Here is a 49,107-nt window from a genome sequence, read left to right on the forward strand (position 1 = left end):
CCGGCTGGCGTGCCGAAGGCTCGACCGCCACCAGCGACAAGAGTGACGTCACGCCGTATGCCGGGCTGGTGTATGACATCAACGACACCTGGTCCGCCTATGCCAGCTACACCTCGATCTTCCAGCCGCAGACCGTGCGTGACAGCGGCGGCAGCTACCTGGATCCGGTGACAGGCAAAAACTACGAAGCCGGGTTGAAGGCTGACTGGTATAACGGCCGCCTCACCGCCTCCTTTGCTGTGTTCCGCATCGAGCAGGACAACGTGGCGCAAAGCGAAGACACCTACATCCCCGGCACCACCGAAACCGCCTACCGCGCGGTGGACGGCACGGTCAGCAAGGGCGTAGAGTTTGAAGTGAACGGCGCGCTGACAGACCGCTGGCAGATGACGTTCGGCGGCACCCGCTATGTTGCTGAAGACAGCGACAATAACGACATTAACTCGTTCCTGCCGCGCACCTCACTGAAACTCTTTACCCGTTACCAGCTGCCGATGCTGCCGGACCTGACAGTGGGCGGCGGGGTGAACTGGCAGAACCACACCTGGGAAGAGGCGGCCGGCCCGCTGGGCACCCAACGCGCCGATCAGGGCAGCTATGCGCTGGTGAGCCTGTTTGGCCGTTACCAGGTCACGCGCCAGTTCTCTGTGCAGGCCAACGTCAACAACCTGTTTGACAAGACCTATTACGACTACCTGGCCCCGTACGCCGTGTATGGCGCGCCGCGCAGCGTTTCTGTGACAGCGAACTATTCGTTCTGATCCCCTGAAAAGCACCTTTCAATAAAAAGGGTTCCAGCCATGTGCTGGAACCCGCTTCGAATGCCTCGCCCTGATACCTGCTCAGGTCGACGGCTCCGCAAGTTGTTTTATCACCTACAACAATGCATGACTGACGCATTTCATTCCTTCCTTATATAAAAAATCTGAAAGCGGTTTTTTTGTTAATCATGCAGCATTTTTATGCAATAAAGCCTCTAAAAAGTAAGGGTTATTACTGTATTATGCCTCCAATGATAACCTTTTATTTAATAAGGAATTGATGATGGCAAGAGCACTGGCCTGTCTTGGCGATAAAACAAGTTACGGGAAAATTATTTCTGCCACCGCAACCTGTTTTGAAGGAAATAAGGCTATAGCCCGAACAGGCGACAAGGCATCATGCAGCAAGTGTAACGGGTACTTTGACATCCTCGCTTCCGCGCAGGACTGGTCAGAAGAAGGTAAAGCATATGTCGCCACGGGTGACAGAGTGCTGTGTCGTTGTCCTGATCACTATGTTTACGGTTCAACCACACAGTTTACCAGTACAGGAACTGGCGCCCTGACCTCCCGCAATACCAGCCAATCATCCATACCGGCACAGCAGGCACAAGACGCCACCGCCCGGAACTGTATTCGTTTTCAGTGCTCCGGTGATGATGGCCAGTTAATGGCTGATTGCCGCTACACCCTGATATTCCCTGATGGGCGATCTGAAGCGGGCATTACTGATGAACAAGGGGTAACAAAATGGCATTTTGCTGAATCTGCTGAAAATATTAACTTGCATATATTAATGGACTAATTATGCCTGTTTACTGCCTTAGTACACGTATTCACTCAAATGTCCCAGCAGGTTCCCTGTTATATGATCTGTGTATTTACCGCATGGATTCCAGCAGAAATAAATTTTCCTTAGTAGATGTTAAACAACAGCCATTTTTAGGTAACTATGAAACACAACGCCACTTGACTGGAAATATAAGTGAACCACTTTCAACTATTTATATTATGGAGATGAAACTTTACCGGAAAACCATGTTACATACGCACTCTGTTACTCCTGTGCCATTCACTAAAATGTACACATTGAAAGAATTTTCCTCAGGCAAAGCCTGGTCGCCGGTTAAGCGTGAAAATCCCTGTTATTTTGAGTCAACAGGCACCATGAAACCTGAGAGTCAAGGCGGTGAAACGAAAAAAATTAAAATCACCATTCCGGAACGGCCATTTATTGCAAAAGAGTACCCTATTGGCGACCCGAGGGATCCTTTTGAAAAAAACATAATCGAACGTCAAATAGATGAAAGGTTTAATCAATTTGATTTTCCTGATCAACTATCCGCCAGCGTATGCGGACCTGCTGCATTTTTTTACTGCCTACAAAAGGATCGTCCCGATGTGTATGCACAGGCGGCTCGTGAACTTTGGCGATATGGGAAAACTAAAATCGCTGATCTGCTCATCTCACCAAGTGAAGGCTGTCGACACCCAGCTGGCACATTCTATTCCGATAACTGCATGCCAAAGATAGCTGGTATTGACTGGATAACGCTGGCAGGGCTAAGGGATTCAGAAAATGTGGTGTTTAGCTTTGATACCCTCGATTCTCCGGTTGCCGGCGTCACCCTGTGGCAAACATTGACGAAATGGTTTGAGAAATCAGGTTATGAAAAAATATTCAGTAATGTCGGTATTACCCAGGCGGGAACGCAAGGGATTAGAGAATTAAATGAGTTTGTACAAAAAGGCTATACAGTAGTGACATTAATCAATGACGGGCTATTAAAACGCGGTGGCTCGACTCTAACGATTCCGACACACTGGATTGTATGGGAAGGCCCAGTCACGCAAGATTCTAATGGATATGTTAGTTTAAATTTATTTTCATGGGGTGAATCTGCAAATTCGATAAAGCCAGAAAAAGATTTGCGGTTCTTTATAAATAGGTTCTTTGGAGGGGTGGTTTTTAAACCATTACAGTGCAAATGAAAAAAACATTATTACTTTTAAGCTTGCCTTTATTGTCTGCGTGTACTGTGCAGGCTGATTTCATTCCGGAAGGTAACAGGCTTAATAATGCTACGGTCGGTATTCCCTATTATGGAAAAATAGACATATTTGGCGGAAGGGTTTTTTCTAATGACATTTATGGTAAACAGGTAATTGTAGGGAGTATTCACCCAGATAATATAGGTCTCCATGTACAGTATTGTGATGAAGATAAGTTCAACAATTGTATACAGATTAGTGGGGTACCAACAAAAATAGGTGTAGCTAAAGTACGCATACGTGGTGGTATAGGGGGGGGGATGTTTTCAACAGCAGGAGAATTTGACAAAACTTATATTATTACGATTAATGAAGCAAAAGGAGATTCTTAAGGTCGTATTTCTGTAAATACAGCACCTTTCTTAAGATACGAGAGACGCGTTTGGCTGGGGCGACAGCATCTTTGCAAACGCGCCCCACGATGCCCAATGGTTAGCGAACCTGCTGAAAACGATTGGCTGATAAGCCAACAGAAAACGACATGATTAATATCTTGACGCACAACAGGGAGTTCACCCCATGGCCCGCTGATACTGGCCGGGCGTGACGCTCATAAACCGCCGTGAAGCACGGCGAAATTGAGGTGATTGCGCCCAGCGGTATCCGTTTTAAAACGCCTGACGTCGCTTACCTGCCAAAAGCCAGCCTTGAGGGGCTAACCCCCTCCTTTAAAAACGGGGAACTTGTCCGCCAGTTCCGGCTCCACGCGCCCAATGATCCAGAGCATATCCTCAGGCAACAACGCTTTCGGTTATACCGGAATGGCGAGGTGCTGGACGGGATCACAGATGACAACGGCGAGTCCCCGTTACTGAACAGTACCGAACTGGATACCTGGTCACTGGAAATGTTGCACGACACTGACTCCCCGGAGGGAACCGCATGAGTGATCAACCGAAAGCACAAGACGTCAACCCTTTTGATGACCCCCCCGAACAGCGGGATCCCCAAAGCAACGGCGTTCATACCCCGCATTATCTGGCAAGCCGCTGTATCGGCGTGCCGGTGAGTGCAGGTAAAAAAAGCTATACCACCGATTGCCCGGTTCAGCGCCCCATGCCCGGTATCGTGATTCTGGTGCATGGCGTGAATGACGTGGGGGAAGCGTACCAGAATCAGGAACGCGGCATTATCGAAGGGCTGAAAAAGCGGCTTGGGCGCGACGATCTGTGGCCGCACACATGGGAGGAGAAAACCTTCCGGGTGCGCAATGCGTCAGGGGAGATGGAAGAGTGCGCCGACCCGCAGAAAAAGCAAAGGGTCTGTTCAGACATCGCCCGTTCGCCAATTATTCCCTTTTACTGGGGCTATCGCCCGGTTGACTATGAGGTCTGGGACGACGATCAACGTCAATACCGTGAAGCGATGGGCCGCAGCCGCCGCAGCCCGGAAACGCCCCTGCCCTATGATGCCTACCGTGAGAATGACAAGGCGGTACTGCGCAAATTCGGCGCGAAATACCCGATGGATTGCTTTCATAACACGCTGGATCCCAGCGGCGTATGGGGTGGCGGCACCTTTGCCAATGCCACCACCGCGATCCCCGATATGCTGGGGCCGGGCGCGGGCGGCCTCTCGTTAGGCGTTGTCGGGTTCCTCAGCCGCGCCGAACTGTTTAACGGCGGGGATTTTACCCATCCGGTCTATAAAAACCCCCACCGGATTTACCAATTTTATGCGGCGCAACGGCTGGCGAACCTGATTAAAACGATCAGGCAGAATAAGCCCACGGAAAAGGACACCATTAATATTGTGGCGCACAGCCAGGGAACCCTTATCACCATGCTGGCAAACATGCTGGTAAAGGCGGAAGGGCTTGAACCGGCTGACTGCGTAATCCTCAACCACTCCCCCTATTCGCTGGAAAATCGCTGGCTGGAGAACAGCCAGACGGGGCACCACCAGACGGATGTCGCCCGGCAACAGACCTTTGAGAATTTTTGCCGCTTAATGGCCACCAACGCCCGGTTTACCGAAGGGGGCGACGGCCTGCTGAGTGAAGAAGACCAGCAGAAACTCCTGGAGACTATGGCGCTCCCGCGCCGGGAGTTTAATAACAGCTGGTACAGCAACCCGTTACATCAGCGCAATAACTTCGGCAAGGTTTACAACTACTTCTGCCCGGACGACGGCACGGTGTCTTTGCTGCCGGTGCAGGGCATCGGCTGGCGTGGGGTGCCGCAGAAGATGGCGAAAAACATCCCCAACCTGAAGCAGCGGGTCTTTCACCAGAACAGCAGCGTTGGTTTGCCGCCGGACGGCAAACCCTTCAGAAAGCCCGCCACCGGTAAGGGCGACTTTGAATACTCATCACTGACAAATGCCCGCTGGGAGTTCAGCGATGTGATCCCGAATGGGGAAGCGTTGCCGGAGCCGTTTATTTTTACCCTGATGGGGCAGCTTAATCCGCTCGATGAGAATGCAGATAAAGACAAGGCTTACAGAGCACCGGTAGACGGCAATGACGAGCTGGTAGCGTATAACGCCAGGGCGGGGGCGGCGGGCAATGCGGAACACACGAAAGAAGAGACTTTTCCCTGCCCGCCCTATACGCCTTTTAAAGAGTTACAGCCCGGCCATCTGCTGACGAAAAGGGAAATTGATATCCTGAAATACTGGCGCGAGAGAGATATTGTCAGCGGCAAGGTGGTCAGTGTGAACGGCGCCAACAAAAACATTGTTGTTCGCCGCCGCCTGACCGAGGCGGAACTTCACGAGCTGTACAGTAAATCGGATGACATCATGTTCAGCCAGCACTCCTCTATCGTGATGTCACCAAAAGTCCCGGAACTGGCGATGGCCTATGACCTGGCGATTGGCCCCTGCAAATCTTTCGATGTGGATCATGGCGATTTTTGGAAGATGTTACTAAGACGTGCCGACTGGCGGGAGTGGTCAGAGGATGGCGCCGCGTATATTTATTACCGGACAGGGGAATTACCAGAATTAAAAACTAAGTTGTATATGAATAAACCCGATTTAGTCTTACCCACCGGTGAGTTTGGGGTAGTCAATCAGTTTATGAATGCCACTCGCGTTATTCCGGCCCGTTACCCGGAAATTTACAATACCGAAGTAGCGAACCTTCAGTGGCCTATGCCGCCGGTGGAAGATTATGACCGCGTACCGGCCTACCCGAAAAGGAAAGTAACATGAAGGTAAAAGGAATGGCCCTGGTGATGCTGACCAGCTTATTTGCCATGTCAGGTTGTACCCGCCCGCAGCAGCCACCGACGCAGGTTATCTATCGTTTCGATGATCACCGTTACCTTGAGTTGAAAGGATGGTATTGCGAAGGCGCGCTCTATTATGTGGATCCGGTTCGGGGTATTCGCGCTGAGGTCGCGAGCCAGTTTTACCGTGCCTTTGCGGATAAATATATCCACCCCTCAGAGCGGTATATTGCTATACCAGGCTGGGATACGGATGCTTTTCTAGTATCAAAAGATTATGGACAAACCTGGCAAACAGCATCATTTGCCACGAGCTATCACACCGTAGAGCCTGAAAGAACCTTGCGTCCAAAAAGAGAAAATATGCTGTCATTTACCGTGGTAAATGATCAGGGTTTTTTACTGACGCGGCAGGGCAATCTTTATATGAGTTCAAAACCCTTTGATGACCCACGTGTCCAACCTGGAGAAGCGGGTATCGACTTTATTGATCAAGATGGCAACAAAGATACTCTATTACCCAGAGAGTCTGGCCCTAAGTGGGGGCTTTCCTATATTGCGCCCAAAGTTATTGATCAATTAACTGATTCTCTCCTGGCCAACTGGCAGGATTTGCCCACCCAGGTTCCCGAGGTCAAGAACTATAAAGGTTGGGATCATATGCAGTGTGACCCCAATAAAGGGCTGCAATGATGTGGCGGGTAAGGGTAACCCTTACCCCATAGCCCGCTGATACTGGCCGGGCGTGACGCCCATAAACCGCCGGAACCAACGGGTAAAATGGGCCTGATCGGCAAACCCGGCCTGTAGCCCCGCCTCGCTGAGTGAACAGTGCCGGCGGAGCAACCGCATGGCATACCTGATGCGCGCCTGCCGCTGATAGGCGTGGGGCGTCATGCCGTAGAGGCGTTCAAACGCACGGAACAACCGGTATTGCGGCAAGCCCGCTTCTGTCGCCAGATCAATCAGGCTCACTGAGTCTTCAAGGTGCTCATCCAGATAGTCCCGCACCCGCCGCACGGCCGCCATCTCTGCGCCCGGCGGCGGTGCGCTGCGGCGTTGGGTGACGTGGCGCGCCAGCAATTTGTCCGCGAAACTGAGGTAAGCCTGATCGCGGAACAGGTGGGAACCGTTGATTTCTGAACAGTGATGAAGGGCGTGCAGGCAGGCGGCGACGTCCGGGTCACGGATAATCGGCCCGGCCAGCGCGGCAGCGGGCGCAGCGGCGCGCTCCCTGACTAATTGCCGCAGGTGGGCCATATCCACGTAAAGCGTGCGTAACCGCCAGCCCGCTTCATTAATGGCCCAGCCCGCGTGGGGTTCATCGGCATCAATGGCATAGAGATCACCCTGACGCGCTGTGAATTCGTTGCCCCGCATCCGGATGCGGATACTGCCTGCGGTCAGCAGCGCAAAACAGGCGGTTTCATGGGTATGCACGTCATAGGCGTAATCCACAAACCGCCCGCGAATCAGTTCCGCCTGCAACGCCGGCGCACGCCAGATGGTGATATCTGTTCCGGTCTCTGACATCCGATACACCCCAGTCTGTAGGATTCTCTGCAATAGCGTTCAAGACGCCCCCTCCCCTTTTTAGCATAGTGATTCCCGACATGACACAACCTGTTAACCGCATCACAACGTTAACCGTAGGCAGCAAGTAAGGGGAAAAAATGAACGAACAGGCACAATCCATCAAGCTGGAGCGCTGCGTCATCGTGCTGGATGAACAATTGCCCGCCGGACGGGCAGCCAACGCGGCCGCAGTGATCGCCCTGACCGTCGGGCAGCGCCATCCTGAATTAGTCGGGCTGCCGCTGACCGATGCGTCCGGCCACGCCCACCCAGGGTTAATCCCGATTGGGATTGCGGTGCTCTCGGCCACTGCGGAAGAACTGGGGGCAATCCACCGGCAGGCCACCGCCTCAGCAGAGGTGGATGTGGTGGACTTCCCGATTCAGGGGCAAATGACCACGAATTATGGGGAGTTTATGGCCGTGATGGCGCAGATCCCGGCTGATGAACTGCGGTACCTTGGCCTGGCGCTGGTGGGCGAAAAAAAGAGCATCGCCAGACTGGTGTCGAAAAAGAAACTGTTCAGCTAAGCCGCTGCACCCATAAAAACGCCCTCATCTGAGGGCGTTTTTCACATCATCCGGCCGTACAAGGCAGGGGTTATGCCGATCAGTGCTGGGTTTTGAACACCGCTACCGTCTGGCGCAACACATCGGACTGCTCCTCCAGTGAACCGGCCGCCGCCGCGACCTGCTCCACCAGCGCGGCGTTCTGCTGCGAGACTTCATCCATCTGTGTCACCGCGATATTCACCTGATTGATGCCGTGGCTCTGCTCCTGCGTCGAGACCGCGATTTCGCTCATGATCTGGGTCACGTTCTGGATTGCGGTGCCGATACGCTGCATACTTTCGCCCGCTTTCGCCACCAGTTTGCTGCCGGCGTGTACCCGCTCATCGGAGACTTCAATCAGCGCGCGGATATCTTTGGACGCAGACGCAGAACGCTGGGCCAGGTTGCGCACCTCGGCCGCCACCACGGCAAAGCCGCGCCCCTCTTCCCCGGCACGTGCCGCTTCTACTGCGGCGTTCAGCGCCAGAATGTTGGTCTGGAACGCGATGCTCTCAATGATGCTGATGATGCTGGCAATGCGTTCTGAGCCTTCCTCGATACCGGCCATGGTATCGATCACTTCTGTCACAATCCCGTTGCCCTCAGAGACGATGCTGCGCGCCTCTTTCGCCAGCCCGTTCACCTGTTCGGCGTGATCGGAGGTCTGTTTCACGGTGATGGTCAGCTGCTCCATACTGGCGGCGGTTTCCCCGAGTGAGGAGGCCTGCTCCTCGGTACGGGCGGAGAGGTCCATATTGCCGGACGCAATCTCTTTGGCGGCGTGCGCCACGGCGTCACTGGAGTCACGCACCCGGCCAATGGTTTCAGAGAGCGAACGGCGCATGGTTTCCAGCGCGCCCATCATCTCGCCAATCTCATCACGATGGGCGGAGAGAATCGGCGTCTGCAACTGGCCCTGCGCAATCTCTTCGCAATGTACCCGTGCCTCTTCAATCGCGTTCAGCAGGCGTTTTTTCAGCAGCACCACAATTGCGCCCATCGTCAGCAGGAACAGGGCAGTAAAGATGATAAGCAGCGTCAGGCTGAGGCGGAAGTTGGATTGCGCGGTCTCATTCAGTGAACGTGCATAGCTTTCGCGGTAAGAGAGCAGCTCATCCAGGGAGATTTCGAACTGGCGATCCAGCTGCGGCACCTGGGAGGTGATCATCTGCTCAAACCGGGCACGGTCGCCCTGTTGGGCCACGGCCATCAACGGCTTCAGGGCGTTGTCGTGGTAATCCTGCCAGCGCTGGTTAAAGTTGTCGGCCAACGGGGCCTCTTTATCGAGTTTTGGCCAGGCCATATAGCCGGAGAAAGATTTTTCCGCCAGGCCCATCACCCGCTGCGCGTTTTTCAGGGAGTCGGCCGCCGCGTCTTCTTTGCCCTGCTCACGGTACGCGATGTACTGGGAGAGGTGCACCCGCAGGGTACGGCTGTGGTTAATGGTATCCACAATGGAAAGCACCACACGGATTTCACGGTTAACATCATTCAAAGAAGCATTGCTGCGCTGAAGGTAATAGCTGCTGAGGGCAATGCTGGTAATAAAAAGCAACGACAGGAATGCCAGGACAAGCAAGGTAAAACGGCGAATTGACATAGTGCTAACCTAAATAAGTCGCTGAGAGGGGAGAAATGTGAACATTAGATGACACGCCAGTATTAACGGCCGCAGCAGGGAAAAACTTGAGGGGAGTGATCAAAAAGCCGGCGGAAGGGAAAGTTTACGGGGCATGGGTTGCCGGCCGCCTCCCCCAATCTCGCTCAACCCCGCTTTTCCCCTGGATAAATCCCGTCAGGTTTGCTCTTTTTTTGAGCAGATAAACTTATGGATAGCTTTGCGCCGGCCTGTGATGCAGTTCAAATTTTCTGTATCAACTTTCCATCAATGAGGCCGGCGGGCAGCAAAAGGGCGCTTTATTTGCCGCTTCGCTTACAAAATGTTTAGTGAGGGCAATCAGGTTGTTGCAGGGCGTGCAGGCAATAATTTCCGGTGGCTTATTCTTTGTCAGAAATAATAAACATTATTTACATCATAGGAATTATTTATATTAGCTTTTCATAAAATTAAAAGTAATGATAATTACATAAATTCTTAATTTCCCGCCTGCGCGGGTTTTTTATTGATCGTTAAAAAAGCCGACGTTACACTGAAAAAAATTCTGCATGAAGGCATGGCTATGCTGAACACCTTTAAACGCTACCTGTCTGTTGGGGTGCTGAATACCTTAATTCATTGGGTCGTCTTTCTGGCGCTGGTCTATCTGATGGGCACCAACCAGTCCTTTTCCAATCTGATGGCGTTTTGTGTCGCCACCACCTTTGGTTTTTTTGCCAATGCGAAATGGACATTTAATAAAGAGTATTCTCTCTACCGTTATTTTATCTATGTGTCATTTTTGGGGCTGATGGCGGTGCTGTTTGGCCGGGCCGCAGATTTACTCTCCCTGCCGCCCTTGATCACCACGGTGTCATTTTCTTTGTTTAGCCTGGTGATTGGTTTTCTTTATTCTAACTTCATTGTCTTTAAGGACAGCAAAAGATGAAAATCTCCCTGGTGGTGCCGGTTTACAATGAAGAAGACGCGATCCCTGTTTTTTACCGCACCGTCAGGGGCTATCAGGCATTATCGGATTATGATATCGAGATTATTTTTATTAACGACGGCAGCCGTGATAAGACCGCGGAAATTATTCAAACATTGGAAGATCAGGACCCGCTGGTCACCGTGGTGAATTTTTCCCGCAATTTCGGCAAGGAGCCGGCGCTGTTTGCCGGGCTGGAGTACGCCACCGGTGACGCAGTCATCCCGATAGATGTTGACCTGCAAGACCCGATCGACGTGGTGCCGCAACTGATTGACCAGTGGCAGCAAGGGGCGGACATCGTGCTGGCCAAGCGTAAAGACCGCTCGTCAGACAGCCGCCTGAAGCGCCAGTCCGCCGGCATCTTTTACCGGCTGCATAACATGATCAGCCGCCCGAAAATTGAGGAAAATGTCGGGGATTTCCGGCTGATCTCCCGCGAGTTTGTCGAAAAAATCATTCAGTTGCCGGAACGGAACCTGTTTATGAAGGGCATCCTGAGCTGGGTGGGCGGCAACATCGCCATTGTGGAGTACACACGCGATAAACGGGTGGCAGGCAACAGCAAATTCAATGGCTGGAAGCTGTGGAACCTGGCGCTGGAAGGGTTTACCTCCTTCTCTACCGTGCCGCTGCGCATCTGGACTTACCTCGGGTTCGCCATCTCATTGCTCTCCTTTGCTTACGGTGCCTACATGGTCATCGACAAACTGGTATGGGGAAATGAGGTGAAAGGCTATCCCTCGCTGCTGGCGTCGGTGCTGTTCCTTGGTGGCGTACAACTGATTGGCATTGGGGTGCTGGGCGAATACATCGGCCGCATCTATATCGAATCCAAAGGCCGGCCGCGTTATATCGTCAAAGGCAGCCGACCCAAAAGCAATGTGATTCAACGCGATTTTGCCCGGAAAAACCGGCTTAACCCAGGTGACGCCGTCGCCCGAAACAGGAGGGAACCTTGAAAAATACTGTGATTTATCTTCCCCTGATGACGATTGGCGTCTGCATGGCGCTGGCCGGTATGGGGGCCAACTCATTCTGGGTTGATGAAATTTTCACGATGGAGTCGGTGACCAGCGGCTTCAGGAATCTCTACGTCAATTACCTGCTTAATGACGTCCACCCGTTCCTCTATAACACCCTGCTGTTTTTCTGGGTGAAAGCGTTCGGCATCAGTGAAACAGCCGCCCGCTCGCTGAGTTTTGCCTTTTCTGTCGCCACCGCGCTGTATGTCTATTTCCGTGGGCGCCAGCTTTTCAGCCAGGGGGTGATTACTCTCTACCTGCTGCTGTTCCTGACCAGTTTCGGTTTTATCCATTTTGCCCAGGAGGCGCGCTCCTATTCCCTGCTGGTGCTGCTTTCCACTATCCAGACGTTCGAATTTATCGCCTTTTTACGCGGCAACCAGAATAAAGCGGCGTTTTATCTGGCGTCGGTGCTGGTCTCCTGGACGCACATCATTGGGCTGTTTCTCACGGCGGCCTTTCTGCTGACGCTGTTTATCTCACGCCCGCAACGGCTGCGGATGTTTATTGAATTTACGCTGCTGATGCTGGTGAGCGTCTCACATTTTATTGTGATTTTTATGGTTTCCGGGTTTGGCGGCAAAAACTCCTGGGTGCAGGCAGTCAGCCCGGTGCACCAGATCTATAACGCCATCCATATCGCGTTCCCGGTGGCTAACCTACCGAAAATGGTGGTGGGCGGCGGCATGGGCAGCCTGCTGGTGGCGCTGGTGTTCGCGCTGGTTTGCGCCTGGCCGTTTATCCGCCGCCCGCGCCACCCGGAGTTCGCGACCCCGCGTGATTACCTGCTGAGCCTGATTGTGCCGCTGGTGGCGTTTATTGCCTTGTCATGGCTGATTTCGCTCTATAAGCCGATCCAGCTCGACCGGACCATGTACATCTGCGCCCCGCTGGCGATTTTAATTGTGGCGCTGTTCCTGCAAGAGATAAAAACCGCCGGGGCGGTGGCAGCCTCACTGCTGGCGGTGGTTTCCCTGGCGTCCTCTTACAAGAACGCCTATTCCGAAAACCTGAATTACCTCAGCGGAAAAGAGAGTTATGACGAAAGCACGCTTTATATGGTGGCGGCCTGTAATGCCGGTTATTCGGTAGGGTATCTGTCGATTGAGTACCCGCACTGGAAATATAACGACTTCTACCGGCAGAAATATGCGCCTTACATGCTGAATGCGCGCTGCAAGGGGTTGACGACTTTACTGAACCCGCAAAAAGAACAGCCTGATCTGGTTCAGTTTAATCATCCGTCGCGTGTGGCCATTGATATGGCGCGGCCGTTACTGGCAGCCGGTTATAAATTTATCGATCTGCCGGATAATGAACGGAAATATAACCTGAATATTTTGGTTTCCCCGCGTTATGTGCAGGAAACCGGCGTGAAAATCCGTGACGTGCCCTTTAAGTCATAATGAATAATCAACGTGCGCCCCGGCTCAATATCGCTGGGGCGTTTTTTTTGCCTGAGAAAACCCCCCCGTTATTCCCCCTTCCCGGTAAAGCTATTTATCTGCTAAGCATTGCGTTTATTACACTAAGCACAGGCTTTACACTCTGCTACCCGGCTAATTACACTCGCGTTAATACACCCGATGCCGTAGCGCACGGCGCATTTTAATTAAACAGCAATGCGTTTATTGCAGCCGCACGGTAATGCGTCATCCGCATTGCCCTGCCCCCCTGCACCCTATTTTCGTGTCAGACACAAACAGCCGGGAGAATAATCATGGTTGATGCTGTAACACCTGCGCCGACACGCTGGGCGGAAGCGCCGTCAGCGGCGCGAATCCGCACCGCCGCGCAAGCCCTGGAGGCCGCGCACGCCGTGGCGGCATTGGCCGCACCCGGTGCCGTGGCGCGTGACCGTGACCGGGTTTACCCGCTTGAGGCGCTGGCGCTGTTCAGCCGCAGCGGGCTGGGAAGCATCACGATTGCCGCCGAATATGGCGGTGCCGGCCTGCCTTTCACCGTGCTGGCCGAGGTATTCCGGGTGATTTCAGCCGTGGACCCGGCGCTGGGGCAAATTCCACAAAACCATTTCGGCCTGATCCGGCTGATCGATGAACTGGCCCCGGTGGCGCTGAAACAGCAGATTTTCAGTGCGGTGGTGAACGGGCAGCGCATCGGCAATGGCGGCCCGGAGAAGCACACCCGGCATACGCTGGAGATGCAGGCCCGCCTGCGCGCCACCGGGCAGGGGTTGCGCCTGACCGGTGACAAGTTTTACTCCACCGGGGCGCTGTTTGCCCACATTGTGGCGGTCAAGGCGCTGGATGACGCCGGGCAACCGGTGCTGGCGCTGATCCCGCAACCGGCGGCGGGGCTGGAGATTATTGATGACTGGTCAGGCATGGGGCAACGCACGACCGCCAGCGGCAGTATGCGGCTGCGCGAGGTGGCAGTCGCCGATGACCACGTCGTGCCGCTGGCCCCATTGGCGCAACGGCCCAACATTCAGGGCGCGATTTCGCAGCTGATCCAGGCGGCGATAGATGCCGGTATTGCCCAGGGCGCACTGGACGAGGCGCACGCCTTTATCCGTGAGCGCTCGCGCCCGTGGGTGGATGCGCAGGCTGAACGCAACGCGGATGACCCTTACATTCTGGCGGATGTCGGGCGGCTCGATACCGAACTGGCGGCGGCCAATGCGCTGCTGCACTGGGCGGCGCGCACGCTGGATGACACCGATGCCCGGCCGGTCACGGCGGAGAGTGCCGCGCGCGCGTCGATTGCCGTGGCACAGGCCAAAGTGCTGACCACCGAGGTCGCCTTGCGGGCCAGTGAGAAATTGCTGGAATGGGGCGGCAGCCGCGCCACGCTGGCTGAATTCGGGCTGGACCGCCACTGGCGCAATGCACGCACCCACACCCTGCATGATCCGGTGCGCTGGAAATACCACGCCATCGGCGCGTACACCCTGAACGGCCAGCTTCCGGCCCGCCACTCCTGGATCTGAACAAGGACATCACCATGACGACCCACATTACGCCGCCCCGCCCGGCGGCACGGATTACGTCTGCGGCGCAGGCACTGGAGGCAGCAAATGCGCTGGCGGTACGTTTCGCCGCCGGGGCCGCCCGGCGTGACCGCGAGCGTCTTTTGCCGCGCGAGGAGCTGGCGGAACTGTTTGCCTCCGGGCTGGGCGGCATCACCGTGCCGGCCGCCTTTGGCGGCCCGGCCCTGCCAAACGCGTTGCTGGCGCAGGTGATTGCCCTGCTGAGCGAGGCGGACGGTTCGATCGGCCAGGTGCCGCAAAACCATTTTTATGCGCTGGAAGTGCTGCGGGTGAACGGCTCACCCCAACAGCAGGCGCGCCTGTATGCGGAAGTGCTGGCAGGGGTGCATTTTGGTAACGCGCTGGCGGAGTTCAGCTCGGCGGCGGCGCACCAGCGCCATACCCGCCTGGTGCGCAATGGGGCGCACTGGCAGGTGATTGGGAAGAAATTCTATGCCACCGGCGCACTGTACGCCGGGCGGGTGCCGACGGCCGCACTGGGTGAGGACGGCAAAGAGCGGCTGGTGTTTCTGCCCGCTGACGCGCCGGGGTTAACCATTGTGGATGACTGGTCAGGTTTCGGCCAGCGTACCACCGGCAGCGGCACCGTCACCTTTGACGCCACCCCGGCAGATGAGCAGGACATCGTCCCGTTCCAGACGGCCTTTGAGCGCCCGACGCCGGTCGGCCCGCTGGCGCAATTGCTGCACGCCGCCATCGATCAGGGCATTGGCCGTGCCGCCTGGCGGGATATGCTGGACTTTGTGCGCAGCCGGTCGCGCCCCTGGATCGATTCCGGCGTGGAGAAAGCCAGTGATGACCCGCTGACGCTGGATCGCATCGGGCAGCTTACGGCGCGGTTACAGGCCGGTGAGGCGCTGCTGGAACTGGCCGGTGAGGCGGTGGATGTGGCCCAGCGCCACACTGACGCTGCCACGGTCGCGGAGGCGTCCATTGCCGTGGCGCGTGCGCGCGCCTGGACCACGGAAACCTCGCTGGCGGCCGGAAACCTGCTGTTTGAGCTGGCCGGCAGCCGCGCCACGCTGGCGGAGTTTAATTTCGACCGCCACTGGCGCAATGCCCGCACCCATACCCTGCATGACCCGGTGCGCTGGAAATACCCGGCGATCGGCAATTATGTGCTGAACGGCGTACTGCCGCCACGCCGGGGGACGATCTGATGGCCGGGAAAGAGGTGCTGCTCAACGCCTTCACCATGAATTGTGTCGGCCATATCCACCACGGCATGTGGACGCACCCCCACGACCACTCAGCTGATTTCAACCAGCTGAGTTATTGGACAGGCCTGGCGCAGCTGCTGGAGCAGGGGCTGTTCGACGGCATATTCATCGCCGACATCCTGGGCGTGTATGACGTCTACCAGAACGGCATCGGCCTGACCGCGCGGGAGGCGATCCAGTTGCCGGTTAACGACCCGCTGATGCTGGTGTCAGCGATGGCCGCCGTGACCCAACACCTGGGTTTTGGCCTGACCGCCAACCTCAGTTATGAAGCGCCCTACCCGTTTGCCCGCCGCCTGTCGACGCTCGATCACCTGACGAACGGCCGCATTGGCTGGAACATCGTGACCGGCTACCTCGACAGCGCCGCGCGGGCGATGGGTATGCAAACACAGGTGGCGCATGACCGCCGGTACGATCAGGCCGATGAGTTTCTGGAGGTGGGTTACAAACTCTGGGAAGGCAGTTGGGAAGATGGCGCGCTGGTGGCGGATAAAGCCCGGCGGCTGTACGCCGATCCGGCAAAAATTCACGCCATCCGTCATCAGGGTGAATTCTACCGCATGGAGGGTTACCACCTGACATCGCCCTCGCCCCAGCGCACCCCGCTGCTGTTCCAGGCGGGCAGTTCGGCGCGCGGCCTCGCTTTCGCCGGTCGCCATGCTGAATGCACCTTTGTTACCGGCAGTACGCCGGAAGCGATGCGCAAACAGGTACACGCCCTGCGGCAGGCCGCGGTGGACGCCGGTCGCCCGGCCGATGCGCTGAAAGTCTTTATGGGCGTCGGGGTGATTGTCGCGCCCACCGCCGCCGAAGCGCAGGAGAAGTACCGCGACTACCTGCGCTACGCCAGCCCGGAAGCGGGTATCGCCCATTTTTCCAGCTCAACCGGTATCGATCTGGCGCGTTTCGGGCTGGATGAGCCGATTCAGGCCGGGCCGACGCAGGCGATTGAGTCCGTCACCAAAACCTACAGCGGCTGGACGCGCCGCCGCCTGCTGGAACAGCACGCGATGGGCAGCCGTTACCCGCTGCTGGTCGGTGACCCGTCGCAGGTCGCTGACCAGTTGCTGCGCTGGATGGATGAGGGGGAGATTGACGGCTTTAACCTGTCGCGCATCCTCAACCCCGGCAGCTATGAAGAGGTGATCCGCTGGCTGGTTCCGGAGTTGCAATCCCGCGGCCGCTATAAAACAGCTTACCGGCCCGGCACGCTGCGGCAAAAACTGTTCCGGCATGGCGATCGCCTGCCCGCCAGCCACCCGGCGGCCGCGTGGCGCGCCCCGGCCAGTGGCTTCACCAGATAACACCGCCGGATAATACGGCGCTTTTACCTTTACTTTTTTCATAGGGAAACGAGATGACAACACCACGCTGGAAACACGCCCTCATGGGCAAAAGCCTGCTGCTGGCCGCGTTGATGGCCTTGTCCGGCACAGCCGCGGCAGCCGACGGCACGCTGAAAGTCGGCACCACTGCCGCCTTTTCGCCCCCGCTGGAGACGGCGGCGGATGAGGCACGCAAACAGGGGCTGAACGTCGAGATCATCGAATTCAGTGACTGGATCGCGCCGAATGTCAGCCTGGAGAACGGCGACATTGACGTTAACCTGTTCCAGCATCGCCCATTCCTGGCGAACGCCAATCAGGAGGGCGGTTTCCACCTGGTGGCCTACGCCCCGGCGATCATCAACCAGGTCGGGTTGTATTCGAAAAAACATGGTGCGATAGCTGACCTGCCGGACGGCGCAAAAGTGGCGATCCCCAACGACCCGATCAACGGCGGGCGCGGCCTGCTGCTGTTGCAGAAAGCCGGGCTTATCACCCTGAAACCGGGCGTCGGCATCAAGGCCACCACGGCGGACATCGTCACCAACCCGAAGCATATCGACATTATCGAGGTGGAGGCGGTGCAACTGGCCCGCACACTGGATGAAGTCGATCTGGCGGTGGGCTACCCGCACTACCTGCGGCTCTCCGGCGTCATCGACCCCAATAAAGCGCTGCTGTTCGATGGGCTGGAGCACCCGGAGTATGTCATCCAGTTTGTGGTGCGTGACGGCCACCAGAACGACCCGCGCCTGAAGCAGTTTGTGGCGATCTACCAGCATTCACCGGCAGTGCGCGCCAAACTGGACAGTTTCTACGGCAAACTTTACCAACCCGGCTGGAACCCATAATCATGAGCGTGATTGAGCTTCCCAACCCCGGCCGCACCGCCACGGCGGCCATTCCCTGGCACTCCCATGATGAGGTGCACCTGCATCTGGCCGGGGTCAGCAAAGTCTACCCCGGCCAGCAGGTGGCCGCACTTCAGGCGGTGGACCTGACCATCCGCCGCGGGGAGATTTTCGGCATCATCGGCCGCAGCGGGGCGGGAAAATCCACGCTGATCCGCACCCTGAACCGGCTTGAACGCCCCACCGGTGGCCATGTGGTGGTGGACGGTACCGACATCGGCACGCTGGATGAGGATCAGCTGGTGGCTTACCGCCGCCGCACTGGCATGATTTTCCAGCACTTTAATCTGCTCTCGGCGAAAACGGTGCGGCAAAACATTGAACTGCCCCTGCGCGTTGCCGGGGTTGAGGCCGGGGAACGGCGGCAGCGGGTCGATCGGCTGCTGGCGCTGGTCGGGCTGGAGGCGCGGCAGGACGCCTACCCGGCGCAGCTTTCCGGCGGCCAGAAACAGCGGGTCGGCATCGCACGGGCGCTGGTGCATGACCCGGCGCTGCTGCTGTGTGATGAGGCGACGTCGGCGCTCGACCCGGAAACCACCCGCGCGATCCTTGACCTGTTGCGGCAGATTAACCGCGAGATGGGGATTACGATCGTGCTGATTACCCATGAGATGGAGGTGATCCACGATCTCTGCCACCGGGTGGCGGTGATTGAGCGCGGGCAGATTATCGAACAGGGGCCGGTGTGGGCGGTATACGGTAACCCGCAACAGCCCACTACCCGCAGCCTACTGACGCCGGGGCATGACCGGCTGCCTGCCCGCTTCAGCGACCAACTGAGCGCGACCCCGGAGACACCGGGATCCTCGCTGCTGGTGCGGCTGCGTTACCACGGTGACGGTGTCACGCCTGATCTTAACCGGGTGCTGGCGGCGTTTGACGGCGCGGTTACGCTGGTGGAAAGCGCGCTGGAAGCGATTCAGGGGCGTGCAGTAGGCCATTTGCTGCTGACGGTAACCCCGGCGGGCGGCGTGCCGCTGCCGCGTTTTGATAACATTGCCGATCGTGTGGAGGTACTGGGTTATGTCACTGCTGCTTGACCGCCTGTGGGGCGGTTTTCTGGACACCTTACTGATGGTGGGTGTGTCGTCCCTGCTGGCGCTGCTGCTCGGGCTGCCGCTGGCGGTGGTGCTGGTAGTGAGCGATCGCAACGGCCTGTATGAGAATGTGTCGCTGAACCGGGTGCTCGGCGGCTTTGTGAATCTCTTTCGTTCGATTCCCTTTTTGATCCTGATGGTGGCGCTGATCCCCTTTACGCGGATGCTGGTCGGCACGTCGTATGGCGTCTGGGCGGCGGTCGTGCCGCTGACGGTGGCGGCGATGCCGTTTTTCGCCCGGATTGCTGAAGTCAGCTTACGCGAGGTCGATCACGGCCTGACGGAGGCCGCACAGGCGATGGGCTGCAAGCGTGGGCATATCATCCGCCATGTGCTGTTGCCGGAGGCGCTGCCGGGGATTGTCAGCGGGTTTACCATCACACTGGTCACCATGATCAACGCGTCTGCCATGGCCGGAGCGATTGGCGCAGGCGGGCTGGGCGACCTCGCCTACCGTTACGGCTACCAGCGTTTCGACACCCAGGTGATGCTGACGGTGATTGTGGCGCTGGTGGCGCTGGTCACGCTGCTGCAACTGGGCGGTGATCGCCTGGCGCGCCGTCTTAACCACCGCGCCTGACCGGCGCGGCAGGGGATTCTTCTGCGTTTTTCAGCTTCCGTTTGCCGGATTTGTTGTTTTACTTCCGGTCGGCAGTCGGGAATAGTGCCTGTACGGCATACCCTTCCCGTTTATCTTCATGCCGTGCAGAGAGTGAGGAGATCCCATGAACCCGTACTGCTTTGTTGAAACCACCCCTGACGATCCCTGTATCACGCCGTTAACCGACGCCCTGGCGGCTGAATGCCGGCTTCGCTACGGGACACATTTCGGTGACCGGGAATATGGCCCGGCCTCCCTCTATTGCGCGCCGCAGGGGAGTTTTCTGGTGCTGAAGCGCGGTGATGAGGCGCTCGGCATCGGGGCGTATTCCGCTTACGACCACGACACCGCGGCGCTCTCCCACCTCTGGACGCGGCAGGATCAGCGCCGGCAGGGCGTGGCGCTGTATATGGTGCAGGAGCTGGAGCGCCGCGCCCGGCTGGCGGGTTACAAACAGGCGTTCTTCACTACCGGTTACCGCCAGCCCGAAGCGGTCAGCCTCTGCCTGTCGCTGGGTTACACCCCGCTGTTTGACGTCAATGCCGATCCGGCGCGCTACAGCGAACCGCCCTACGACGGCCACCTCTCGTTTGTGAAATGGCTGGTGCCGCTGACGGCCGTGAAACCAGGGCGGGCCGGAAATGATGTGGTGTCGTTGCCTTGAGCCGGCAATCGACCATAAAAAACCCGGACATCCATGCCGGGTTTTAGGTTTCTTCACGCCGTATCAATTATTGCGCGAACTGCTCAATCAGCCGCGCGGCGGTGGCGGCGGAGGACGTCGGGTTCTGCCCGGTGATAAGCCTGCCGTCAGTCACCACGTAGGAACCCCAGTCTTCGCCTTTGGAGTAGATCCCCCCTTTGGCAATCAGTTCATCTTCCACCAGGAAAGGCACCACGTTGGTCAGCCCAACCGCCTCTTCTTCCGTATTGGTAAAACCGGTCACTTTTTTGCCTTCCACCAGCGGTTTGCCGTCCGGGGTTTTCACATGGCGCAGTACACCGGGAGCGTGGCAGACAAAGGCCACCGGCTTGTTGGCCGCGACAAAGGATTCAATCAGCGCGATGGAGTGGCTGTCTTCAGCCAGATCCCACAGCGGGCCGTGGCCGCCCGGATAAAAGACCGTGTCGAAATCCGCTGAGGATACGCTGTCAAGGCGCACGGTGGCAGCCAGTTGCGCGGTGGCCTCGGCATCGGCTTCAAAGCGGCGGGTCAGGTCGGTCTGGAACATCGGTTCGTTGCTTTTTGGGTCCAGCGGCGGCTGGCCACCGGCCGGTGATGCCAGGGTGATGTTCGCCCCTGCCTCTTTGAAGGCGTAATACGGGGCAGCCAGTTCTTCCAGCCAGAAGCCGGTTTTACGGCCGGTGTTGCCAAGCTGGTCATGGGATGTCAGGACGATTAATACGTTCATGGTGTCTCTCCAGATGTCAGGGTTTAGGTTTGTCTAAAATAGACCGGTCGTCTTAAGGCTGTCTCTAAAAAAACGCCGCGAAGGCGTTTTTCATCAGCCGGATACGGCGGCTGTTTTATTACTGCGGCGGCAAATTAAGCCACTGCCGGGTTGCCGCCATCGCCGCATCAAACGGCTGCGTATTGCGCGAAATTTTGACCATCACGCTTGCGCCCAGCCAGAGCTGGTAGAGGCTCTGCGCCATCTCGTCCGGGTTCCCTTCAGGATGAAGCGACCCATCACTTATGCCTGCTTTCATCACCTCAGCCATATGCCGGGTGATGGCCTCAGTGCCGCGCTGAAGCGACGTCCGCATCGCTTCTGATAAATCTGCCACTTCCGCCCCGAGTTTCACCGCCAGGCATTTGCCCTGGCACTCTTCGAACGACTGGTTATCCCGCCATTGCTGGAAATAAGCCAGCAGCCTTTGGGCAGCCGTGAGATCCTGCCGGGAAAACAGCGCATCCATGTCGGCAAGGTACTCTTCAAAGTAGTTATCCAGCAGGGCTTCGCCAAATGCCTCTTTGGAGCTGAAGTAGTTGTAAAACGAGCCTTTTGGCACAGAGGCTGCGGTCAGGATTTCATTCAGCCCGACGGCTGAAAACCCTTTGGCGGCCATGATGCGGTTTCCGGTTTCGAGGATCCGCTGTTGAGTGCCGGCTGTTTTGTGTGCTGTTGTCTTGTTCATGAACTAACCTTAGCCTTAATTAGACCAGTCGTCTACAAAAATCTCAGATTATTTTTACCCTGCCCTTCAGCCATAAAAAACCCCAGGCACCAGGCCCGGGGTTGTTGTGTGTATCAGAGCGGGAATCAGTTATTAACCGGGATCACCGCGCCTTTGTATTTGGTGCGGATCCAGTCCTGAATCGGTTTGGAGTGCAGCACGGTCACCAGCGCTTTGATGTCCGGCTTATTCTCGTCGCCGCGATGCACGGTGATGATGTTGGCGTATGGGTTGTTCTCGCCGCTTTCAACCGCGATCGGGTCTTTCACCGGGTCGAGGCCGGCGTCGATGGCGTAGTTGGCGTTGATCACCACCGCATCGCCTTCGTCATTGTTGTACATCTGCGGCAGCAGGGAGCCTTCCACGTTCGGGAGGAATTGCAGGTTTTTCGGGTTGTCCACGATGTCGCTGATGCGTGCGTCAGTTTTGCTGACGCCCGGTTTCAGTTTGATCACGCCTTCACGCTCGAAAATAGAGAGGATGCGCCCCTCTTCCGCCACGGCGTCACGCATGATGACTTTGCCTTTGTTCGGCAGGTCTTTCAGGCTTTTGTATTTTTTGGAGTAGATGCCGATAGGCTCGATGTGGATCGCGCCTGCGCTGACAAAATCATACTCTTTGTCGCCTTCGTGGTCTTTCAGCACGCTGTTCAGGTACGGCACATGCTGGAAATAGTTGGCGTCGATGTCACGGCTGGCCAGCGCGGTGTTCGGCAGGATGTAGTCCTGGAACGGTCTGATCTCGAGGTCGATACCCTGTTTCGCCAGAATCGGTTTGGCCTGCTCCAGGATTTCGGCGTGCGGCACGTTAGACGCGCCCACGGTCAGGGTGTCTGCCCACGCGGAGAGGCTCAGGGCGGAGAGCGTGGCCGCAGCCAACAGTGTCAGTGCTTTTTTCATGGTTATTATCCGTCTGTTAACGTTTATCGAGCAGGGAAGTGATCAGATCGCCCACCAACTGAATGATGAACACAATGATCAGAATCATCACGGTCGCCACCAGCGTGACGTCGTTATGGTTACGCTGGAATCCTTCCAGATACGCGAGGTTGCCGAGGCCGCCTGCGCCAATCACCCCGGCCATCGCGCTGTAGCTGACCAGCGCGATCAGCGTCACGGTAATGCCGGAGACCAGCGCCGGGGAAGACTCCGGCAACAGCACGCGGAAAATCAGGGTGCTGACGCGCGCGCCCATCGAGCGCGACGCCTCAATCACCCCTTTGTCCACTTCACGCAGGCCGATTTCCACCAGCCGGGCATAGAACGGGGCGGCACCCACAATCAGCGCCGGCAGCGCAGCGTTGGCACCGAGGATGGTGCCGATCAGCGTTTTGGTGAACGGGATCAGCAACACAATCAAAATGATGAACGGGATGGAGCGGAACACGTTCACCACCACCGAGATCACCGAATAGAGCGGCTTATTCTGGAACAGGCCGCCGCGCGCGGTTAAAAACAGCGCCAGACCCAGCGCAATGCCCAATACGAAGGTGGCAATGCCGGACAACGAGGTCATGTAGAGCGTTTCCAGCGTGGCGTCCCAGAGTTTATCCACCTTCAGGTGCGGGAACAGGGAGGCAATCATTGGACCACCTCGGTTGCGATGTCGTGGTGTTGCAGGTCGTGCAAAATTTTCTCCAGCAGGTCTGGGGTGGCATTGAGGTGCAGCCAGAGTTCGCCAAACGCGCCGTTGGCGGTCTGGGTCATCTTGCCGTGCAGAATGTTGAACGGGAGCTGGTAGCGCAGAGCGAGTTCAGACACCACCGGCTGGTGGGCATTGGTGCCGGTAAAGGTCAGTTTCAGCACGCTGCCGCCCAGGGCTTTCACCAGTTGCGGGTCGAATGCCTCTTCCGTCTGCTGGTATTGGTTAACCTGGTTGACGAACTGGCGGGTAATCGGCTGTTGTGGGTGGGTGAACACCTGGATCACCTCGCCCTCTTCCACCACCCGGCCATTTTCCATCACCGCGACACGGTGGCAGATTTTGCGTACCACATGCATCTCGTGGGTAATCAGGACGATGGTGAGGTTAAGCTTGCGGTTGATGTCCAACAGCAATTCAAGGATGGCGTCCGTGGTTTGCGGGTCAAGCGCCGAGGTGGCTTCGTCACACAGCAGCACATCGGGGTTATTGGCGAGCGCACGGGCAATGCCGACACGCTGTTTCTGGCCGCCGGAGAGCTGGGAAGGATAGGCATTCTCCCGCCCCTGCAAGCCCACCAGCGCCACCAGTTCTTTCACCCGTTGTTGGATGGCTGCTTTCGGCGTCCCGGCGATTTGCATCGAAAAAGCGATGTTCTCGCTGACGGTACGCGACCAGAGCAGATTGAAGTGCTGGAACACCATGCTGATTTTCAGGCGCGCCCGGCGTAACTGTTCGCCGCTGGCCTGCGCAATATCCTGCCCGGCGACGTTCACCACACCGGAGGTCGGCTTTTCCAGCCCGTTCAACAGGCGGATCAGGGTACTTTTCCCGGCGCCGCTGTAACCAATAATGCCGTAAATCTGCCCACGCTCAACGCTCAGGCTGACGTTATCCACCGCCACAATCGGCTGCTTATCGCCATTAAATATTTTCGACACGTTCGAAAGAACGATCATATCCCGTGGTTCCTTATCAATTGCCGCTATTTTCAGCAAGGTGCCGAATAAATAAACTGCCGCTGAGTGCTTTTATTTATAGATGAATAACTGGCATTCATAACATAAGTATCGCGTATGTTTGAGCATGCTAAAGAAAGCCTTTCACAAGCGAAAGTATTAAAACGCGATTGCTTATGGCTTTTTTTTCTAACCTTATATGTTTGCCGCCACACAGGGTAAGAAACCCTGAGGATGATGCAAAAACACGGGATTGACTGATAAAAAAGCGGCCGCCCAAAGGGCAGCCGTAATAACGGAGTGTCCGGAATGCCCGGCGCCCTGCCAGCTGTTTAAACGTGGCAGCAGGCTAAACAGAGCAGCCGGTTTACGGTGAGCGATTACGGGACAACGCCACTCTACCCAAAATAAGCGGTCGGGCGAACCAGGATATTTAGCTTAGGTTATGCGGAAAATGGCGTAGCGCTGCATTCCGGCCGCACGCCGGGCGAAGGTCAGGCCGGATCCCGCCCCTGCTCAGTAAACCGGCGGAAAACGTCCAGCGTTTCATCACTGACATGGTGTTCAATCCCCTCCGCATCGCGGCGGGCGGTTTCCGGGCTGATGCCCAGCGCCAGCAGAAAAGATTCCACAATCTGGTGGCGGATGCGGCTCTCGACCGCCAATTTTTCACCTTCCGGCGTCAGGAAGACCCCCCGGTAAGGCATCTGTACCACCAGGCCGGCCACTGCCAGCCGTTTCAGCATCTTAGCGACGGTAGGCTGTGACACACCAAGGCGGGCGGCGAGATCCACCTGCCGCGCTTCGCCAAACTCCCCGATCAGATCGGAAATCAGCTCGACATAGTCGTCGATAAGCTCGCGGCGATGGGCCTCGCGTACCTGTAGAAATCCCTGCACATGTTCTTCGACACCCAATAATGGGTTACTGCCGGACGGGTTGGTGTTGTCGTTCTGGGCCATCAACTTTCCTCATTTTTCCTGACCAATCCCCGGCATTTCACCCCGGTATCAGCATACTAACGGTGCCTATTGTAAACCATGCGCGCCTCATGACAAATTTCCTGCTGTTTTGCTTTTGCTATAAAATATAGCCTGTGCTATACCTGTTTAATAATCGATCTGATGCGGCCTGCCGCCGGATCGACCCGATGACGTAATAAGGGGGAAACAATGGCACGATTCAGGCAACTGCTGAGGTTATATGGCCGCTCACCGTTTACGCTGCGGCTGATGCTGGTGAGCATGGTCGTGGCGCTGTTCAGCGGCGCGGCGCAGGCTGAGGGCGGGCCGGAAAAAAAGTTCCGCGTCCTGACCACCTTCACCGTGATTCAGGACATCGCGCAAAATGTGGCCGGCGACGCCGCGGTAGTGGAGTCGATCACCCGCCCCGGCGCTGAGATCCATGACTACCAGCCGACGCCGCGTGACATTGTGAAAACCCAGTCTGCCGATCTGGTGCTGTGGAACGGGCTGAACCTGGAGCGCTGGTTTGGCCGCTTTTTTGAGAATGTACGCGATGTGCCGTCGGTGGTGATTACCCAGGGCATCACGCCGATGCCGATCCGCGACGGCCCTTACCGCAATAACCCGAACCCCCATGCCTGGATGTCCCCGCAGAACGCGCTGATCTACATCGAAAATATCCGCGCCGCCCTGGTAAAACATGACCCCGCCCATGCTGACACCTACAACCGCAACGCCCGCGCGTATGCGGAGAAAATCAGCGCCCTGGATGCGCCGCTGCGCGCCCGCCTTAATAAGATCCCCCCGGCGCAGCGCTGGCTGGTGACCAGCGAAGGCGCGTTCAGCTATCTGGCGCATGATTATGGGCTGAACGAACTCTACCTCTGGCCGATTAATGCCGACCAGCAAGGCACGCCGCAACAGGTGCGGCAGGTGATTGACCGGGTACGGGAACACCAGGTGCCGGTGGTGTTCAGCGAAAGCACCATCTCCGACAAACCGGCGCGCCAGGTCAGCAAAGAGACCGGCGCACGCTACGGCGGCGTGCTGTATGTCGATTCGCTCTCTGCCGCAGGCGGCCCGGTACCGACCTACCTCGATCTGCTCACTGTCACGGTTGACACCATTGCAAAGGGGTTTAACCAATGACATCGACCCATTCTCTGCCGCATCTGGCCGTGGAAGGCATGAGCGTCACCTACCGCAACGGCCATACCGCACTGGAGTCCGCCAGTTTCCGGCTGCACGGCGGGATGCTCTGTGCGCTGATTGGCGTCAACGGCAGCGGCAAATCCACGCTGTTCAAAAGCATTATGGGCATGGTGCGCCCTTCGGCCGGGCGTGTGACGCTCGACGGTGAGCCCATCAGCCGGGCGCTGAAACAAAACCGCATCGCCTACGTGCCGCAGTCGGAAGAAGTGGACTGGAACTTCCCGGTGCTGGTGCGGGATGTGGTTATGATGGGCCGCTACGGCCGGATGAACTTCCTGCGCATCGCTGCGAAAGAGGATCACCGGCAGGTGGATGAGGCGCTGGCGCGCGTCGGCCTGACGGACTTGCAGCACCGGCAGATTGGCGAGCTCTCCGGCGGGCAGAAAAAACGCGTCTTCCTGGCGCGGGCGCTGGCACAGCAAGGAAGGGTGCTGCTGCTGGATGAGCCGTTCACCGGCGTGGATGTGCAGACAGAGAATGCGATTGTCGATCTGCTGAAGGCGTTGCGCGCCGAGGGCCACCTGATCCTGGTGTCCACCCATAATCTGGCCAGTGTGCCGGCATTCTGTGACAGCGCGGTGCTGATTAACCGCACGGTGCTGGCCGCTGGGCCGCTGGCTGACACCTTTACCCGCGCCAACCTGGAACGGGCGTTCGGCGGGGTGCTGGCATCGCTGAACCTGCCGGAGGCAATGGCGGGAGGCGCGCCATGATCGAACTGCTGCTGTTGCCGCTGCGCTATGACTATATGCTCAAGGCGATCTGGGTCAGCGGCCTGGTCGGCGCCGCCTGTGCGTTTTTGTCCGCTTACCTGATGCTGAAAGGCTGGTCGCTGATGGGCGACGCGCTCTCGCACTCCGTGGTGCCGGGCGTCGCCGGGGCTTACGCCCTGGGGCTGCCTTATGCGGCGGGGGCGTTTCTCACCGGGATGCTGGCCGCCGTGGCGATGGCGCTGGTGCGCCACCTCACCCGCCTGCGTGAGGATGCGATCATCGGTTTTGTGTTTTCGACGTTCTTTGCGGCCGGGCTGCTGATCGTCTCCCTCAACCCCACGGCGGTGAACATCCAGTCGATTGTGTTCGGCAATATCCTCGGTATCGCCGATGAAGACGTGATGCAGGTGCAGATCATCATCGGCGTGACGCTGCTGGTGCTGCTCTGCCTGTGGAAAGATCTGCTGGTGGTATTTTTTGACGAAGGCCATGCGCGCACCCTTGGCCTGTCGCCGCTGCGGCTGAAGCTGATTTTCTTTACGCTGTTCAGTGCCTGCACGGTAGCGGCGCTGCAAACCGTGGGGGCGATTCTGGTGATCGCGATGGTGATTACGCCGGGCGCGACGGCCTACCTGCTCACTGACCGCTTCCCGCGCCTGCTGCTGCTGGCGGTGCTGATTGGCGCGCTGACCAGCGCCCTCGGGGCGTGGCTCAGTTTCTATCTGGACGGGGCGACCGGCGGCGTGATCGTGACGCTGCAAACCCTGCTGTTCCTGCTGGCCTTTCTGTTCGCCCCCAAACATGGGCTGCTGGGTGCCTGGCGGGCACGGCGTCACACACAGGAGAAAACCGGATGGAATGGCTGACGGAACCCCTGGCGTTTGCCTTTATGCAGCGCGCGCTGCTGGCCTCGGTGGCGGTCGGCATCGTCTGCGCCCTGCTCTCCTGCTTTCTGGTGCTGAAAGGCTGGTCACTGATGGGCGACGCCATCGCTCACGCGGTATTGCCGGGCGTAGTGTTGGCCTGGCTGGCCGGGTTGCCGCTGGTCATCGGTGCATTCGGCTCCGGCATGGTGTGTGCACTGGCGACCGGTTACATCAAAGACCATTGCCGGGTCAAAGAAGATGCGGTAATGGGCATTGTCTTCTCCGGGATGTTTGCGGTCGGGCTGGTGATGTTCTCGCGCCTTGATACAGACCAGCACCTGACCCACCTGCTGTTCGGCAATGTGCTGGGCATCAGCCACCCGGAACTGGTGCAGACGCTGGTGATTGCGGTGCTGGTGACCGGCCTGGTGCTGCTCAAACAGCGCGATCTGGTGCTGTTCTGCTTTGACCCGGCGCAGGCGCGGGTCAGCGGCCTGCCGGTGACGCTGCTGCATTACGGCCTGTTGGGGTTGCTGGCGCTGACTATCGTCGCCGCGTTGCAGGCGGTCGGCGTGATTCTGGTGATCGCCATGCTGATTACGCCCGGCATTACCGCCTTCCAGCTCTGCCGCCGCTTCCCGGCCATGCTCACTGTGGCGGTATTGGTTTCGGTGTTCGCCTGTGTCAGCGGCACTTACCTCAGCTTCTACATCGACGCCGCCACCGGCCCGGTAATTGTGCTGATTCAGGCCGGGATGTTTGTGCTGGCATATGTGGGGGGCAGAGTACGACGCCACAAAGCCGGCTGATTATTTACATTTACTGTGGTCATTGGGCTGCGAAACACCTCTCTTTCATTGCGCCTTAACACCTCTGCTTAGCCAAAAAACAATAATTCCTTACGGATTATCCGCATTTACCCATGAACTGCCTGAAGTTTGCTTAACTGTATAAGAGGTTACCGGGCGGATCGGGCGATCCGCCTGTTTGTGCAAACAGTCAGGAGGGAATGATCTTGCAAGACTCTTATCTTGATGCCACCGGGGTGGAAGGCAGTGATGAGCCGGTGATCCGCCGCTGGATTACTATCGGCTGCCCCGCAGCAGAGTTGCACCGGCTCTGGCGGCAGCCCGCGACCCTGCCGTTGGTGATGGGCCATTTTGCCGATATTGAGGTGCTGAGTGACACCGAATCCCGCTGGCGGGTGGAGGGGCCGTTAGGCAAAAAGTTTGACTGGCAGGTGCGGATTGTCGATGAGGCCGAAGGGCAGTTTATCCTCTGGCGGACGCTGGAAGGGGCCGATATGCCGAATGAAGGCCGCCTCAGCTTTGCCGCTGCGCCGGGCAACAAAGGCACAGAGCTGACGCTGGAAGTGCGGTTTGACCCACCGGGCGGCGCATTGGGCGAAAAGCTGACCTCGATGTTTGATCTGGTGCCCAAAGAAACCCTGGGCAAAGCCCTGCGCCGGTTTAAAAGCCTGGCGGAAACCGGTGAAATCCCGCTGCTGGCCCCGCTGCCGGCCGCCGGCGATCGCAAAGAAAAGGAGGCATGATGCGCGCACTCTGTTGGAATGGCGTCAACGACCTGCGGGTCGAAACCGTGAACGATCCCACCATCATCAACCCAAAAGATGCGATTGTCCGCGTCGGGCTGACCACCACCTGCGGTTCTGACCTGCACATCATTGATGGGTTGATCCCCAGCATGAAAGAGGGCGACGTGCTGGGCCATGAGTTTATGGGCGAGATTGTCGAGGTCGGCCGCGAGGTGAAAAAAGTCAAACCCGGTGACCGCGTGGTGGTGCCGTCCTTCATCGTCTGCGGTTCCTGCTGGTTCTGCCAGCAACAGCTCTACTCCTGCTGTGACAACTCCCACCCACACCCGGAGCTGGCGGAGCCGATCCTCGGCTACCCTACCGCCGGGATCTACGCCTACAGCCACGCGTTCGGCGGTTATGCCGGTTCCCACGCGCAATATGTGCGGGTGCCGTTTGCGGATAACGACTGCTTTGTGGTGCCGGAAAATGTCTCGGATGAGCAGGCGCTGTTCCTGTCAGACGCGGCGCCCACCGGCTATATGGGCGCGGACTTCTGCAACATTCACCCCGGCGATATTGTTGCGGTATGGGGCTGTGGCGGCGTGGGGTTAATGGCGCAGCAAAGCGCCTACCTGATGGGCGCAGAGAAAGTGATCGCCATTGACCGTTTCCCGGAACGGCTGGCGCTGGCGCGTGACAAGATCGGCGCGATCCCGCTGGATTACACCAAAGTGGATATTCAGGAAGCCCTGCTGGAGCTGACCGGCGGCCGCGGCCCGGACAGTTGTATCGACGCTGTGGGCATGGAAGCCAAGGGCGAAGGGCTGACGCAGGTGTATGACCGCACCAAGCAGTTACTGCACCTGGAAACCGATGTGGGTGCCGCGCTGCGCCAGGCGATGATGGCCTGCCGCAAAGGCGGGACGCTCTCGATCCTCGGGGTGTACGGCGTGATGGATAAATTCCCGCTCGGCCTGATGATGAACAAAGGGCTGACGGTGCGCACTGCGCAGCAGCATGGCCAGCGCTATATGCACCGCCTGCTGGATCACGTCTCGAAAGGCGAGCTGGACCCGGCATTTATGGTGACGCACCGCTTCTCCCTGGAGGATGCGCCGCTCGGCTACGACATGTTCAAGCATAAGACCGATGGCTGCCTGCGTGCGGTGTTTAAACCCTGATCCTTTTCCCCTGCCCTGCATGGGTAGGGGAAAGCGAATAATATAAGGATGCCGGCCAATAACATCGGGCGTGTTAAACATACTCTGCTGATGAAACAGCGGTTGATAATTAAAATTCAGCCTGAAAAGAGGCGCGGTGGAAAATATCCGGACTTCTCTTAACCCGGTTGACTGGAAATTTCATCATTTTCCGCTATTACTTAAGTGAAGGATAAAAATTGCAACAACAGGTTATGCAATTTTAACGACATTCCCTACTAATGCAGCACAACAGAGGATAACCAGATGGCTATTAAGACCCTGAAGGATCTTTTCATTCATGATTTGTCTGATGTTTACAGCGCCGAGAAACAAATAACTAAGGCTCTTCCGAAAATGGCCCGTGCGGCTGAGGACCCTAAGTTAGTTGATGCTTTCAACACCCACCTGGAAGAAACCCAGGGGCAGATTGAACGTCTGGATCAACTGGTTGAAGCCACACCGGAAGTGCGCATCAAGCGCATGAAATGCCATGCACTGGAAGGGCTGGCTGAGGAAGCGCAGGAAATCATTGAAAGCGTTGAGAAAGGCCCGGTACGTGATGCCGGCCTGATTGGCGCTGCGCAGAAAGTGGAACACTATGAGATCGCCACTTACGGCACCCTGCACGCGATGGCCCTGAAACTGGGCTTCACTCAGGCGGCTGATCTGCTGGCAGAAACACTGAAAGAAGAGAAAGCCACCGACGAGAAACTGACTATTATTGCGGAAAGTCAGTCTGCCCCGGCAAAATAAGCGAAGCGTTTGACAGTAATATCCCTGCCCCGGCTTCTGCCGGGGTTTTTTTATGTGCGTTTACCGGAATACACGGCAAAAAAAAGCCCACCAAAGGTGGGCAAAATGTCAACGTGATCTTCGTTACAGGGAAAATCGTTACCGCGCTATTGTAGCGAAGCGATTAATTCACCGGAACATTTCTGAGGGGTGCTGTTTATTTATTGAGACTATTCCTAGAGGGTGAGCGGAGGATTTATACAGCGAAGGGAAATAGTCTCGAAATAATTAACGGTGCGTTAACAAATTTGAGCAAATAAAAAGCCGCCCCAGGAGGGCGGCGGGTATTATCACAGCGTCAGTACTGTAAAAATTTATTTCTTACCGGTGGTGCGATCTTTATCAATCGGGTTTGCCGCGCCTAAATCAGCGCCGGTAACCGGGTTGACGTCTGGGGTGGATTGCAGGCGCATTGCCATGGCTTCCAGGTCGGACGCCTGCTCGCTGCCCAGGTTGACGGTGGCACCGCCGTCGCCGCCGTCCACCGCCGGTTGCGGATCACGCACGTAGTTGAAGTTCTCATCCGCATTCCAGCTACCACGCACTTCACCTTCCCCGGACATATTGAAGTAGGTGTTGGCATATTCCGGCACCGGCGGCAGTTTGCCCGGCGGGAAGTTATTGCGGATGGAATAGAGTGCTTTTTCAAAGGATTTCTGGTGCGCGACTTCACGCGTCATCAGGAAGCCCAGGGCATCTTTAATGCCTGGGTCATCAGTGACGTTGATCAGGCGCTCATACACCAGCTTGGCACGTGCCTCAGCGGCGATGTTGGAGCGCAGGTCAGCCGTTGGCTCACCAATGGTATCCACGTAGGCTGCCGTCCACGGCACGCCTGCTGAGTTAATCAGGCTTGGGCCGCCGCCATACAGCAGCGAGGTGATGTGGCTGTCATTGCCGTTGCCGGTCAGTGAACGGTAGAGTTCCGCTTCTTTCTGCGTCCCTTCCGCCAGGTCGCCTTTTGCGCCTTTGTTCAGCATCGCAATGATAGTACCGATGATTTCCAGGTGGCTGAGCTCTTCGGTCGCGATATCCAGCAGCAGGTCTTTACGCCCTGCATCATCTTCTGCCAGGCCCTGGGTAAAGTAGCGCATGGCCGCGGCCAGCTCACCCTGCGCCCCGCCGAATTGCTCCAGCATTAAATTCGCCAGGCCTGGGTTAGGGCCGGCAACACGAACGGTATATTGGAGTCCTTTAACATGCTTAAACATTATATGCTTCCTCTTGTTTTGGACATACTCACCCGACTCCGCAAATTTAAGGGCAACGTTCACCCTGCCTTATTCAGGCATGGAATCGGAAATAGGGGATCATGCTATTTTCATCCCGGCACCGGAGTGCCGGGAGAAGGAAGAAAAACTATTTTTTTGCTTCGGTGTTGGGTGCTTCAGAACGTGCGAGGAATTTCTGGGTAACATCCGGCAGATGGTCCAGACACCATTTTGCCATTGCCACTTCCTGCTCCAGAATCTGGGTGAAAATACGTTCCCCTTCCTGGTCACCTACGACTTTTGCCGCGGCAATCAGCGAGGTATAAGAGGCAATTTCCAGATTTTCAAACACGTAACCACTGATTGCACCTTTAACTACTTCATCGCTGGCAAACATACCGCCCATTGCCTGCCCCATTGCGGTGGCTTTACCGGCAATATCTTTAAAGGTGGAATTAGAGGTGTCATAACGATCAATGACGCTTTTAACCAGACGTTGTTGATCTTTGGTTTCGCTAATATGCTGCTCGATACGCATTTTCAGGTCAGGATAATGCTCAAGGCGACCGGCCATACCTTTCAGCATGGTTTCAGCTTGTTCTTCCATCGCGTGAGCGTCCCGCAGCCAATCAAGATAATTTTCTAGCGTTGTCATACGTTATCTCCCAGTTATTCACCGTAGAACATCATTTTCCGTTACATGATTAAGCGTAGTCGTAAATGACCATTTATCCAGTCCGGCAGCAGGCAACTTGCCTGGAAAACGCAGGATTTACGGTATTAACCCCCTGAAAATAATAAATTTGGCTGTTCCCTTTTGCGTGCCGGGCATGAGGCCGGTTCAGCGCGAAGCCGCAGGAGACGCGGCCCGGCGGCGTTTATTGGTTTTGCATAATGCCTGCATAATTTATTGTTTTGCGAAGAAAGCAGCAGATAACGCAGAGGAGGTTTTGAGAGGATTCCGAAAGGCGTTTTTAGCAGGGGAAATAACATTTACCCGCCGGTATCGTAATGATACCCGGCGGGTAATGAGTTTAAGCCGGTAATAACGACCGGGGCGGTAATAACATCAGAAACCCACATCTGTTATCAACGCCAGAACACCGCGACATACGTCCCAATCACCACCACAAATATGGCCCAGGCGGTATAGGCGATGACGAGGTTAGTTTTACCATCGGGTTGGCCTTCATGCGGATCATCTTGTATTTTTCCCGGTAATTCGCTGTCTTTCATATCCTCTTCCTTTTAGCAGTACCTCAACGGTGGAACACTATTCTGACCAGAAAAGCGCCTTGTTTTGAAGGTATAGATCAGCATCGGGGTAATATCAATTTTTCACCGTGGCAGACTGCCGGTGAATTTTCCCCCTGAAGACTGAAAACACATAGGTGTTATAAAACAAGGTGAACGGGATAACCAACACGTAACCCACCAGCACAAACCCCTGCGTTGCCGGGGGCGCGGCGCTGTTAAACAAGGTTAAATCCGGCGGCAGCACATACGGGAATAACGTCAGCGCGATTGCCAGAAAAACCAACGTCACCGCCAGCAGCAGTGTCATTAACGGTAAGAGGGTCAGATGATGCGGTAACACCCGGTAAAATATCCCCGTCAGGACTGCCAGCAGCAGCACAAAGGTGACCCAGACCGGGGTGTCATGCCAGCGTGCGGCGTTGTGCGCGTTCAGGTGGATCATCCAGGTCAGAAATATTGCACAGAGCAGCAGCGTCAGCCCGCCGAGCCAGGCCGCACGCTGCCGGTACTGGCGGCTCAGCTCACCGGCCATACGCCAGATCAGCCAGCCGGCACCCATCAACAGATAAACCGCCACCAGCAGCCCGCCGCTGAACAGGGTGAATGGGGTGCACCACAACAGGGTTTCCGGCGGGGCCGCGCCACCGGGGATCCCCTGAATCACGCTGCCGAATAATATGCCCTGAAAAAACGCGGCAATCAGGGAACCGGCAAAAATCGCCGCATCACACAGCCAGGGGCGGCGTGATACCTGCCGGAACTCCACTGCCGCGCCGCGCAATACCAGCGCCATCGCCATCACCAGGGAGGGCACCAGCATCGCCGTGAAAAAGGCGCTGTACGCGGCGGGAAACAGCGCCAGCATTCCACCCAACAGCAGCACCAGCCAGGTTTCATTGGCGTCCCAGATGGGCAGGATGGAAAGCGCCAGCCGGTGGCGGTCGGCGGCTTGCGGGGTCACCCCGAGCCAGATGCCGACGCCCAGGTCAGTGCCGTCCAGCAGGATGTAGGTCAGCAGTGAGAAGGCCAGCGTCACCGTGGAGATGATCGCCAGCCCGTCTTGCCCGGTTAAGAACTCCATTACTTTTCCTCCGGCTGTGACAGCATCTGCCACATTTCCGGCGCGGCGCCCTGCTCCCCCGCTTTGGGGCGCGAACCGAGGATCCGCAGCAGGAGTTTAAAGCCGATGCCGAACGTCAGCAGGTAAACCGCGGCAATCACGGCTATCACCGCCAGCGCCAGCGGCAGGCTCAACACGCTGTGACTTTCACTGGTGCGCATCAACCCATACACGGTGAACGGCTGCCGCCCGGATTCCGTCACCACCCAACCGGCGAGCATGGCGATAAACCCGGCCGGGCCAAGGGCCACCATCAGCCTGGCCAGCCCGCGGCTCTCAAATAACCGGCCCCTCAGCCACATCACCAGGCCGGTGATCGCGGCCAGCGCCATCAGCAGCCCCAGCCCGACCATTACCCGGAAAGCAAAAAACACCAGCGGCACATTGGGAATGTCCGCAGGCGGAAATGCCGAAAGCGGCGTGATGGTGCCGGTCAGGTTATGGCGCAGATAGAGTGAGCCGACATGCGGGATAGCCACTTCTGCCCGGTTTTGTTGCTGTTGCTGGTCCGGCAGGGCGAACAGCCGCAGCGGCTCACCGTCACCCGGTGCGGGCCGCTGCCAGCTTCCCTCCATCGCAGCCACTTTCTGCGGCTGGTGCGCCAGGGTATTTTCCCCGTGCAGATCCCCCACCAGAATTTGCAGTGGGGCAAAAAGCATCACCCCGGCGAGGCTGACGGCATACATCACCCGCGCCTGGGGATGGTGCCGGTCACGCAGCAGGTGCCAGGCCGCGCAGGCGGCGATTAACAGCGCAGTCCCCAGCACTGACGCCAGCAACATATGCAGGAAGCGGTACGGGAATGAGGGGGTGAAAATCACCGCCCACCAGTCAGTGGGGACGAAGCGCCCGCCGTTTTCGAGGGCGAAACCGGCCGGGGTCTGCATCCAGGAGTTGGCGGCCACAATCCAGAATGCGCTGACAATGGCCCCGACGGTCACCATCAGGGTGGCGCACAGGTGCAGGCGTGGGCCGATTTTCTTCAGGCCGAACAGCATCAGCCCGACGAAACCTGCCTCGATGAAAAAGGCGACCAGCACTTCATAAAACATCAGCGGGCCAATCACCGCCCCGGCGCGCGCCGTAAACGGGCCCCAATGGGTGCCGAACTGGAACTCCATCACCACGCCGGTCACCACGCCGACGCCCATGTTCAGGGCAAAAATTTTCTGCCAGAAATGCATGATGTCCAGATAGGCCTGGTGCCGGGTACGCACCCAGAGAAACGTGATCACGCTGAGGAACATGGACAGGCCGATGGCCAGCGCTGCCAGAACAATGTGAAAGCCAATGGTAAAAGCAAATTGTGCGCGGCTGATAAGCAACACAAGATCGTGAGTATGCATGGTCCCTCCTCCCCAAAGTCTATGCGCGGCCGGGCACTTTGCAAGGCAGGACACCAGAGGAAAAAAGAGGATGTGATTGATGTAAGGGAAAAAGCCGCCGGCCGGGATAACCGCCGGTGAGAAAAATGAGCGGTTCTGAAAGACAATGCAGCGTGTAAATGATATTAATTGATTTGTGTGAACACACTCTCAACTTGCACATTGGCCGATCAGGCAAGCTGGATCCGGCCTATAGTTATAGACGCGGCAGAACCGCGCTGATTTATATTCCTATTATTCATCATATTCTTAACGACGACTTTCATTTAGATATGACAGACAATGCTGCGTACTGACAAGCCAAGTAAGGGTTAGCGATGAAAAGAAAGATCCCTATTCTCAAAAATACTTATGAACAAATTTATCACGATGCGGGGCCGCACCATGCGATCCCGTTGTTAATTATGTCCAGTGAAGCCGGAACAGAAGTATTCTTTTCACCAAAGCTCAATCAGTTGCAGCTGTTGGCGGCACTCGACATTGCGATTATCAATATGACGGCTTACCGGGAACGGGTCGGCCACCAGGATATCACTGCCGGGGTGCCTGACACGGCCAATAATGAGCAGGCCGGGTAACCGATACCCAGCCGGATTGGCATAAGGGCAAAAGAATGGGTAACGTCCAATGCTGATTGCGCCATCCTGGGCAATCAGCATCTTAAAGGAAACCTTTTGATTATTAAGTCATTATAACGGTATGATTGGCCGGCATATCGCAGGAAGGCAGCTGGAAACACAGCCGGCAACAGGTCATCAGGCCGGAGGGTATTACAAACTCCCATCGGTATTCATAAAATCATCGTTATTACGTGCCGGCAGACTGCCCATAATTCCCGCCCAGTGTTCAACCTGCTCTTTACTGATATATTTTACTTCCGCTGTACCGGGGTGGCTTTCTGACGGTGTGACATACGCAATGCATGGAAAGAACCGGGGCCGGTTTTGAAAAAGTAACTCTTCGACCTCTTCATTATTCATGAGAGGGTTTATTCCCGAACCGGGAAACAAAAGGTACTCATCAAACAGCCACGTTCTATATTCCACTATATCGGTTAATAGCTTCATAGCGGTTCCCTTATTCACTTTCTATAGAGGGGCATCACCTAATGAGTATGGTGCATATAAAATATTTTGGTAGCTAATACCCAGTATGATTTACATTAAAATAACAGGAGAATTATAGCGGAAGCAGGAGAAGCCTCTACTTCAACTACTTACTTTTGCAGCTTTATTTTTAATTCTCCTATAAAACCGATTTACTGCATAACTTAACGCAAATATCTTAGCGGTTATTTGCCCCGGCGTGACGGCGTCACGCCTCTGTATAGAGCATTGCGGTGGGCGGCAGCGTCAGTTGCACACCGCCATATTTATGGGGCAGCGTCAGGTAACTTTCGGCCGTGATAAGGGTGGCCACATCAGCGGAGAGTTTATCCAGCGCCACCTGCATTTGCGCCAGATAATCATGCGTATCATAGACTTTATCAATACCCTCAAGCGCATGGTTCATGATCTTACGCGCCACATCATTGGGGACACCCAGCGCAGAGAGTTTAGATCGGGCCGTTCGCCGCAGGTCACGGGTGGTAAACGGCTCCAGCCCCAGCCCACGTTCCGCCCGCACCAGCCGCCGCAACGATTGGGTGATCGCACCTTTTGACAGCGGTTGCGCTGCGTTCAGCGGTGACGGCACCAGCCACGGGCTGTCTGGGGTGTTGGCCCGCTCAAGCGCCTCGATGCATTCCCGCATCAGCGGGCTTATCGGCAGCGTGTGATCGCGTTGTGATTTATTGCGCCGCCCCTGCCGCCAGATGCCCGCCTTAAGATCAAACTCATCCCGCCGGGCGCGGATGACCTCATCCGGGCGCCGGGCGGAGAGCAGGCAGAGCCGCAATGCCCAGCGGCTCTGTTCTGACAGCTCCCACATATCCAGCCCATGCCAGAACACCCAGATTTCGGCATCAGTCAACGTGCGCTCGCGGGGGGGGGCATTGCGCCCGCCCACATCGCGGCGTTTCATTGACCCAAGTGGGGAGTGGTCAAGATAACCCTGGGTTTCCGCCCAACCGAGGAACTGTTTGCACAGGGCGAACACCCGTTTGGCCTCAGAGATTTTGCCTTCGGCCAATAACAGGTTAAACAACCGGTTAAGCCGCAGGCGTGAGACTTTTTTCAGCGGCAAAGCGCCAATGCCCGGCAACACATGGTTCAGCAAGGAAGAGATGGCAATCTCCGGCCGCCGACGGGTGATCATCAGTGACAGCCGGATCCAGACACGCATGATCTCTTCAACCGTGCCCTCTTCGTCCACATTGTCCAGCACCGCCAACGGCGTGGCACGGATTTCCTGCATATAAGCCACCACATGCTGCCCGACATGTTCGCTGGTGAAATCGATCTCGGTGGTTTTCATCATGTTCATTTTTATGGAAAGAAGGGGAGAAAATCAGTGGCGGCAGTTATAACAGGTTGTGTGCAGCAGCTCAAAAGGTTTGTGACTCCATACCTAATAAGTCTGGCGTCACAGAAACGCTTTTTGGAGAAAAATAACGGGTTCAGGTGTACCCAGTCCGCCATAATCTTAAGGGCAAGCCGCGGTATGCGGCTCTCTGCCCTTTCCTTCTCTTCCTCGGTCATCAACATCACTTTCCGTCTTTCCGGGTCGATCCGCTCCGGGTTCCGGCATCGCTTGAAAAATTCGTCGTCTAATCGTGTGAGATGGAAGGTTCGCGGCCTGACAGAATCATTAACCCGGCAATCAGAGTTATGCGACTTAGCGATGGAACTCATGCGCAAGTAGATCTCACTGACTGTCGAATTGTACTGCGGGTAACGCTCTCTCAATCCCTGCGCAACCTCTTTGGCGGTGGCCGGCCGGCCAAGCTCAATCAGGTATTGCGATATTTCCCATGACGTCAATCTGGAGTGTTTGGCTGCCAACTTTCCCCCAATAAATATATTGGTTTCGTCGCTGTGTTGTGTGTTGGCCAAATGAGAGTAAATCAGGAGGGGTGCTGAGTAAGATTAAGGCGCTGATCCGCGCCTTGTACCCAACTATCCACTGTTCCGTTTAGAACCGGAACGTAAAGCCGCTTGGCATGTACTCACCCCTTTCCAGGTAAGCACAAAACAAGCAGCCTCTCATTGCCCAGGAGGGCATTAGGCAGGCGCTGACTATATGAAAATGCAGGCTGATAATCAAACGAAGGCCGTTGGTCGCTGGTGGGGCTTCCGAAGGTCGAGACTGCCCAAGTGCACAGAGTGGGAAAGCAGCTCCACCAGCTTTAGTTCTTTAAACGCACGCATTTCTATCAAAGAAGTTCAAAATAAGAACAGGCAGGCGTATTATTACCTTTTTCTCTATACTTTAAAGGTAAAAAATGGATTTTTGGAGCCAACCTTTACCACCTGATGTAAATGCGCGTGACCTTGCAGAGTGTATGCATGACATCATGAATACAGACCTTACGCAGCATGAATCAATGGATTGGAGTCGCAGGCCTCCTGGTGGGCACACACTTGAAAGGCATGTCAACAAAACTGACGCCTGGCTTAAACGCAGATTTAACTTGGATGACATCTCAGCAAGCGGAGCTTTTTGCTACGATCAGGCTTTCGCTGAAGCGCTGATTGCTAAGGCGCTCTTAGCCAACTTGGCAGAAGTCTTTGAGTGGCAGGAGAGCCATAGAACAAGTGGTGGCTCAGCTGGTGACGAAGCACCTGATAAAGATTTAGTCCTTGAGTACACCAATAACTTTCCAGTAGGGCGTTACTTTCGGAGAGATGCTTCTCCCACTGCCCCCCCTACTGAAACATATACTTTGAAAATTATACTTTTGTGGGTTGACGCCGGTGAAACAATTCATGGCAGAGATAACTATATCATGACGGCATATCCGCTATAGGAGGTATCATGTTGATTTCTAAAACACCTACCCAATATCCACGCTTGAAAAAGCTGATGATGGGTTACATCAATATGGATGCAGCCTACATTACAGGTCACAAAGACTTTGCTGGCATGGTCGCGTTCTACACTACGCGCGTGTCTACCAAAGCTCTGCGTGAGTTATTGATCGAAATTGAGCAATACCGAGCTGCCCATCCGGAAGACCTTAGTCAGGCTTTCCTGAGTGAATTTGACTACGGTGCCTATATTGAGGATGTCCGCAATTTTCTGGACATCACCTGTGGTGTCGTATCCGATGTCATAGCCACAGCTGAAGGGCGAAATGAGCAAAAAGCGGTTGCTGACAAGCCCCAGTTTGTTGATGTGCGTGTGGAGAGATATTTACATGAACCTGATAAAACTGTGCTTGCTTACGTAATTTCAGACAAATTTAATAGCGCATTTAAACGCCAAAAAAAATCTCACCATGTATTATACAAAAGGGTACAAGATTCTAGTGATTTGATATATAGGGATTTTTCTTTGCATCTCTCCGATGCTAGGTTTGCCAGTAGCCCTCAGCCTACTGTTACCATTGATGCAATGAGTGGCGCAGCAGCCGCTGATGAGCTTGAGAGAATTAAATCCGTCTATGGACGCCTCAGTGAAGAATATGTGCGCGCTTTAGAGAAAAGGCACAATAACTCTCTCCAACGTCTCGATAAAGAGGGGCATCCCTTATACATCAAAACTTCACACAGGCACGGTTAAGCCCGTTAATTATTATCCGCCGGCTGGTGTCGGCGGTTCTCACCTGGCAAAGAGCCACCAGTATGATAAATCTCTCCCAATCCTACAGCCCTGAAGCCATTACCAAGCGTTTTGACATTATCCATAAGATCCATGTTCGGGGAATGCCTTACCTGGCTCTGTTTCATGGGCGCGCTTCACTGGCTGCGCTGGTGGAGGTGGAGAAATTTCATGTTACAGCGGAGCCGCAGTATCGATGTCGGGCTATTCTGGAGCTGGTGGCGCGGGACGGTGCCGGTGAGGCGTTCTGCACCAGACGGTATCAGGAGGATGCCAGCCGTTTACCTGGTGATGCAGTTACTGGGGAAGCGGGAGAGCTGGCCACCGCCCTCTATTAGGTGTTGGCCAGGCGCAAAGGAGTCGTGTTTGTCAGTTATTAGGGGCTGAAGGCATGGCCAGTTACCCGAGGTAGGCCATCTCTTTTTTGTTGTAGACAACGGAGTTGTCAGCAATGTCCTTATTGACGAACGTCATTGCCCCAATAATCACGTTGCTGCCAATCCGCAGGTTCTCACCGATGATGCAGCTGTTTGCCCCGACCTCAACATTGTCACCGATGTAGATCTTACCTTCCTGGTCATTCTTTCTAACGCCGATCGTGACGTTTTGCTTAATGTAGAAGTTATCACCGATGACGCAGCAGTCCGCCACGACGATCCCCACATAATGAGAGATGCTCAGCCCCACGCCGATTTTGGCACCCAGCTTAATGTCCAGCCCATACTTGTTCCGCAGCTTGCGGTTCACCCTGACAGCGTATTTCTTCATTGTATCGTTTAGGTAGAGGTGATTAGCCACGCGCCACCAAAAATGAAAACGTCTGTCTGGGCACTTAATCGCCTTGTGGATCGTCTTAAGCCAGGAGAACTCTTTATCAGATCTCATAACTTCAGCGCGGAGGCAGGATTTTAGATGCTCGATACTTGCATGATAATTTTCCAAATGAAAACCCAAATTTTAGATAATTCGAAAAGTGATTTTGTTTATTTGTTTGTATTTTAACGAGTTTGAAGTGATTTCAATCGAGGGATTTAACCTGTAAAAGCGCCTTTACTTACAAAGTAAGCGTATTGTAAATATCTTGGCATGTTAGGTAAAGCAGTCGTAAATCTTATGTACAGAGCGTGAACAGGTATGGGCTAAGACCAGGAGTCCTTAGCCAGGTCAGCATTAAACAAAAAAACCGCCCGGAGGCGGTTTATCTTGTTCCTGCTCTTACTTCCCGGTCATTTGCATGACCGTCAGGATGATCTGCAAAACGATATTGCAGAACTCCAGCACTACCAAAAAAGTCGCCATGGCGTTTCCTTTTCTGATTGAGTGCCGCATGTCTCTATAGCTACCTCTAATCCCCGTTGCTATAGATGAAGAGCGAGTGAGTGAAGACTGGCTCAACGGCACCACGATTTAGGCCTAATCACTCCTACATGATTAGTCGGTTTTACTAACGCAAACAATAATTTATAAAAAACGCTTGAGTCATTGACTTATATACTGTTTGCATTTTACTACTGTGATTAGTAGTCTGAGGCCGTGAAGACTGGCTCAACGGCCACCCTCTCTGTATTCAGCTCCTAACTGGATAGCAGGGAATCTAGATCAGGCTCGGGGTGCAACCCGGGCCTTTTCTTTAGAGGGAGCGATACTTCCACCACTTTCAAAAAAAGCCACAAATATCTGTTTGTATCTTTACGCCGAACTAATTGCTCAATATTCCATCAGCCCTTCTCGATAGCTCAATCTTAACGCATAAATAATTTTGGCAAAACCACACAATATATAGTGTTCGCTATTATGCGTTTGCTTACGTTATGCAAGCCCTTGTCTCACGCGCCTGTCAATAATGAGAAAAATTTTTTTAGTAGCTCATGTTGAGCCTCAAATGCCACCACATAAAAAAGCTTTGCTGCGGGAAATGGCATCTGATTGTAAAAAAAATATGCTAGCACCTGTTTTGCCCCAGTCCTGACTCGACCCTATCCAGCTCATCTTTACCCTTTATACCAAAGCGACCGTCACCTGTTGCTAATAATATTCCCCGTAATTTCTTGACCTTTACTGCCAATACGGCGGTGATTTCCGGCCCGCGTCTCTTTTTTTGGCCGTGATCGCCTTTCGCTGCGCTTCGCGGTTAGACGTTTTCGCAGAGCGGCAGTATGCTGTTAATCAGGACTTTTTTTCTCGGGGAGCGTGAAGATGGCGGTAACCAGGAAGCAGAATGTCGAACACTTTATGCCGTATGTGGAAAGGATGCTGGCCGGCCACATCCTGCAACCGGATGAACACCACGATCGTCAGGCACTGGCACGGGTGGCGGACGGTTGCCGCTCTGTGGTGTTTGTGCCGGTGGAGACGGTACGGCTGGCGGGAAATGTGGTGGGTTACCGGATGACAGAGGCGGATCGCCGTGACTATTACGAGCGGCGCGCTGAACAACTAATGCGGCAACAGCGCGTGATTGAACATGCGCAAAACCAGCGGGATGCCCGCCGCGCCAAAAAACTGTTCGCCCGCCTCGGCTTGCCGCTGCCGCCGGAAGTAGAGGCCCTGGCCAGTGCCGCCTTGTCAGATCCTGATAAACTGCCCGAAGAGTAAAACAGGCGCCCCCGTGATGGGACGGGGGAACATTTTCTTTATCTATCCCCCTTCACTCCGGCCCCAACCCCTTCAACATGCGCGTTGCCTCGGCTTCACTTAACCGGTAACCGAAAAAGCGCAGGTAGAAATCCTGGGTAATTTTCACCATATCGCTTTGCGGGAAAAGGTCCGGGTGCAGCAGTTTTGCCGCCCACGGGATCTGGAGCGCAGCTTCAGTGCCGTAGCGATCCCACGGGAAGACACCGGCCGGGTTGCGGTATACCCGCTTTTGCTGCACCGCCTTCAGCGCGGAGAACAGCGCGGCGTAGTCTGACGCTGCAAGGGTGCCGGCATCTGCCCCGAGAATAATCACATCCGGCTGCCAGGCGAGGATCATCTCCGGGGAGATTTCATGCAGGTTGCCTTTGATCGCTGCGGCGGCATTACGCCCGCCTGCCGCCTGAATCCACTGGTCGATCAGCGTGTCGCTGCCGTCTATTTTTAACGGATGCAGGGAGGCAATATGCAGCACGGCCGGCCGTTGCGCGGGCGTCAGTGAAGCGGTGCGCTGGGTGGTTTGGGTGAGTTGCGTATCCAGATAGCGGTTATAGGCGTCGGCCCGCGCGGCAGCTTCCGGCGTGCCCAGCACCGCGGCGGTGGTCAGCAGTGATTTTTTCAATGAGGGATAATCGGTAAAGCGCATTTCCAGCGTCGGAATGTTCGCCTGGCGGTAGGCCGGGGCATCGCCGTCACCTGCCGGAACAAATACCACATCTGTCTGCCGCGCAAGTAAGGCCTCACTGTTAAAGGTGATGCCGTGCACGCTAAGCGCCTGAGCCAGCGACGGTTGCAGGCGGAACATCCACGGGCGGGTTTCAGGATGGTTGACCGTTGCCACAATGTTGCCGCCTGCACCGAGCGTCATTAACAGGGAGTGGTGCGCATACCAGGCATCGGCAATGTGCCTGACCTGCCCCGGCACGGTGACCGTTTTCCCCGTATCATCGACAACCTGCCGGGTTGCTTCTGCGGCGAATACCGGGGAAACAGCAGCAAAAAACAGGGAACAAACCGCAATCAGCCTGAGGTGACCGTTCATAAATACCTACGTGGGCGAAACACAAACGCCTTAAGCTAGCATATCGTTATATAATTTTATATACATCGTTATGATTGATGCGGTTTATTGATCGTTATATACAATAATACATATCGATATGTTAACCTTCGCGCCCTTGATTCTTTACTCCGGCCATTGGCCTGCTACCTGATGAAGACCACCTCCCTTTTTGCCCGCCGCGTCGCAGCACTTGCTGTTGCTGCCGCGCTGCCCGCCTATGCCGCTGCCCCAGACGACACCCTGACCGTGACTGCCACACCTTCTGCCACCGACACCCCCGCACCTGAGAAACAGGCATCGCTCGGCAACCTGGGGAAACGCGCTGTCCGTGACACGCCTTACGCGGTTCAGGCGGTATCACCGCGTGTGATGCAGCAACAGCAACTGAAAGACATTAAGCAAATTTACCGTTATCTGCCCTCTGTGCAGGGTGACGGCGCGCGGCCGCAGAGCCGCGGTATGCAGGGCAGCGTGGTACAAAACAGCCTGATAGATGGGTTGAATGTGGTGTCGACCACCGCGTATCCGGTCGAGCAGTTTGACCACCTTGAGGTGCTGAATGGCCTGGGGGGTGCACTGTATGGCCCGGCCAATCCGGCGGGGATGTTCAACCTGGTGTCAAAACGCCCGACCGATCTGCCGCAGCGCTCCATCACGCTGGGCGGCGGCACTGACGGCAGCCGTAAGCTTGCCGCCGATCTCAGCGGCCCGCTCGACAGCGATGACCGGGTGCGTTACCGCCTGAACCTGGTGGATGACGAAGGGCACAGTTATGCCGCCAACAGCCGCCAACGCCGCCAGTTGGTGGCTCTTGGCCTGGATGCTAACCTCACCGATCAGACAGTGCTGGAGACCACGTTCAGCTATTACCACTATTACCAGAAAGGGCTGCCGGCCAGTTATGCGCTGGCCGACGGCGTGGCGTTTCCATCAGCATCGCGCATCGATCAGGATCGTTCCGGCCAGTATTATGCAGGAAATGATGATAAAACTCTGACCGCCGCCGTTCACCTGAAACACGATTTTGACGGCAACTGGCTGGGCGAAATCGCGGTCTTGCGCCAGATTGCCGATCGTGAATCCACGGCAGTCACCAATACCTTCCTGAACGGTAACGGCGACTACAAAACCACCGCATCCAGCGCGACTGCCAGCCGTTTCACCATTAACAGCTATTTCGCCAACCTCACCGGCGAGGTGGAAACCGGCTGGCTGAAACATGACATCGCAGCCGGGATGCGCGGCTTTGTCTGGAAAAATTATAATCCGCGCAACGGCGGCACCGTGACGCTGGGCCAGGCAAGCCTGAAGGATCCCCAGGCGTTTGCCGAACCCGATTACCCTGACTTTACCGATCGCTACCACTCCGCGACCACCACCCAGCAATCTTTTTTACTCAGCGATACCCTGACATTCTCCCCGCAGTGGAGCCTGCTGCTTTCCGGCAGCCAGAGCTTTTTAACCTCAGCCAATTACGCCAAGAGCGGCCGGCGCAGCAGCGCCTCTGATGACAGCGGGTTCAGCGGCTCCGGCAGCATCATGTACAAACCGGTAGAACCCCTGACGCTGTATGTCACCTATGCTGACAGCCTGCAACAGGGGGATGTGGCGCCGGTTGGTGCCACCAACGCCGGATCGGTGCTGTCGCCCTACCGCAGCAAACAGGTTGAAGTGGGCAGTAAACTGGCGATCGGTAATGCGTTACTGACTGCGGCGCTGTTCCAGATTGACCGGCCTTACGCTTACACCAACAGCGGCGGCGACTACGCGGTAGACGGCGCACAGCGGAACCGCGGGCTGGAGCTGATGGCGGATGGCGACGTGATGCCGGATCTGCATCTGTTTGGCGGTGTAACCTGGCTTGATCCGCGCCTGCGCGACACCGCGAGCGCGGACACTGAAAACCGGCAGATTGTCGGGCTGCCGCGCGTCACGGCCAGTATGCTGGCAGTCTATACCTTGCCGGGGCTGCGCGGCACGGAAGTTCATGCCGGGGCGCATTATGTCGGCCGCCGCCCCACGGATAACGCCAACGATAACTGGGTAGGCAGCTATGCCACGTTTGATCTCGGCAGCAGTTACCAGACCACGCTGTTCAATACCGCGACCACTTTCCGGCTGGACATCACCAACCTGACCAATCGCCATTACTGGACGAATATTGTGCCGGGTGGATTGAATGGTTACAGCGGTGCAGGCTATGCCTCTGCGCAACTGGGCGAGCCGCGTATGGCGGAACTGTCAATGCAGATTGCATTCTGAGGAGGGGGAAAGGCGGAAGGTTAACCCGGCGCAGTGCGCCGGGCTGACAATCAATGCTTTGGCGTCTCTTTGGGCGGCTCTTTGTCGCCGGACTCCGGTGCGCTATGCGGATCGTCTTTGTCGTTGGCATGGGAAGGCGACGGGTTTTTGCTCTTATCGTCCTGTTGTTGGCTGGCAAACTGTTGCTGGCTCATCACGTGCTCCTCAATGGTTAACGTTACTATCCAGATTTCGTCAAAAAACGAAAGTGAATTAACAGTATAGACAATCAGACACAGAATGCCGGTTTCCCGCTTCCATCATACTGACTGGAGCTGGTTACCGGAGAGCTGGTTAATCAGCACTTCGCATAACGGCCACTCGCCATACCCGGCCGCACTGTGCAGATGGCCGCCGCCGCGGATAATCACCAGCTCACTGCCCCACGCGGCGGCAAACTGGTTGGCGCGGGTCAGGCTCAGGTGTTCATCGTTATCACTGGCGACCAGCAAGGAGGGGAACGGCAGCGCAGTGAGGCTTAACGGCCGTTGGATGCGGATCGCCTCCAGCGCGTCAGGTGCGTCCACATCTGCCGGGGCCACCAACAGCGCACCTTTGATGGTGAACCCTGCACCGGGCATGGGCAACATTTGCGCCGCCCACTGCGTGATCGCTACCGCCCCGCAACTGTGGCCAATCAACATCACATCGCCGGTGAGCGGTGCCAGCGTCGCGGCGATGCCGTCAATCCAGGCCTGGCGCGCCGGGCAGTCCCAATCCTGCTGTTGCACACGGATAATCTGCGGGTATTTTTCTTCCAGCAGCGTTTGCCAATGTTGCGGCCCGGAGTTGGTGTAGCCGGGCACCGTAATGAAATGCATGATCCTATCCTTTTGAGATGCAACGTTTTGGTAAAAGGCAGTATAAACGTGACGATGTCACTTTGGCATACCACGGGTGTATTTAGCCTGAATTTTCCTGCCCTCTCATCAGTACAACGCAGGTGGAAAACTGTGCGTGCTAACGGTGTAGTATTCTTTAACTATCGTCAATAGCGTTTATCTCTTAAAGCACAAACAGGCTTTTTACCTGTCAGAAAGGAAAGGCCGGGAAAAAAACCCCGCTCCACGCGCTGCCCGCGCAGTGACACACGCGGGCGGGAGGGTAAAGGATATAAGGCTACCAGCGAAGTTCGGACGTGGGCATAAAGGCGACGGCTCTGACATTATCCATCACGTCATAGCTGATTTGCATACTAGTAGGTATAGGCCGCCCTTTTGATTCATACAGATCTGTCCAGCCAAACGCGCGTTTCATCACAATGAAGGGAGGCGCACTTCTTAATGGCGACCCAATATTTTCATGTACCCAACTGCGGGACATATTTTCTAGCAATGGTGACGGCAATTTATTTGGGAAAACCCAGTTTTTAAACTTATCATGCTGGATTGCCAGCATAATTTACTGAAGAACTCGCCCGGCACGCCGGAATGATAGATAAACCCCCTCTTTCGCCATATCCAGACTAAGATCAGGATCAC

At 55.9% G+C, this 49,107-nt stretch carries 51 protein-coding genes and 1 pseudogene (1 of these 52 cut by a window edge); 31 read left to right on the forward strand and 21 right to left on the reverse strand.

All coding sequences use genetic code 11. The features are described from left to right. From fhuE to CYR52_RS04895, 7 genes are all read left to right on the forward strand, one after another. Positions 1–761: the final stretch of a ferric-rhodotorulic acid/ferric-coprogen receptor FhuE gene (fhuE, locus tag CYR52_RS04865; protein ID WP_072927986.1), read on the forward strand. The gene continues 1,405 nt to the left of window position 1, outside the view; only the last 761 of its 2,166 coding nucleotides appear in the window; its start codon lies off the left edge, out of view; its stop codon occupies positions 759–761. A gap of 283 nt (positions 762–1,044) precedes the next feature. Further along, positions 1,045–1,566, forward strand: coding sequence for a PAAR domain-containing protein (locus CYR52_RS04870; RefSeq protein WP_101828070.1), 522 nt, complete (start codon positions 1,045–1,047; stop codon positions 1,564–1,566). Positions 1,567–1,568: 2 nt separating this feature from the next. Continuing rightward, positions 1,569–2,753: a hypothetical protein gene (locus CYR52_RS04875; RefSeq protein ID WP_101828071.1), complete on the forward strand. Its 1,185-nt coding sequence runs from the start codon at positions 1,569–1,571 to the stop codon at positions 2,751–2,753. Beyond that, positions 2,750–3,145, forward strand: coding sequence for a hypothetical protein (locus CYR52_RS04880; protein ID WP_101828072.1), 396 nt, complete (start codon positions 2,750–2,752; stop codon positions 3,143–3,145). The genes CYR52_RS04875 and CYR52_RS04880 overlap by 4 nt, the downstream gene beginning before the upstream one ends. A 230-nt stretch (positions 3,146–3,375) precedes the next feature. Beyond that, positions 3,376–3,699 (forward strand): hypothetical protein, encoded by a 324-nt coding sequence (locus CYR52_RS04885; RefSeq protein ID WP_101828073.1) that lies wholly within the window; start codon positions 3,376–3,378, stop codon positions 3,697–3,699. Further along, positions 3,696–5,969, forward strand: coding sequence for a T6SS effector phospholipase Tle3 domain-containing protein (locus CYR52_RS04890; RefSeq protein ID WP_146001322.1), 2,274 nt, complete (start codon positions 3,696–3,698; stop codon positions 5,967–5,969). Before CYR52_RS04885 ends, CYR52_RS04890 begins: the two co-directional genes overlap by 4 nt. Beyond that, complete coding sequence (locus CYR52_RS04895) at positions 5,966–6,679, forward strand: T6SS immunity protein Tli3 family protein (protein WP_072927989.1); 714 nt, start codon at positions 5,966–5,968, stop codon at positions 6,677–6,679. Before CYR52_RS04890 ends, CYR52_RS04895 begins: the two co-directional genes overlap by 4 nt. Before the next feature lie 21 nt (positions 6,680–6,700). Here the strand turns inward: CYR52_RS04895 and CYR52_RS04900 are convergent, their stop codons facing one another. Continuing rightward, positions 6,701–7,519 carry a helix-turn-helix transcriptional regulator gene (locus CYR52_RS04900; RefSeq protein WP_101828074.1) on the reverse strand — a complete coding sequence of 273 codons (819 nt, stop codon included), beginning with the start codon at positions 7,517–7,519 and terminating at the stop codon, positions 6,701–6,703. Positions 7,520–7,659: 140 nt separating this feature from the next. Here CYR52_RS04900 and CYR52_RS04905 point away from each other — a divergent pair, with 140 nt between their 5' ends. After that, positions 7,660–8,091 (forward strand): DUF2000 domain-containing protein, encoded by a 432-nt coding sequence (locus CYR52_RS04905; protein ID WP_101828075.1) that lies wholly within the window; start codon positions 7,660–7,662, stop codon positions 8,089–8,091. 79 nt (positions 8,092–8,170) lie between these two features. On the opposite strand, the gene CYR52_RS04910 is transcribed toward CYR52_RS04905, so the two are convergent. Further along, entirely contained in the window at positions 8,171–9,712 is a 1,542-nt protein-coding gene (locus CYR52_RS04910) for a methyl-accepting chemotaxis protein (RefSeq protein WP_072927994.1), read from the reverse strand. Between the two features lie 580 nt (positions 9,713–10,292). On the opposite strand from CYR52_RS04910, the gene CYR52_RS04915 reads away from it, so the two are divergent. The 10 genes from CYR52_RS04915 to CYR52_RS04960 all read left to right on the forward strand — a co-directional run bounded on the left by CYR52_RS04915 (position 10,293) and on the right by CYR52_RS04960 (position 20,553). Continuing rightward, the gene (locus tag CYR52_RS04915; protein ID WP_072928318.1) at positions 10,293–10,658 is read left to right on the forward strand and encodes a GtrA family protein; all 366 of its coding nucleotides are present in this window, start codon (positions 10,293–10,295) and stop codon (positions 10,656–10,658) included. After that, entirely contained in the window at positions 10,655–11,659 is a 1,005-nt protein-coding gene (locus CYR52_RS04920; RefSeq protein ID WP_079205196.1) for a glycosyltransferase family 2 protein, read from the forward strand. The genes CYR52_RS04915 and CYR52_RS04920 overlap by 4 nt, the downstream gene beginning before the upstream one ends. Further along, positions 11,656–13,128 (forward strand): glycosyltransferase family 39 protein, encoded by a 1,473-nt coding sequence (locus CYR52_RS04925; RefSeq protein ID WP_072927995.1) that lies wholly within the window; start codon positions 11,656–11,658, stop codon positions 13,126–13,128. The genes CYR52_RS04920 and CYR52_RS04925 overlap by 4 nt, the downstream gene beginning before the upstream one ends. A gap of 314 nt (positions 13,129–13,442) precedes the next feature. Continuing rightward, positions 13,443–14,672: an SfnB family sulfur acquisition oxidoreductase gene (locus CYR52_RS04930; RefSeq protein WP_072927997.1), complete on the forward strand. Its 1,230-nt coding sequence runs from the start codon at positions 13,443–13,445 to the stop codon at positions 14,670–14,672. 14 nt (positions 14,673–14,686) lie between these two features. Next, positions 14,687–15,892: an SfnB family sulfur acquisition oxidoreductase gene (locus CYR52_RS04935; RefSeq protein ID WP_101828076.1), complete on the forward strand. Its 1,206-nt coding sequence runs from the start codon at positions 14,687–14,689 to the stop codon at positions 15,890–15,892. Beyond that, positions 15,892–17,259 carry an LLM class flavin-dependent oxidoreductase gene (locus tag CYR52_RS04940; RefSeq protein WP_101828077.1) on the forward strand — a complete coding sequence of 456 codons (1,368 nt, stop codon included), beginning with the start codon at positions 15,892–15,894 and terminating at the stop codon, positions 17,257–17,259. Before CYR52_RS04935 ends, CYR52_RS04940 begins: the two co-directional genes overlap by 1 nt. Before the next feature lie 83 nt (positions 17,260–17,342). After that, on the forward strand, positions 17,343–18,131 hold the full coding sequence (locus CYR52_RS04945; protein ID WP_072928002.1) for a MetQ/NlpA family ABC transporter substrate-binding protein: 789 nt from the start codon (positions 17,343–17,345) through the stop codon (positions 18,129–18,131). A gap of 2 nt (positions 18,132–18,133) precedes the next feature. Further along, positions 18,134–19,231 (forward strand): methionine ABC transporter ATP-binding protein, encoded by a 1,098-nt coding sequence (locus tag CYR52_RS04950; protein ID WP_101828078.1) that lies wholly within the window; start codon positions 18,134–18,136, stop codon positions 19,229–19,231. Next, positions 19,215–19,868, forward strand: coding sequence for a methionine ABC transporter permease (locus tag CYR52_RS04955; RefSeq protein WP_072928005.1), 654 nt, complete (start codon positions 19,215–19,217; stop codon positions 19,866–19,868). Before CYR52_RS04950 ends, CYR52_RS04955 begins: the two co-directional genes overlap by 17 nt. 145 nt (positions 19,869–20,013) lie before the next feature. After that, on the forward strand, positions 20,014–20,553 hold the full coding sequence (locus tag CYR52_RS04960; protein ID WP_072928007.1) for a GNAT family N-acetyltransferase: 540 nt from the start codon (positions 20,014–20,016) through the stop codon (positions 20,551–20,553). A 67-nt stretch (positions 20,554–20,620) separates the two neighbouring features. Here CYR52_RS04960 and CYR52_RS04965 read toward each other — a convergent pair whose 3' ends face one another. The 6 genes from CYR52_RS04965 to mntR all read right to left on the reverse strand — a co-directional run bounded on the left by CYR52_RS04965 (position 20,621) and on the right by mntR (position 25,629). Further along, positions 20,621–21,301, reverse strand: a complete 681-nt coding sequence (locus CYR52_RS04965) for a type 1 glutamine amidotransferase domain-containing protein (protein WP_101828079.1) — start codon at positions 21,299–21,301, stop codon at positions 20,621–20,623. 118 nt (positions 21,302–21,419) lie between these two features. Beyond that, positions 21,420–22,028, reverse strand: coding sequence for a TetR/AcrR family transcriptional regulator (locus CYR52_RS04970; RefSeq protein ID WP_072928010.1), 609 nt, complete (start codon positions 22,026–22,028; stop codon positions 21,420–21,422). A 125-nt stretch (positions 22,029–22,153) separates the two neighbouring features. Beyond that, positions 22,154–22,966, reverse strand: a complete 813-nt coding sequence (locus CYR52_RS04975; RefSeq protein ID WP_101828080.1) for a MetQ/NlpA family ABC transporter substrate-binding protein — start codon at positions 22,964–22,966, stop codon at positions 22,154–22,156. Between the two features lie 16 nt (positions 22,967–22,982). Then, entirely contained in the window at positions 22,983–23,651 is a 669-nt protein-coding gene (locus tag CYR52_RS04980; RefSeq protein ID WP_072928016.1) for a methionine ABC transporter permease, read from the reverse strand. Further along, complete coding sequence (locus tag CYR52_RS04985; RefSeq protein WP_072928018.1) at positions 23,648–24,667, reverse strand: methionine ABC transporter ATP-binding protein; 1,020 nt, start codon at positions 24,665–24,667, stop codon at positions 23,648–23,650. The genes CYR52_RS04980 and CYR52_RS04985 overlap by 4 nt, the downstream gene beginning before the upstream one ends. A gap of 494 nt (positions 24,668–25,161) precedes the next feature. Then, a complete protein-coding gene (gene mntR, locus CYR52_RS04990; RefSeq protein ID WP_072928019.1) occupies positions 25,162–25,629 on the reverse strand; it encodes a manganese-binding transcriptional regulator MntR in 468 nt (155 codons plus the stop codon). A 210-nt stretch (positions 25,630–25,839) separates the two neighbouring features. Between mntR and CYR52_RS04995 the strand changes: the two genes are divergently transcribed. The 7 genes from CYR52_RS04995 (at position 25,840) to CYR52_RS05025 (ending at position 31,915) form a co-directional block, all read left to right on the forward strand. Next, positions 25,840–26,781 (forward strand): metal ABC transporter substrate-binding protein, encoded by a 942-nt coding sequence (locus CYR52_RS04995; protein WP_072928021.1) that lies wholly within the window; start codon positions 25,840–25,842, stop codon positions 26,779–26,781. Beyond that, positions 26,778–27,557 carry an ATP-binding cassette domain-containing protein gene (locus CYR52_RS05000; protein ID WP_072928023.1) on the forward strand — a complete coding sequence of 260 codons (780 nt, stop codon included), beginning with the start codon at positions 26,778–26,780 and terminating at the stop codon, positions 27,555–27,557. Before CYR52_RS04995 ends, CYR52_RS05000 begins: the two co-directional genes overlap by 4 nt. Then, positions 27,554–28,423: a metal ABC transporter permease gene (locus CYR52_RS05005; protein ID WP_101828081.1), complete on the forward strand. Its 870-nt coding sequence runs from the start codon at positions 27,554–27,556 to the stop codon at positions 28,421–28,423. The genes CYR52_RS05000 and CYR52_RS05005 overlap by 4 nt, the downstream gene beginning before the upstream one ends. Beyond that, entirely contained in the window at positions 28,411–29,232 is an 822-nt protein-coding gene (locus CYR52_RS05010) for a metal ABC transporter permease (RefSeq protein ID WP_072928026.1), read from the forward strand. The genes CYR52_RS05005 and CYR52_RS05010 overlap by 13 nt, the downstream gene beginning before the upstream one ends. 200 nt (positions 29,233–29,432) lie before the next feature. After that, the gene (locus tag CYR52_RS05015) at positions 29,433–29,975 is read left to right on the forward strand and encodes an SRPBCC family protein (RefSeq protein WP_072928028.1); all 543 of its coding nucleotides are present in this window, start codon (positions 29,433–29,435) and stop codon (positions 29,973–29,975) included. Further along, on the forward strand, positions 29,975–31,141 hold the full coding sequence (locus CYR52_RS05020; protein ID WP_072928030.1) for a zinc-dependent alcohol dehydrogenase: 1,167 nt from the start codon (positions 29,975–29,977) through the stop codon (positions 31,139–31,141). The genes CYR52_RS05015 and CYR52_RS05020 overlap by 1 nt, the downstream gene beginning before the upstream one ends. Positions 31,142–31,426: 285 nt before the next feature. After that, positions 31,427–31,915, forward strand: coding sequence for a YciE/YciF ferroxidase family protein (locus CYR52_RS05025; protein WP_072928031.1), 489 nt, complete (start codon positions 31,427–31,429; stop codon positions 31,913–31,915). Positions 31,916–32,268: 353 nt separating this feature from the next. Here the strand turns inward: CYR52_RS05025 and CYR52_RS05030 are convergent, their stop codons facing one another. The 5 genes from CYR52_RS05030 to CYR52_RS05045 all read right to left on the reverse strand — a co-directional run bounded on the left by CYR52_RS05030 (position 32,269) and on the right by CYR52_RS05045 (position 36,888). Continuing rightward, complete coding sequence (locus CYR52_RS05030; RefSeq protein ID WP_072928033.1) at positions 32,269–33,165, reverse strand: manganese catalase family protein; 897 nt, start codon at positions 33,163–33,165, stop codon at positions 32,269–32,271. A gap of 148 nt (positions 33,166–33,313) precedes the next feature. Continuing rightward, complete coding sequence (locus CYR52_RS05035; protein WP_072928034.1) at positions 33,314–33,820, reverse strand: ferritin-like domain-containing protein; 507 nt, start codon at positions 33,818–33,820, stop codon at positions 33,314–33,316. 434 nt (positions 33,821–34,254) lie between these two features. Then, positions 34,255–34,401 carry a hypothetical protein gene (locus tag CYR52_RS22595; RefSeq protein WP_165698514.1) on the reverse strand — a complete coding sequence of 49 codons (147 nt, stop codon included), beginning with the start codon at positions 34,399–34,401 and terminating at the stop codon, positions 34,255–34,257. A 94-nt stretch (positions 34,402–34,495) separates the two neighbouring features. Beyond that, entirely contained in the window at positions 34,496–35,503 is a 1,008-nt protein-coding gene (locus CYR52_RS05040) for a cytochrome d ubiquinol oxidase subunit II (RefSeq protein WP_101828082.1), read from the reverse strand. Further along, on the reverse strand, positions 35,503–36,888 hold the full coding sequence (locus tag CYR52_RS05045; protein WP_101828083.1) for a cytochrome ubiquinol oxidase subunit I: 1,386 nt from the start codon (positions 36,886–36,888) through the stop codon (positions 35,503–35,505). The genes CYR52_RS05040 and CYR52_RS05045 overlap by 1 nt, the downstream gene beginning before the upstream one ends. A 356-nt stretch (positions 36,889–37,244) precedes the next feature. On the opposite strand from CYR52_RS05045, the gene CYR52_RS05050 reads away from it, so the two are divergent. Continuing rightward, a complete protein-coding gene (locus CYR52_RS05050) occupies positions 37,245–37,505 on the forward strand; it encodes a hypothetical protein (protein WP_072928040.1) in 261 nt (86 codons plus the stop codon). A gap of 192 nt (positions 37,506–37,697) precedes the next feature. Here CYR52_RS05050 and CYR52_RS05055 read toward each other — a convergent pair whose 3' ends face one another. The 3 genes from CYR52_RS05055 to CYR52_RS23140 form a co-directional block, all read right to left on the reverse strand. Next, on the reverse strand, positions 37,698–37,994 hold the full coding sequence (locus tag CYR52_RS05055) for a hypothetical protein (protein ID WP_072928041.1): 297 nt from the start codon (positions 37,992–37,994) through the stop codon (positions 37,698–37,700). A gap of 247 nt (positions 37,995–38,241) precedes the next feature. Continuing rightward, a complete protein-coding gene (locus tag CYR52_RS05060) occupies positions 38,242–39,342 on the reverse strand; it encodes a tyrosine-type recombinase/integrase (protein ID WP_101828098.1) in 1,101 nt (366 codons plus the stop codon). Positions 39,343–39,353: 11 nt separating this feature from the next. Continuing rightward, on the reverse strand, positions 39,354–39,920 hold the full coding sequence (locus CYR52_RS23140) for a hypothetical protein (protein ID WP_101828084.1): 567 nt from the start codon (positions 39,918–39,920) through the stop codon (positions 39,354–39,356). Between the two features lie 389 nt (positions 39,921–40,309). Here CYR52_RS23140 and CYR52_RS05075 point away from each other — a divergent pair, with 389 nt between their 5' ends. From CYR52_RS05075 to CYR52_RS05085, 3 genes are all read left to right on the forward strand, one after another. After that, entirely contained in the window at positions 40,310–40,834 is a 525-nt protein-coding gene (locus tag CYR52_RS05075) for an RNase A-like domain-containing protein (protein ID WP_146001323.1), read from the forward strand. 8 nt (positions 40,835–40,842) lie between these two features. Then, positions 40,843–41,589, forward strand: coding sequence for a contact-dependent growth inhibition system immunity protein (locus tag CYR52_RS05080; RefSeq protein ID WP_146001324.1), 747 nt, complete (start codon positions 40,843–40,845; stop codon positions 41,587–41,589). A 62-nt stretch (positions 41,590–41,651) separates the two neighbouring features. Then, positions 41,652–41,966: a hypothetical protein gene (locus CYR52_RS05085; protein WP_101828088.1), complete on the forward strand. Its 315-nt coding sequence runs from the start codon at positions 41,652–41,654 to the stop codon at positions 41,964–41,966. A 61-nt stretch (positions 41,967–42,027) separates the two neighbouring features. Here CYR52_RS05085 and CYR52_RS05090 read toward each other — a convergent pair whose 3' ends face one another. Further along, positions 42,028–42,396: an LbetaH domain-containing protein gene (locus CYR52_RS05090; protein WP_241522387.1), complete on the reverse strand. Its 369-nt coding sequence runs from the start codon at positions 42,394–42,396 to the stop codon at positions 42,028–42,030. A gap of 1,428 nt (positions 42,397–43,824) precedes the next feature. Between CYR52_RS05090 and CYR52_RS05095 the strand changes: the two genes are divergently transcribed. After that, positions 43,825–44,223 (forward strand): hypothetical protein, encoded by a 399-nt coding sequence (locus tag CYR52_RS05095; RefSeq protein ID WP_139300280.1) that lies wholly within the window; start codon positions 43,825–43,827, stop codon positions 44,221–44,223. Positions 44,224–44,275: 52 nt separating this feature from the next. Here the strand turns inward: CYR52_RS05095 and CYR52_RS05100 are convergent, their stop codons facing one another. Continuing rightward, positions 44,276–45,304 (reverse strand): ABC transporter substrate-binding protein, encoded by a 1,029-nt coding sequence (locus CYR52_RS05100; protein WP_101828090.1) that lies wholly within the window; start codon positions 45,302–45,304, stop codon positions 44,276–44,278. 171 nt (positions 45,305–45,475) lie between these two features. Between CYR52_RS05100 and CYR52_RS05105 the strand changes: the two genes are divergently transcribed. Continuing rightward, a complete protein-coding gene (locus CYR52_RS05105) occupies positions 45,476–47,587 on the forward strand; it encodes a TonB-dependent receptor (RefSeq protein ID WP_072928046.1) in 2,112 nt (703 codons plus the stop codon). A gap of 50 nt (positions 47,588–47,637) precedes the next feature. Here CYR52_RS05105 and CYR52_RS22600 read toward each other — a convergent pair whose 3' ends face one another. From CYR52_RS22600 to CYR52_RS22875, 3 genes and pseudogenes are all read right to left on the reverse strand, one after another. Further along, the gene (locus CYR52_RS22600; protein WP_165698513.1) at positions 47,638–47,781 is read right to left on the reverse strand and encodes a hypothetical protein; all 144 of its coding nucleotides are present in this window, start codon (positions 47,779–47,781) and stop codon (positions 47,638–47,640) included. A 105-nt stretch (positions 47,782–47,886) separates the two neighbouring features. Continuing rightward, positions 47,887–48,447 carry an RBBP9/YdeN family alpha/beta hydrolase gene (locus CYR52_RS05110; protein WP_072928048.1) on the reverse strand — a complete coding sequence of 187 codons (561 nt, stop codon included), beginning with the start codon at positions 48,445–48,447 and terminating at the stop codon, positions 47,887–47,889. A gap of 298 nt (positions 48,448–48,745) precedes the next feature. Continuing rightward, positions 48,746–49,107, reverse strand: a pseudogene (locus tag CYR52_RS22875) (DUF6392 family protein); the annotation flags it as partial.

It is taken from the genome of Chimaeribacter arupi (assembly GCF_002858805.1).
In the GTDB taxonomy this organism is placed as follows: domain Bacteria; phylum Pseudomonadota; class Gammaproteobacteria; order Enterobacterales; family Enterobacteriaceae; genus Chimaeribacter; species Chimaeribacter arupi.

Bases quoted from the DNA above. Each gene is read 5' to 3' on its own strand.
- CYR52_RS04870 (WP_101828070.1), top strand. From the start codon at position 1,045: ATGGCAAGAGCACTGGCCTGTCTTGGCGATAAAACAAGTTACGGGAAA.
- CYR52_RS04875 (WP_101828071.1), top strand. From the start codon at position 1,569: ATGCCTGTTTACTGCCTTAGTACACGTATTCACTCAAATGTCCCAGCA.
- CYR52_RS04880 (WP_101828072.1), top strand. From the start codon at position 2,750: ATGAAAAAAACATTATTACTTTTAAGCTTGCCTTTATTGTCTGCGTGT.
- CYR52_RS04890 (WP_146001322.1), top strand. From the start codon at position 3,696: ATGAGTGATCAACCGAAAGCACAAGACGTCAACCCTTTTGATGACCCC.
- CYR52_RS04895 (WP_072927989.1), top strand. From the start codon at position 5,966: ATGAAGGTAAAAGGAATGGCCCTGGTGATGCTGACCAGCTTATTTGCC.
- CYR52_RS04900 (WP_101828074.1), bottom strand. From the start codon at position 7,519: ATGTCAGAGACCGGAACAGATATCACCATCTGGCGTGCGCCGGCGTTG.
- CYR52_RS04905 (WP_101828075.1), top strand. From the start codon at position 7,660: ATGAACGAACAGGCACAATCCATCAAGCTGGAGCGCTGCGTCATCGTG.
- CYR52_RS04910 (WP_072927994.1), bottom strand. From the start codon at position 9,712: ATGTCAATTCGCCGTTTTACCTTGCTTGTCCTGGCATTCCTGTCGTTG.
- CYR52_RS04915 (WP_072928318.1), top strand. From the start codon at position 10,293: ATGCTGAACACCTTTAAACGCTACCTGTCTGTTGGGGTGCTGAATACC.
- CYR52_RS04920 (WP_079205196.1), top strand. From the start codon at position 10,655: ATGAAAATCTCCCTGGTGGTGCCGGTTTACAATGAAGAAGACGCGATC.
- CYR52_RS04930 (WP_072927997.1), top strand. From the start codon at position 13,443: ATGGTTGATGCTGTAACACCTGCGCCGACACGCTGGGCGGAAGCGCCG.
- CYR52_RS04935 (WP_101828076.1), top strand. From the start codon at position 14,687: ATGACGACCCACATTACGCCGCCCCGCCCGGCGGCACGGATTACGTCT.
- CYR52_RS04940 (WP_101828077.1), top strand. From the start codon at position 15,892: ATGGCCGGGAAAGAGGTGCTGCTCAACGCCTTCACCATGAATTGTGTC.
- CYR52_RS04945 (WP_072928002.1), top strand. From the start codon at position 17,343: ATGGGCAAAAGCCTGCTGCTGGCCGCGTTGATGGCCTTGTCCGGCACA.
- CYR52_RS04950 (WP_101828078.1), top strand. From the start codon at position 18,134: ATGAGCGTGATTGAGCTTCCCAACCCCGGCCGCACCGCCACGGCGGCC.
- CYR52_RS04955 (WP_072928005.1), top strand. From the start codon at position 19,215: ATGTCACTGCTGCTTGACCGCCTGTGGGGCGGTTTTCTGGACACCTTA.
- CYR52_RS04960 (WP_072928007.1), top strand. From the start codon at position 20,014: ATGAACCCGTACTGCTTTGTTGAAACCACCCCTGACGATCCCTGTATC.
- CYR52_RS04965 (WP_101828079.1), bottom strand. From the start codon at position 21,301: ATGAACGTATTAATCGTCCTGACATCCCATGACCAGCTTGGCAACACC.
- CYR52_RS04970 (WP_072928010.1), bottom strand. From the start codon at position 22,028: ATGAACAAGACAACAGCACACAAAACAGCCGGCACTCAACAGCGGATC.
- CYR52_RS04975 (WP_101828080.1), bottom strand. From the start codon at position 22,966: ATGAAAAAAGCACTGACACTGTTGGCTGCGGCCACGCTCTCCGCCCTG.
- CYR52_RS04980 (WP_072928016.1), bottom strand. From the start codon at position 23,651: ATGATTGCCTCCCTGTTCCCGCACCTGAAGGTGGATAAACTCTGGGAC.
- CYR52_RS04985 (WP_072928018.1), bottom strand. From the start codon at position 24,667: ATGATCGTTCTTTCGAACGTGTCGAAAATATTTAATGGCGATAAGCAG.
- mntR (WP_072928019.1), bottom strand. From the start codon at position 25,629: ATGGCCCAGAACGACAACACCAACCCGTCCGGCAGTAACCCATTATTG.
- CYR52_RS04995 (WP_072928021.1), top strand. From the start codon at position 25,840: ATGGCACGATTCAGGCAACTGCTGAGGTTATATGGCCGCTCACCGTTT.
- CYR52_RS05000 (WP_072928023.1), top strand. From the start codon at position 26,778: ATGACATCGACCCATTCTCTGCCGCATCTGGCCGTGGAAGGCATGAGC.
- CYR52_RS05005 (WP_101828081.1), top strand. From the start codon at position 27,554: ATGATCGAACTGCTGCTGTTGCCGCTGCGCTATGACTATATGCTCAAG.
- CYR52_RS05010 (WP_072928026.1), top strand. From the start codon at position 28,411: ATGGAATGGCTGACGGAACCCCTGGCGTTTGCCTTTATGCAGCGCGCG.
- CYR52_RS05015 (WP_072928028.1), top strand. From the start codon at position 29,433: ATGATCTTGCAAGACTCTTATCTTGATGCCACCGGGGTGGAAGGCAGT.
- CYR52_RS05020 (WP_072928030.1), top strand. From the start codon at position 29,975: ATGCGCGCACTCTGTTGGAATGGCGTCAACGACCTGCGGGTCGAAACC.
- CYR52_RS05025 (WP_072928031.1), top strand. From the start codon at position 31,427: ATGGCTATTAAGACCCTGAAGGATCTTTTCATTCATGATTTGTCTGAT.
- CYR52_RS05030 (WP_072928033.1), bottom strand. From the start codon at position 33,165: ATGTTTAAGCATGTTAAAGGACTCCAATATACCGTTCGTGTTGCCGGC.
- CYR52_RS05035 (WP_072928034.1), bottom strand. From the start codon at position 33,820: ATGACAACGCTAGAAAATTATCTTGATTGGCTGCGGGACGCTCACGCG.
- CYR52_RS22595 (WP_165698514.1), bottom strand. From the start codon at position 34,401: ATGAAAGACAGCGAATTACCGGGAAAAATACAAGATGATCCGCATGAA.
- CYR52_RS05040 (WP_101828082.1), bottom strand. From the start codon at position 35,503: ATGGAGTTCTTAACCGGGCAAGACGGGCTGGCGATCATCTCCACGGTG.
- CYR52_RS05045 (WP_101828083.1), bottom strand. From the start codon at position 36,888: ATGCATACTCACGATCTTGTGTTGCTTATCAGCCGCGCACAATTTGCT.
- CYR52_RS05050 (WP_072928040.1), top strand. From the start codon at position 37,245: ATGAAAAGAAAGATCCCTATTCTCAAAAATACTTATGAACAAATTTAT.
- CYR52_RS05055 (WP_072928041.1), bottom strand. From the start codon at position 37,994: ATGAAGCTATTAACCGATATAGTGGAATATAGAACGTGGCTGTTTGAT.
- CYR52_RS05060 (WP_101828098.1), bottom strand. From the start codon at position 39,342: ATGAAAACCACCGAGATCGATTTCACCAGCGAACATGTCGGGCAGCAT.
- CYR52_RS05075 (WP_146001323.1), top strand. From the start codon at position 40,310: ATGGATTTTTGGAGCCAACCTTTACCACCTGATGTAAATGCGCGTGAC.
- CYR52_RS05080 (WP_146001324.1), top strand. From the start codon at position 40,843: ATGTTGATTTCTAAAACACCTACCCAATATCCACGCTTGAAAAAGCTG.
- CYR52_RS05085 (WP_101828088.1), top strand. From the start codon at position 41,652: ATGATAAATCTCTCCCAATCCTACAGCCCTGAAGCCATTACCAAGCGT.
- CYR52_RS05090 (WP_241522387.1), bottom strand. From the start codon at position 42,396: ATGAAGAAATACGCTGTCAGGGTGAACCGCAAGCTGCGGAACAAGTAT.
- CYR52_RS05095 (WP_139300280.1), top strand. From the start codon at position 43,825: ATGGCGGTAACCAGGAAGCAGAATGTCGAACACTTTATGCCGTATGTG.
- CYR52_RS05100 (WP_101828090.1), bottom strand. From the start codon at position 45,304: ATGAACGGTCACCTCAGGCTGATTGCGGTTTGTTCCCTGTTTTTTGCT.
- CYR52_RS05105 (WP_072928046.1), top strand. From the start codon at position 45,476: ATGAAGACCACCTCCCTTTTTGCCCGCCGCGTCGCAGCACTTGCTGTT.
- CYR52_RS22600 (WP_165698513.1), bottom strand. From the start codon at position 47,781: ATGAGCCAGCAACAGTTTGCCAGCCAACAACAGGACGATAAGAGCAAA.
- CYR52_RS05110 (WP_072928048.1), bottom strand. From the start codon at position 48,447: ATGCATTTCATTACGGTGCCCGGCTACACCAACTCCGGGCCGCAACAT.